The sequence below is a fragment of the Pseudomonas sp. GW821-FHT05H12 genome (genome assembly GCF_059419385.1).
This window is the reverse complement of record NZ_JBWKRS010000005.1, coordinates 82,608-138,162: the sequence shown is the minus strand read 5'-3', so window position 1 is coordinate 138,162 and position 55,555 is coordinate 82,608. Positions and strand designations below refer to the sequence as shown.

At 60.5% G+C, this 55,555-nt stretch carries 56 protein-coding genes and 5 tRNA genes (1 of these 61 running past the window's edge); 23 read left to right on the top strand and 38 right to left on the bottom strand.

What is annotated here, in order from left to right; translation table 11 throughout:
• The first annotated feature begins 130 nt into the window (after positions 1-130).
• Both cra and AC07SU_RS06405 read left to right on the top strand, forming a co-directional pair.
• A complete protein-coding gene (gene cra, locus AC07SU_RS06410; protein ID WP_176995134.1) occupies positions 131-1,126 on the top strand; it encodes a catabolite repressor/activator in 996 nt (331 codons plus the stop codon).
• 2 nt (positions 1,127-1,128) lie between these two features.
• Positions 1,129-1,905: a TatD family hydrolase gene (locus AC07SU_RS06405; RefSeq protein WP_494996538.1), complete on the top strand. Its 777-nt coding sequence runs from the start codon at positions 1,129-1,131 to the stop codon at positions 1,903-1,905.
• Here AC07SU_RS06405 and AC07SU_RS06400 read toward each other — a convergent pair.
• The 5 genes from AC07SU_RS06400 to AC07SU_RS06380 form a co-directional block, all read right to left on the bottom strand.
• A complete protein-coding gene (locus tag AC07SU_RS06400) occupies positions 1,852-2,289 on the bottom strand; it encodes a hypothetical protein (protein ID WP_494996537.1) in 438 nt (145 codons plus the stop codon). The two genes, AC07SU_RS06405 and AC07SU_RS06400, sit on opposite strands and share 54 nt — an antisense overlap.
• Before the next feature lie 127 nt (positions 2,290-2,416).
• On the bottom strand, positions 2,417-4,447 hold the full coding sequence (locus tag AC07SU_RS06395) for a methyl-accepting chemotaxis protein (protein WP_494996536.1): 2,031 nt from the start codon (positions 4,445-4,447) through the stop codon (positions 2,417-2,419).
• 152 nt (positions 4,448-4,599) lie between these two features.
• The gene (ampE, locus tag AC07SU_RS06390) at positions 4,600-5,436 is read right to left on the bottom strand and encodes a regulatory signaling modulator protein AmpE (RefSeq protein ID WP_494996535.1); all 837 of its coding nucleotides are present in this window, start codon (positions 5,434-5,436) and stop codon (positions 4,600-4,602) included.
• Positions 5,433-5,996: a 1,6-anhydro-N-acetylmuramyl-L-alanine amidase AmpD gene (gene ampD / locus AC07SU_RS06385; protein ID WP_494996534.1), complete on the bottom strand. Its 564-nt coding sequence runs from the start codon at positions 5,994-5,996 to the stop codon at positions 5,433-5,435. The genes ampE and ampD overlap by 4 nt, the downstream gene beginning before the upstream one ends.
• Positions 5,997-6,057: 61 nt before the next feature.
• Entirely contained in the window at positions 6,058-8,214 is a 2,157-nt protein-coding gene (locus AC07SU_RS06380) for a DUF1631 domain-containing protein (protein WP_176995140.1), read from the bottom strand.
• A gap of 244 nt (positions 8,215-8,458) precedes the next feature.
• On the opposite strand from AC07SU_RS06380, the gene nadC reads away from it, so the two are divergent.
• Positions 8,459-9,307, top strand: coding sequence for a carboxylating nicotinate-nucleotide diphosphorylase (gene nadC, locus AC07SU_RS06375; RefSeq protein ID WP_176995141.1), 849 nt, complete (start codon positions 8,459-8,461; stop codon positions 9,305-9,307).
• Positions 9,308-9,402: 95 nt separating this feature from the next.
• Here nadC and AC07SU_RS06370 read toward each other — a convergent pair whose 3' ends face one another.
• The 4 genes from AC07SU_RS06370 to AC07SU_RS06355 all read right to left on the bottom strand — a co-directional run bounded on the left by AC07SU_RS06370 (position 9,403) and on the right by AC07SU_RS06355 (position 11,821).
• On the bottom strand, positions 9,403-9,708 hold the full coding sequence (locus AC07SU_RS06370; RefSeq protein WP_176995142.1) for a DUF6388 family protein: 306 nt from the start codon (positions 9,706-9,708) through the stop codon (positions 9,403-9,405).
• A gap of 150 nt (positions 9,709-9,858) precedes the next feature.
• A tRNA-Thr gene (locus tag AC07SU_RS06365) sits at positions 9,859-9,931 on the bottom strand.
• A gap of 39 nt (positions 9,932-9,970) precedes the next feature.
• A complete protein-coding gene (locus tag AC07SU_RS06360) occupies positions 9,971-11,380 on the bottom strand; it encodes an O-antigen ligase family protein (RefSeq protein WP_494996533.1) in 1,410 nt (469 codons plus the stop codon).
• Between the two features lie 36 nt (positions 11,381-11,416).
• A complete protein-coding gene (locus tag AC07SU_RS06355) occupies positions 11,417-11,821 on the bottom strand; it encodes a pilin (RefSeq protein ID WP_176995258.1) in 405 nt (134 codons plus the stop codon).
• Between the two features lie 202 nt (positions 11,822-12,023).
• On the opposite strand from AC07SU_RS06355, the gene AC07SU_RS06350 reads away from it, so the two are divergent.
• From AC07SU_RS06350 to yacG, 4 genes are read left to right on the top strand one after another with little or no spacing between them, the layout of a single operon-like run.
• Positions 12,024-13,232, top strand: coding sequence for a type II secretion system F family protein (locus AC07SU_RS06350; protein ID WP_494996532.1), 1,209 nt, complete (start codon positions 12,024-12,026; stop codon positions 13,230-13,232).
• On the top strand, positions 13,229-14,095 hold the full coding sequence (locus AC07SU_RS06345) for a prepilin peptidase (protein WP_494996531.1): 867 nt from the start codon (positions 13,229-13,231) through the stop codon (positions 14,093-14,095). Before AC07SU_RS06350 ends, AC07SU_RS06345 begins: the two co-directional genes overlap by 4 nt.
• A complete protein-coding gene (gene coaE, locus AC07SU_RS06340) occupies positions 14,092-14,715 on the top strand; it encodes a dephospho-CoA kinase (RefSeq protein ID WP_494996530.1) in 624 nt (207 codons plus the stop codon). The genes AC07SU_RS06345 and coaE overlap by 4 nt, the downstream gene beginning before the upstream one ends.
• Positions 14,712-14,912, top strand: a complete 201-nt coding sequence (yacG, locus tag AC07SU_RS06335; protein ID WP_003188437.1) for a DNA gyrase inhibitor YacG — start codon at positions 14,712-14,714, stop codon at positions 14,910-14,912. Before coaE ends, yacG begins: the two co-directional genes overlap by 4 nt.
• Here yacG and AC07SU_RS06330 read toward each other — a convergent pair.
• The 3 genes from AC07SU_RS06330 to AC07SU_RS06320 form a co-directional block, all read right to left on the bottom strand.
• The gene (locus tag AC07SU_RS06330; RefSeq protein WP_003171680.1) at positions 14,909-15,124 is read right to left on the bottom strand and encodes a hypothetical protein; all 216 of its coding nucleotides are present in this window, start codon (positions 15,122-15,124) and stop codon (positions 14,909-14,911) included. The genes yacG and AC07SU_RS06330 overlap by 4 nt on opposite strands.
• A 76-nt stretch (positions 15,125-15,200) precedes the next feature.
• Entirely contained in the window at positions 15,201-15,890 is a 690-nt protein-coding gene (locus AC07SU_RS06325; protein ID WP_176995147.1) for an energy-coupling factor ABC transporter permease, read from the bottom strand.
• The gene (locus AC07SU_RS06320) at positions 15,887-16,354 is read right to left on the bottom strand and encodes an FAD/FMN-containing dehydrogenase (RefSeq protein WP_494996529.1); all 468 of its coding nucleotides are present in this window, start codon (positions 16,352-16,354) and stop codon (positions 15,887-15,889) included. The genes AC07SU_RS06325 and AC07SU_RS06320 overlap by 4 nt, the downstream gene beginning before the upstream one ends.
• Positions 16,355-16,455: 101 nt before the next feature.
• Between AC07SU_RS06320 and AC07SU_RS06315 the strand changes: the two genes are divergently transcribed.
• The 3 genes from AC07SU_RS06315 to AC07SU_RS06305 all read left to right on the top strand — a co-directional run bounded on the left by AC07SU_RS06315 (position 16,456) and on the right by AC07SU_RS06305 (position 18,707).
• Entirely contained in the window at positions 16,456-17,085 is a 630-nt protein-coding gene (locus AC07SU_RS06315) for a DUF1780 domain-containing protein (RefSeq protein ID WP_083360208.1), read from the top strand.
• An 89-nt stretch (positions 17,086-17,174) separates the two neighbouring features.
• On the top strand, positions 17,175-17,348 hold the full coding sequence (locus AC07SU_RS06310) for a DUF3094 family protein (RefSeq protein ID WP_176995149.1): 174 nt from the start codon (positions 17,175-17,177) through the stop codon (positions 17,346-17,348).
• Positions 17,349-17,408: 60 nt separating this feature from the next.
• The gene (locus AC07SU_RS06305; RefSeq protein ID WP_176995150.1) at positions 17,409-18,707 is read left to right on the top strand and encodes an NAD(P)/FAD-dependent oxidoreductase; all 1,299 of its coding nucleotides are present in this window, start codon (positions 17,409-17,411) and stop codon (positions 18,705-18,707) included.
• 52 nt (positions 18,708-18,759) lie between these two features.
• Here AC07SU_RS06305 and AC07SU_RS06300 read toward each other — a convergent pair whose 3' ends face one another.
• The 9 genes from AC07SU_RS06300 to rluD form a co-directional block, all read right to left on the bottom strand.
• A complete protein-coding gene (locus AC07SU_RS06300; RefSeq protein ID WP_494996528.1) occupies positions 18,760-19,647 on the bottom strand; it encodes a LysR family transcriptional regulator in 888 nt (295 codons plus the stop codon).
• A 32-nt stretch (positions 19,648-19,679) separates the two neighbouring features.
• Positions 19,680-20,423, bottom strand: coding sequence for a cysteine hydrolase family protein (locus AC07SU_RS06295; protein WP_494996527.1), 744 nt, complete (start codon positions 20,421-20,423; stop codon positions 19,680-19,682).
• A 167-nt stretch (positions 20,424-20,590) separates the two neighbouring features.
• A tRNA-Pro gene (locus AC07SU_RS06290) sits at positions 20,591-20,667 on the bottom strand.
• Positions 20,668-20,761: 94 nt separating this feature from the next.
• A tRNA-Lys gene (locus tag AC07SU_RS06285) sits at positions 20,762-20,837 on the bottom strand.
• Between the two features lie 5 nt (positions 20,838-20,842).
• Positions 20,843-20,919: transfer RNA gene (locus tag AC07SU_RS06280), tRNA-Pro, on the bottom strand.
• A 9-nt stretch (positions 20,920-20,928) separates the two neighbouring features.
• Positions 20,929-21,004: transfer RNA gene (locus AC07SU_RS06275), tRNA-Asn, on the bottom strand.
• 302 nt (positions 21,005-21,306) lie between these two features.
• Entirely contained in the window at positions 21,307-23,871 is a 2,565-nt protein-coding gene (gene clpB / locus AC07SU_RS06270; protein ID WP_176995153.1) for an ATP-dependent chaperone ClpB, read from the bottom strand.
• Between the two features lie 146 nt (positions 23,872-24,017).
• Positions 24,018-24,743, bottom strand: coding sequence for a peptidoglycan editing factor PgeF (pgeF, locus tag AC07SU_RS06265; RefSeq protein ID WP_176995154.1), 726 nt, complete (start codon positions 24,741-24,743; stop codon positions 24,018-24,020).
• Positions 24,740-25,702 carry a 23S rRNA pseudouridine(1911/1915/1917) synthase RluD gene (gene rluD, locus AC07SU_RS06260; RefSeq protein ID WP_010213248.1) on the bottom strand — a complete coding sequence of 321 codons (963 nt, stop codon included), beginning with the start codon at positions 25,700-25,702 and terminating at the stop codon, positions 24,740-24,742. Before rluD ends, pgeF begins: the two co-directional genes overlap by 4 nt.
• Before the next feature lie 149 nt (positions 25,703-25,851).
• Here rluD and AC07SU_RS06255 point away from each other — a divergent pair, with 149 nt between their 5' ends.
• The gene (locus tag AC07SU_RS06255) at positions 25,852-26,877 is read left to right on the top strand and encodes an outer membrane protein assembly factor BamD (RefSeq protein ID WP_176995155.1); all 1,026 of its coding nucleotides are present in this window, start codon (positions 25,852-25,854) and stop codon (positions 26,875-26,877) included.
• Positions 26,878-27,002: 125 nt separating this feature from the next.
• Positions 27,003-27,236: a PP0621 family protein gene (locus AC07SU_RS06250; protein ID WP_494996526.1), complete on the top strand. Its 234-nt coding sequence runs from the start codon at positions 27,003-27,005 to the stop codon at positions 27,234-27,236.
• Here the strand turns inward: AC07SU_RS06250 and thiO are convergent.
• From thiO to pilV, 5 genes are all read right to left on the bottom strand, one after another.
• Entirely contained in the window at positions 27,223-28,332 is a 1,110-nt protein-coding gene (gene thiO, locus AC07SU_RS06245) for a glycine oxidase ThiO (RefSeq protein ID WP_176995157.1), read from the bottom strand. The two genes, AC07SU_RS06250 and thiO, sit on opposite strands and share 14 nt — an antisense overlap.
• Before the next feature lie 62 nt (positions 28,333-28,394).
• The gene (locus AC07SU_RS06240) at positions 28,395-28,796 is read right to left on the bottom strand and encodes a type IV pilin protein (protein ID WP_176995158.1); all 402 of its coding nucleotides are present in this window, start codon (positions 28,794-28,796) and stop codon (positions 28,395-28,397) included.
• Positions 28,797-28,807: 11 nt separating this feature from the next.
• Positions 28,808-29,338: a pilus assembly PilX family protein gene (locus tag AC07SU_RS06235; RefSeq protein ID WP_494996525.1), complete on the bottom strand. Its 531-nt coding sequence runs from the start codon at positions 29,336-29,338 to the stop codon at positions 28,808-28,810.
• 6 nt (positions 29,339-29,344) lie between these two features.
• The gene (locus AC07SU_RS06230) at positions 29,345-30,052 is read right to left on the bottom strand and encodes a PilW family protein (RefSeq protein WP_494996524.1); all 708 of its coding nucleotides are present in this window, start codon (positions 30,050-30,052) and stop codon (positions 29,345-29,347) included.
• Positions 30,049-30,534 (bottom strand): type IV pilus modification protein PilV, encoded by a 486-nt coding sequence (pilV, locus tag AC07SU_RS06225; RefSeq protein ID WP_176995161.1) that lies wholly within the window; start codon positions 30,532-30,534, stop codon positions 30,049-30,051. Before pilV ends, AC07SU_RS06230 begins: the two co-directional genes overlap by 4 nt.
• Positions 30,535-30,739: 205 nt before the next feature.
• Here pilV and AC07SU_RS06220 point away from each other — a divergent pair, with 205 nt between their 5' ends.
• Positions 30,740-31,318 carry a GspH/FimT family pseudopilin gene (locus AC07SU_RS06220; protein WP_176995162.1) on the top strand — a complete coding sequence of 193 codons (579 nt, stop codon included), beginning with the start codon at positions 30,740-30,742 and terminating at the stop codon, positions 31,316-31,318.
• On the opposite strand, the gene ispH is transcribed toward AC07SU_RS06220, so the two are convergent.
• The 6 genes from ispH to murJ all read right to left on the bottom strand — a co-directional run bounded on the left by ispH (position 31,272) and on the right by murJ (position 38,794).
• Positions 31,272-32,219 (bottom strand): 4-hydroxy-3-methylbut-2-enyl diphosphate reductase, encoded by a 948-nt coding sequence (gene ispH / locus AC07SU_RS06215; protein ID WP_176995163.1) that lies wholly within the window; start codon positions 32,217-32,219, stop codon positions 31,272-31,274. The genes AC07SU_RS06220 and ispH overlap by 47 nt on opposite strands.
• Positions 32,220-32,404: 185 nt before the next feature.
• Complete coding sequence (fkpB, locus tag AC07SU_RS06210) at positions 32,405-32,842, bottom strand: FKBP-type peptidyl-prolyl cis-trans isomerase (protein WP_173390393.1); 438 nt, start codon at positions 32,840-32,842, stop codon at positions 32,405-32,407.
• A 7-nt stretch (positions 32,843-32,849) separates the two neighbouring features.
• On the bottom strand, positions 32,850-33,359 hold the full coding sequence (gene lspA / locus AC07SU_RS06205) for a signal peptidase II (RefSeq protein WP_105697447.1): 510 nt from the start codon (positions 33,357-33,359) through the stop codon (positions 32,850-32,852).
• Entirely contained in the window at positions 33,352-36,183 is a 2,832-nt protein-coding gene (ileS, locus tag AC07SU_RS06200) for an isoleucine--tRNA ligase (RefSeq protein ID WP_176995164.1), read from the bottom strand. The genes lspA and ileS overlap by 8 nt, the downstream gene beginning before the upstream one ends.
• Positions 36,184-36,197: 14 nt before the next feature.
• On the bottom strand, positions 36,198-37,136 hold the full coding sequence (gene ribF / locus AC07SU_RS06195) for a bifunctional riboflavin kinase/FAD synthetase (protein ID WP_176995165.1): 939 nt from the start codon (positions 37,134-37,136) through the stop codon (positions 36,198-36,200).
• Positions 37,137-37,255: 119 nt separating this feature from the next.
• Entirely contained in the window at positions 37,256-38,794 is a 1,539-nt protein-coding gene (gene murJ, locus AC07SU_RS06190) for a murein biosynthesis integral membrane protein MurJ (RefSeq protein WP_494996523.1), read from the bottom strand.
• Between the two features lie 254 nt (positions 38,795-39,048).
• On the opposite strand from murJ, the gene rpsT reads away from it, so the two are divergent.
• Positions 39,049-39,327: a 30S ribosomal protein S20 gene (gene rpsT, locus AC07SU_RS06185; protein WP_003171647.1), complete on the top strand. Its 279-nt coding sequence runs from the start codon at positions 39,049-39,051 to the stop codon at positions 39,325-39,327.
• 299 nt (positions 39,328-39,626) lie between these two features.
• Here the strand turns inward: rpsT and AC07SU_RS06180 are convergent, their stop codons facing one another.
• Entirely contained in the window at positions 39,627-40,112 is a 486-nt protein-coding gene (locus tag AC07SU_RS06180; RefSeq protein ID WP_176995167.1) for an FKBP-type peptidyl-prolyl cis-trans isomerase, read from the bottom strand.
• Here AC07SU_RS06180 and AC07SU_RS06175 point away from each other — a divergent pair.
• The 3 genes from AC07SU_RS06175 to yihG all read left to right on the top strand — a co-directional run bounded on the left by AC07SU_RS06175 (position 40,111) and on the right by yihG (position 43,480).
• Complete coding sequence (locus AC07SU_RS06175) at positions 40,111-40,401, top strand: DUF3565 domain-containing protein (RefSeq protein ID WP_494996573.1); 291 nt, start codon at positions 40,111-40,113, stop codon at positions 40,399-40,401. The genes AC07SU_RS06180 and AC07SU_RS06175 overlap by 2 nt on opposite strands.
• Positions 40,402-40,480: 79 nt before the next feature.
• A complete protein-coding gene (gene pta, locus AC07SU_RS06170; protein ID WP_176995168.1) occupies positions 40,481-42,580 on the top strand; it encodes a phosphate acetyltransferase in 2,100 nt (699 codons plus the stop codon).
• Complete coding sequence (yihG, locus tag AC07SU_RS06165) at positions 42,581-43,480, top strand: 1-acylglycerol-3-phosphate O-acyltransferase, YihG family (protein WP_176995169.1); 900 nt, start codon at positions 42,581-42,583, stop codon at positions 43,478-43,480.
• Between the two features lie 176 nt (positions 43,481-43,656).
• On the opposite strand, the gene cysN is transcribed toward yihG, so the two are convergent.
• The 3 genes from cysN to AC07SU_RS06150 all read right to left on the bottom strand — a co-directional run bounded on the left by cysN (position 43,657) and on the right by AC07SU_RS06150 (position 47,509).
• A complete protein-coding gene (gene cysN / locus AC07SU_RS06160) occupies positions 43,657-45,555 on the bottom strand; it encodes a sulfate adenylyltransferase subunit CysN (RefSeq protein WP_178919180.1) in 1,899 nt (632 codons plus the stop codon).
• Positions 45,556-45,564: 9 nt separating this feature from the next.
• Positions 45,565-46,482 (bottom strand): sulfate adenylyltransferase subunit CysD, encoded by a 918-nt coding sequence (gene cysD, locus AC07SU_RS06155; RefSeq protein ID WP_005784641.1) that lies wholly within the window; start codon positions 46,480-46,482, stop codon positions 45,565-45,567.
• A gap of 268 nt (positions 46,483-46,750) precedes the next feature.
• Positions 46,751-47,509, bottom strand: a complete 759-nt coding sequence (locus tag AC07SU_RS06150) for a Nif3-like dinuclear metal center hexameric protein (protein WP_176995171.1) — start codon at positions 47,507-47,509, stop codon at positions 46,751-46,753.
• Between the two features lie 102 nt (positions 47,510-47,611).
• On the opposite strand from AC07SU_RS06150, the gene algW reads away from it, so the two are divergent.
• Entirely contained in the window at positions 47,612-48,766 is a 1,155-nt protein-coding gene (gene algW / locus AC07SU_RS06145; protein ID WP_176995172.1) for a Do family serine endopeptidase AlgW, read from the top strand.
• Positions 48,767-48,877: 111 nt separating this feature from the next.
• Positions 48,878-50,971 carry a TonB-dependent siderophore receptor gene (locus AC07SU_RS06140; RefSeq protein WP_494996522.1) on the top strand — a complete coding sequence of 698 codons (2,094 nt, stop codon included), beginning with the start codon at positions 48,878-48,880 and terminating at the stop codon, positions 50,969-50,971.
• A 138-nt stretch (positions 50,972-51,109) separates the two neighbouring features.
• Here AC07SU_RS06140 and hemH read toward each other — a convergent pair whose 3' ends face one another.
• Both hemH and AC07SU_RS06130 read right to left on the bottom strand, forming a co-directional pair.
• Positions 51,110-52,132, bottom strand: a complete 1,023-nt coding sequence (gene hemH / locus AC07SU_RS06135; protein WP_494996521.1) for a ferrochelatase — start codon at positions 52,130-52,132, stop codon at positions 51,110-51,112.
• A gap of 14 nt (positions 52,133-52,146) precedes the next feature.
• Entirely contained in the window at positions 52,147-53,046 is a 900-nt protein-coding gene (locus tag AC07SU_RS06130) for a TIGR01777 family oxidoreductase (protein ID WP_494996520.1), read from the bottom strand.
• A 210-nt stretch (positions 53,047-53,256) separates the two neighbouring features.
• On the opposite strand from AC07SU_RS06130, the gene AC07SU_RS06125 reads away from it, so the two are divergent.
• From AC07SU_RS06125 to AC07SU_RS06110, 4 genes are all read left to right on the top strand, one after another.
• The gene (locus AC07SU_RS06125) at positions 53,257-54,243 is read left to right on the top strand and encodes an NAD(P)/FAD-dependent oxidoreductase (RefSeq protein WP_176995176.1); all 987 of its coding nucleotides are present in this window, start codon (positions 53,257-53,259) and stop codon (positions 54,241-54,243) included.
• Positions 54,240-54,455 (top strand): TIGR02450 family Trp-rich protein, encoded by a 216-nt coding sequence (locus tag AC07SU_RS06120; protein ID WP_176995177.1) that lies wholly within the window; start codon positions 54,240-54,242, stop codon positions 54,453-54,455. The genes AC07SU_RS06125 and AC07SU_RS06120 overlap by 4 nt, the downstream gene beginning before the upstream one ends.
• Before the next feature lie 111 nt (positions 54,456-54,566).
• On the top strand, positions 54,567-55,526 hold the full coding sequence (locus tag AC07SU_RS06115) for a YbgA family protein (RefSeq protein ID WP_494996519.1): 960 nt from the start codon (positions 54,567-54,569) through the stop codon (positions 55,524-55,526).
• A gap of 2 nt (positions 55,527-55,528) precedes the next feature.
• A protein-coding gene (locus tag AC07SU_RS06110) for a MerR family transcriptional regulator (protein WP_494996518.1) crosses the window boundary here: on the top strand, positions 55,529-55,555 show its beginning. The gene runs 903 nt beyond the window's last position; the window shows 27 of its 930 coding nt (coding positions 1-27); it begins with the start codon at positions 55,529-55,531; its stop codon lies beyond the right edge, outside the window.

Genomic DNA, 55,555 nt, shown 5'->3' with positions numbered 1-55,555 from the left:
AGGTTAACCGCTAATTGAGCATCCTTGAAGAACCACTCGGCGCTTGAGCCCAGACGTTAGTCGCGTGCAGGAATCGGTTACGATTGGACAAAATGTCGGGGCAAGCTCTAAAAAACAAGGAAATCCCGGTTTGAAACTCAGCGATATTGCACGTCTGGCCGGTGTGTCCGTGACCACCGCCAGCTATGTCATCAATGGCAAGGCCGAACAGCAACGCATCAGCAACGCGACCGTCGAGCGCGTGCGAGCGGTGGTCGAAGCCCATGGCTTTACGCCCAACCCCCAGGCGGCCGGACTGCGCAGTCGGCATACGCGCACCTTGGGCTTTATCCTGCCGGACCTGGAAAACCCCAGTTACGCACGGATCGCCAAGTTGCTGGAGCAAGGTGCTCGCGCCCGGGGCTATCAGCTGCTGATCGCCAGCTCTGACGATGAGGCCGACAGCGAACGCCAACTGCTGCAACTGTTTCGCGCCCGTCGCTGCGACGCACTGTTTGTGGCCAGCTGCCTGCCAGCCAGCGATGACAGCTACCGCGAGCTGCAAGCCAAAGGCCTGCCGGTGATCGCCATCGACCGGGTGATGGACACGGGCCAGTTCTGCTCGGTGGTCAGCGACGACCGCCAGGCCTGCCAACAACTGACCAGCAGCCTGCTGCAACCACTGCCCAAACAGATCGTGCTGATCGGCGCACACCCCGAGCTGAGCATCAGCCAGGAACGCGCCGCCGGTTTTCGCGAGGCACTGCGCGACTTCAAGGGCGACGTGCTGATCGAACAGGGCGAAGCCTTCAGCCGCGACTGCGGTCGGCAGTTGATGGAACAACTCCTGCAGCGTCTGGGGCATTTGCCGGATGCACTGGTGACGACGTCCTACGTGCTGCTGCAAGGCGTGTTCGACGCGCTGCATGACTTCCCGCTCAAATCACGACCGCTGCGCCTAGGCACCTTCGGTGATACGCAGTTGCTGGACTTCCTGCCACTGCCCGTCAACGCCATGGCCCAACAGCATCAACTGATCGCCGACACCGCCCTGCGCCTGGCCCTCGCCGCGATTGAAGAAGAACAGTACCAACCCGGCGTGCACGCCATCAGCCGTACCTTCAAGCAGCGTATTCACGAGGCCTGAGTGTGGAGCTGATCGACACCCACACGCACCTGGACTTCCCGGACTTCGACAGCGATCGCCGGGAAGTCCTCGCCCACAGCCGTCAACTCGGGGTGCGGCGCATGGTGGTATTGGGGGTCTATCAGCAGAATTGGCAGCGCGTGTGGGATCTGGTGCAGGGTGACGACAGCCTCTTCGCCGCCTTCGGTCTGCATCCGGTCTACCTCGATGAACATCGCCCGGCCGACCTGACGGAATTGGGCGACTGGCTGAGCCGCCTCCAGGGCCATCGGCAAGTGTGCGCGGTGGGCGAGATCGGCCTGGATTTTTTTCTTGAACACCTGGACCGCGAGCGCCAGCAACGCCTGTTCGAGACACAACTGAAACTGGCCGTGGACTTCCAACTGCCAGCGCTGTTGCACGTACGCCGCAGCCACGCCGCCGTGATCGCCACACTCAAACGTATGCGCGTGCCACGAGGCGGCATCATCCACGCGTTTGCCGGCAGCTACGAAGAAGCCCGCGAGTACATCAAGCTCGGTTTCAAGCTGGGCCTGGGCGGTGCCGCGACCTGGCCCCAGGCCTTGCGCATGCACAAGGTTCTCGGCCAACTGCCCCTGGACGCCGTAGTACTGGAGACCGATTCACCGGACATGGCGCCCGCCATGTACCCCGGCCAACGCAACAGCCCGCAACACCTGCCGGACATCTGTACCGCCCTGGCCGAACGCATGGGCATCAGCCCGTCACGGCTGGCTGAGACGAGCACACGCAATGCGTGCGAGCTGTTCAATTGGTAACCCGCCGACAGGTTTGGCAACTTGCAGGCTGAGCGTTATCCGCTGCCGATGATGGGCATAACGCAACACCAGGAAATGGACCAATACCACCACCAGCGAAATATTGAGTTGCTCAATCACGCTGACCAAACCCACCCACTCGGCGACCAAGGCCACGACCAACACCATGCAGGTCAGTATGAACATGCTCGGATGCACCAGGGCCCAGTGATCCAGCGCCTTGAACTGACGCAGTTGTTTGGGACAGTTCAATTGCAACGTTCGCTGGCAGTACGGGCAATCAAAAGGTTCATGGATAGCAATGGCATTCAATTGCCAAGACTTGAGTTCAAACGTGATATCGCAATGGGCGCAGTGCCCTTTGATGCCGATGGCAATGGTCATGGTGGTGCCCTCCCCTGATCCGTGACTAGCTGAAACAAATTCTCACCCATTCACTCGATCAAAAAAGGGACACGGGGAAATCAAGACATGCACCACGCCCCATACCGAGTATTCCTACCCAAAAGCCCTACACGCGAAACGCGCCGATCAATTGCTTCAACTCGATGACCTGCATCGATAGCTGACGGCTGGCTGCTTCAGTCTGATGCGCACCCTGCGCTGCATGCTCACCCGCACGGTTGATTTCGACGATGTTCCTGTCGATATCGTGGGCCACCGCGGTTTGTTGCTCGACGGCGGCAGCAATCTGTTGGTTCTGATCGACGATCATGCCCACAGCACCAAGGATGTTTTCCAACGCCTGCTGAACCTTTTCCGACTGCCCAACCGTTCCGCTGGCCATGGCATGGCTGGTGCCCATGGCCTTGACCGCCGCGCCGACGCCCGTGTGCAGCCGGCTGATCATCTGTTCGATCTCTTCAGTCGAACGCTGGGTGCGACGCGCCAGGGTGCGCACTTCGTCCGCCACCACCGCGAAACCACGCCCCTGCTCGCCGGCACGTGCGGCCTCGATCGCGGCATTGAGCGCCAGCAGGTTGGTTTGCTCGGCAATGCTTTTGATCACTTCCAGCACACTGCTGATGGCCTGGCTGTCCGTGGCCAGTTGGTTGATCACCTGCACCGACGCATCAATTTCGGACGCCAAGCGCGCGATGCTGCCCTGTTGGGATTGCACCAACCCACGGCCGCTGACCGTCTCATCGTTCACGCTATGGGCACTGCTGACGGCTGCCGCCGCGCTACGCGCAACCTCCTGGGCGGTGGACGACATCTGGTTCATGGCCGTGGCCACTTGTTCGATCTGGCTGCGTTGGCCGGAAACCGCCTGGTTGCTCTGGGCCGACACGCTCTCCACTTGGCCGGCTTGCACCTCGACCTGGCTGACGGTCTGGCCGACGCGCTCGATCAGATCGTGGATCTTGGCGACCGTGCCGTTGAACACCTTGCCCAACTCCCCCAACTCGTCGCGGCTGTGCGCCACAAAGCTGACCGTCATATCGCCCGCTGCCACGTTGTCCATCATCAAGCCCAGGCGCCGCAAGGTGGTGCGGGTGGACGCATAGAACCCTGCATACAGGTAGAAAATCAGTGAAAACACCGCTGCCAGTGCACACACCAGCACCACCATGTGCGTACGGTTTTGTGCCAGGCGCTGCTCCAGTTGCTGTTGAATGAAGGCCAAAGTGGCGTCATCCAACTGGTAGGTCTTGGCCATCAATTGGCTGACGCTGGCATAGAACCCTTGCCACGGGGCGTCGAGGGTTTCGGCCATCACCACCTGTTCCTCGAACAATTCGCTGCCTTGCTTGAGGCTGGCCTGGCTGGCTTGCGCCATTGAATCGAGGGCGCCATGCGCAGCGTTGCTGGCACCCAGTGCGTCTTGCAGTTTCAGGGCGTATTCGCCTTGCAGCTTCTCCAACTGCTGCAACAACTCATCAAACCGAGTGCTGGAAGAGGAATTGATAAACCCCTGGCCCAGAGAGTAAGCACCCATTGCACGCCCTTCGCCGAGGGCCTGGGTCACTTGCGGAGTGATCCCGGTCACTAGGTCGCTGAGCAGGCGCAGATCACTCTGCGAGTCGCGACTCAAGCCGGATTGGCTGGCAATAATCTGGCTGAGCATCTGGGCTTTATTGAGCAGCTTGCCGATCAACGCACTTTTGTTCAGCAGTGACGTTTCCTGCTGTTGGGCCTTGAACGCTGTGATCAATTCGTCGCGCTTGCTATCAAACGCAGCAATTTGCTCGGGGTCGGTCGCCATGGCGGTGAGGCCTTGCAGGCGCGAGAGCACGTTGTGCTCCAAAGCGCTGATCTGGCCTTCAAGGTCGCCCGCCTTGCCAGACTGGCCGAGGGTTGCGTTGATTTGTACCTGGTTGTTGAGGGTTTCCAGATCACGCCGCAAGGTCAGGCTGCTGCCAAGCAAATCGAGGCTTTGCAACTCGATACGCGTGCCCTGGAATTCACGCCAGGAATCACGCACCAGGAAATAGTTGGTCGCCAGCATCGGCAGCAAAAACAGCACGCTGATCAGGCTGAACTTCATGCCGAAGCTCAAGCGGTTCATCAGCGCGACGGCGGGATAGAGCAAGCTCTTCACAGGTGAACTCCCTTTCTTTTATTTTTATTGAGGCGCAGGGCGGCGGCAGATAGCCACTATTTGGCGCTCTGTCTGTATAGCTCAATTCGAAAGGGAGTTTTGTAACGTAAGGTTAACGGCAGGGAAGACTGAAGCTTCCCTGCCGGAGGACGTCAGGGCAATACGGTCCAGATGGCGAACCCGGCATACCACAGCACCGCCGCGCGCAGCAGCAGTTCCCACAGGCGATCCAGGCTGTTGATGCCATCGACGCCGACTACCGGTGGTGGAATTTCTGCTGCCACCAGGCCGACTTTTTCCACCAACTGGGCAGCGCTGATGTCCCAACTCAGCAACTCGTGGAGCATCACCCGGCTGACTGCGACAAAATTGCCCACCAAGGCAAAACTGGCTGCCAGCAAGCGGACCGGCAACCAGTCGAACGCGTGGCGCAGCTGCCCGGCGCGCTCGGCCACCAGAGGGTTCTGGCTGTGCTCGCTGGCCAGCGCCAGCAGGCGATAAGCCAGGGCCGCCACCGGCCCGAGCAGGAAGTACCAGAAGATCACCGCGAAAAAGCTCTGGTACGCCTGCCACAGCAGATGCCCCTGAACCCTTTCGAGCAGTTGCTCGCCGCTGTCTGCAGCGAGCTTGAGATCACGCTCGGCCACATGTTCGGCCGCCTGCAAGTCGCCACGGCGCCACGCATCCCGAAAAGGCCCGAGCCCGGCCAAAAGATCGCCACGCCCCAGGCTGTAGATCACCACCAGCAGGTGCACCGGCAACGCCAACAAGCCATAGGCCACAGGTTCCAGCACCACCAGCAACAAGGCCAGTAGCGCCACCGGCAGTAGCACCAACAACGCAAGAATCAGCCAGGGCTGCTTGCCCATTCGCGGGCTCGACTCCAACTTGGCCAGTTCACGCAGCCATCCGCCGTCGCGCTGCAACCGCTGGCGCAAGGCCGAGAACTTCTCGATCCACACCGCCAGCACCAACACCAGGAAACTCATTGTGCGTGTCCTCCATCCTGCAGGGCGCTGCGAAAGCGCGCCCAATCAAAAGCGGGGCCCGGGTCTGTCTTGCGGCCCGGGGCAATATCGCTGTGACCGCAGATACGCTGACGGGTGATGCCTGGGTAGGCCGCCAGCAGCTGGCGCGTCAGGTCGATCAACGACGCATATTGCGCGTCGGTGAACGGCAGCTCGTCGGTGCCTTCCAATTCAATCCCCAGTGAATAGTCATTGCAGGTGTCCCGCCCTTCAAAGCTGGAAACCCCGGCATGCCAGGCACGGTCCTGGCACGCCACAAACTGCGTCACGGCACCGTCGCGCTCAATCAGGAAATGCGCTGACACACGTAGGTGAGCGATCCCTTCATAGTAGGGATGTTCCGAGACATCCAGCCGGTTCTGGAAAAACTCGTGCACCTTGCCCGTGGCGAACTGCGCCGGTGGCAAGCTGATGTTATGCACCACCAACAGAGAGATTTCGCCTGTCGGGCGCTCGTTGAAGTTGGGCGAAGGGCAATGACGAATGCCCTTGCACCAACCGCTGGTGGGGTCCAACTGCATACGGGTTCCTTGATTAAGACGAGGTGTTACCAGTATGCCGCGTTCAGCCCTGCGGTTGCGATCACTTGCCGCGATTGAGTTGACGCAGGTTGTCGGTCACGGAGGCCAGCGCACGCTCAAACAGCAAGCCTTCGTCCAAACGGCGCAAGGTGCCGCCCTTGAACGCCAAAGCCAGTTGGCCCGCGCTTTTCTCCTGGACCTTGAGCCCCATGCGGCTGACGAAAATGTAGGTGTTGGACGGCGCAACAATCGCCATCAGCTTGCAACGCAGGGCTGCGGCATCGTTCTGCTGGAACTCAAACCAGCCACCGGCCTGCAGCTGTCGCGCCTTGAGCAGGTCAGGGTCATCGCCCGGCAGGGTATCGACAGCATCGGGCAACCCGCTGTCGAGCACAAACGGCTCACGCACTTCCATCAATGCCTCAAGCCCCTCACCGTCAAACGCCTGCACATGCATGGCCTGCAAGCGCACGAAGAATTCACGGGTACTGAACGGGTCGAACGCGGCGCTGGTCAACCCGTCACGCAGCGCCTTGAGCAACCCGGGCAGTTGCTCCAGCAAATGCCGTCCGGCCTCGGTGTCTTTCTGCAGGCCTACGCTCCAGATCAGCTCGTCCATGGTGCGCAGCCCCGCCTGCCACTGCACCGACTGCTCGCCATGCTTGAGGCTGGCCAACAACAGCACCTGGCTCCAGGCCTGCTGCAGAAACTGCACCACTGCCTGGGGCAGCGTCTTACCCAACAACCGCCGATTAAGCACGTCGGCGACACGTTGGCGGGCGGCATCCGTGCGCATCCGACCTTCTTCGGCATCGCGGGTGTGTTGTTCCAGCAGCTCGCAGCGTCGGCGCTCATCAGCAGTAAAAGTGCAGAACTCGGCCAGCAGTTGGGAGAAAATCCCCTGGTCCTCGACGAACTCATTCAATAAACGCTGCACCACCTGCTCGATGCGCAGGTACAGGCTATCGCGCAGGTAATCATCGTTCGGGCTCCAGCCCAGGGCAGCCCTGGCAATTTCGTTGAGCAAACGACGCGCCGGGTGGCTGGTGCGGCTGAACAAGCTTTTGTCCAATACCGCGACTTTTAGCAAGGGCACTTGCAAGCGGGCGATCAAGGCCTTGAAAGCGTCGGGCACGGCGTGATCTTTAAGGATGAACTCGAAGAGCAGCGCGATCAGATTGATAACGTCTTCGTCGGCGTTTTCCACCACCCGGGACTTGCCACTCTTGACGCTGACCCGGGTCAGCAACTGCTCAAGATGATTGCGCAGATCGAAATCGTCCTCGGCCTCGGGCTCAGGTACGTATTGCTGCAAGTGAGAGAGCAGGCGCAACAGGTCACGCGAGGCAATGGGTTGTGGCTCGGCACTGGCTTCAAGGGTAGGGGCCACACGACCGCGCACGGCCACCAATAAGGCTTGCAGGGCGGTGAAGGCTTCATGGCCATTATCTTCGAACGGCGGCTCGGTCATCGGCTGCCGGCCTTCGCGTTGCTGGTCACGTTCTGCTCGACCGCCGGGGCGACGTGACGGCACCGCCTTGAGCTGGGGCAGTACGCCGATAGCCACCAGCAACTGATTAGCCTCGCCATACAGTTGGTCAGCGTCACTGAGTACGTATTTCTCAAACAGCTTGAGCATGATCAGTTTGACACGGATCTCCACACCCAGGCTGCGCCCTGCCCGCAGGAAAAACTCGCAGAGCAGCGCCGGGCCCAAGGGGTTCTCACGTTCTTCCAGTTGCTTGTCCAACAACGCACTCAAACGTGCGGTGAGTTGCGCAAGCGCCAAGCCATCGCGATGTCGTACGCGACCGAGCATAGCCTCCAGTGCCACGGCCTTTTCCAGATCATCACGGGAGGTGCCCGGTATTGCATCGTAAGACACCACCGGCACCAGGTGCAGGTCGCTGCGCCCTGACTGCCCCAGCAGCGCGAAGGCGGCGAACAGTTGCTCCATGAACACGCGTTCGAAATTCTTGCGCTTGAGGCGCAAGTCGCGCATGGCTTCGAAAAAAATATGGTGATCGACGTTGCTTCGAGCCTTGTCGGCCATTTCGAACAGGGTGTCGTCGGCGTTATCGAACAGTTCCTGCAGGCCCTGCTGCAGCTGCTGCGCCGCCTTGTCACGCACCTGCAACAACACCACCGGCAGGCGCGCGAGCGGCGATGGCGTGGCATGTACCTTGTTGATAGGCACCACCTTTCCGTCATTGTGCATCCTGGCCTCCTGAAACGGCGGTGTTGATGGGGAAATGCTCGGGCACAGGCCCGGACGGGCACTGCGAATACCCAGTCATTACCAAGACGTCAAAGCTATGACGCCAATTGCAAGGCGCGAGATTATCTTGCAAACGAGGGCTGTTGCGCCAGCGAACTCTGTCATTTGGTCGTAAATGAGCAGGTCGCTGGGTTCAAACGCGCACTGCCCCTATAATCGGGGCACTTTGTTTGTGGAGCCTGTTATGCCGAATCTCCGTCTTGCCGACCTCACCGCCGAAATCGAAGCCAACGTGCGCCGCGCACTGCTGGAAGACATCGGCAGCGGCGACATCACTGCACAGTTGATCCCGGCCGAACGGCTGGCCAAGGCCACGATCATCACCCGTGATGCGGCTGTGATTGCCGGTACAGCGTGGGTAGATGCTGTGTTCCGCCAACTGGACCCGCGTGTGGCAGTGCATTGGCAGGTGGCCGACGGTGAGCGCGTCAGCCCCAATCAGGCGTTGTTCCATCTCGAAGGCCCGGCACGCTCGTTGCTCAGCGGTGAACGTTGTGCGCTGAATTTCCTGCAGCTGCTGTCCGGCGTGGCCACCCGTGCGCAAGACCTGGCGGATTTTGTCGCCAGCACCCAGGTCAAGCTGCTCGATACCCGCAAAACTCTGCCGGGGCTGCGCCTGGCGCAAAAATACGCGGTGACCTGTGGCGGCTGTCACAACCATCGCATCGGGCTGTATGACGCGTTTTTGATCAAGGAAAACCATATCGCCGCGTGCGGCGGTATCGCCCAGGCCATTACGGCCGCGCACAAGATTGCGCCAGGCAAGCCGGTGGAAATCGAAGTTGAAAGCCTGGAAGAACTGCGTGAAGCACTGGCGGCGGGTGCCGATATCATCATGCTCGACGAATTGAGCCTGGATGACATGCGTGAAGCCGTGCGCCTGAACGCCGGCAAGGCCAAGCTGGAGGCCAGCGGCGGAATCAACGAAACCACGCTGCTGCCCATCGCGCAAACCGGGGTGGACTACATCTCCATCGGGGCGATGACCAAGGACGTGAAGGCAGTGGACCTCTCGATGCGCCTTAGCATCTGAAGCACTGCAGGAGCCGGCTTGCCGGCGATAGGGCTCGTGAGATTACCTTGAACCTCACAGGCCTCATCGCCGGCAAGCCGGCTCCTACGGGGTAATCAGACGACCAGGTCGTTCATCTCGCAATATTCTTCCCAGTCGACACCCAGCACCTCGGCGGCCTCTTTGTGCAAGGCCAGCCGTGCGGCTTCAAACGCTTCCGGTGTCGAGGTGTACTTGAGGGTCAACTCCCAAGGCTGGTAGCCCTGGCTCTCTGCCTCGTCCTCGAATGCCCATTGGATCTGGTCGCGCTGATCATCGGCGCTCAGGTCCTTGATCTCTTCTTTAAGCTGCGGCGTGTCCTCAAGGTATTTCTTGAGTGCTTCTTCGTGCCGAACTTCCTGGGTCATTTCAGTCGTGGTCATGTTGTTCTCTTAGATCGAGGAATGGGGATGCATCTGGGTCATCAAGGTTGCGCAGATACAAAAGAACAGGCAGGAACGCCCGATCGTCTGGCCTTCAGAACCATTCTGGGATCATCTGAAAACGTTGCCTTTGAAGCCGTGTTGCCTTATTGCCCGAGACAGGAATCGAACCTGCGACCTTCGCGTTACGAGTGCGCTGCTCTACCGGCTGAGCTACACGGGCGGTGGGCTAAAGCTAGCACCGCATCGGGCGTCCGGCAACTTACTGGCCAGGGAGTGCGATCACACCCTGGGCCCAGAAGCGTGGCTGCAGGTGATCATGACCGGCGCGCAGGTAGTCCGCCTGGTCTTGCACGGTATGAGGCAGGTCGCGTGCAGCGATAAATAACATCAGACCAACGGCCATCACACCGGCTATTTGACACGCTGCGCCCGCCCACTTCAGCCCGCTGTCCAAGGGAGTTCGCCCTACGTGCAACGCCATCAACCAACCTACCACCAGCGCCAGCCATACCTGTGAGTTGGGCATCACGATGACACCGTCGACCATCGACTGCACCAACGCACCCACCAACGCCGCAAACAGGCACAGCCGCAGCAGGTCTTCACCGGCCTCAGACAATGCTCGTGCGCGCACTACCCTGCACGTCGCCCAGCCAGCCCGCCACGCCAGGACGGCCACACATAGGGCTGACGGCACGCCCCACTCACTGGCCCACTGCAGAACCGCCTGGTGCGGGTGGGCCGCTATTTCATTGGCGATATCGGCAAAATGCATGGGACCGAACCCTAGCCAGGGGCGCTCTTCAATCATGTGCCAAGCTTGTAACCAGATCGGACCGCGCCCCGACAGCGAGGTGGTCAGGCGATCGCCTGCGCCACTGCCAACTTCAATCCCCAGATAGCCCGCCAACCCCACGAACAACAGCCAATACAACACCAGGCCGCCACATAGCGCCGCCAGTTGCCAGGCAACCCAACGCCGCCCCCAAGGCCCCAGCACCGTCAACACCCCAGCCGCCACCGCCAGGCCAAGCCACGTACCGCGCGTGCCGCCACTGATGGCGATCAACCACCAGACACACAGCAGCGCAAACACCCCGGCACGCATGGCGCGGGTAACATTCGCTAAAAGCAAGGGGAGCGCCAACAGCGCCAAGGTGAAGGTCTGAAACTGGCCATAAAATCGCTTGTTGGAAAACCCCGACAGCAGATGGTCGAGGTTCAGCACATCGTTACCACTGGTAAAGGCCGATGCTGCGGCCCACAGGTACTGCAAAGACTTGACCAGGCACAGCAGCAAGACAATCAGGATCAGGGCGCGATCCATCGGCTCACCACCCTGACGTCGAAGCAAGGCGAACGCCACGGCGATCGCGCCACAACCGACAAACAGCGCCACTTCGGTGAGCGCCCACAACGGCTGATGAGCCAGTACGGAAGAGATCACGCCCAGCCCGATGATCGCCATCAGCCCATAGGTGCTGGGCCGGTCCAACAACCGCTCGCCTGAACCGGCCGACAGCCCATACAGCACCGCGCCCAGGCTCATGACAATCTGTGTGGAACGTTGCAGATCATGCCCACTGAACGGCAAGCAGATGCCCACCGCCAACAGGCATGCAGCCACTACCAGAAACACATTGCCTCGCTGTTGCAGGGACAACGACATGGGCCACCCTTACTTCCGTGTTGTGAGGTCAGGCAATCAGGCGCCGCAACCTTTGGTGACGTACTGCGCATCCGCCGTGGTTGCGCACTTCCAACCCGTGGTTGCACTACGCGTCAACGTGATGGTCTTGCCCAGCACAGGCGCCGGGGCGTCAAGGATTTCGCAACTGATGGACCCTGCCCCCGTGGCCACGTCCCCAACTACGTCGATCTTGCAATTGGCGGTAGGGCTGGTGCCGCCGATCAAGGCCAGGGTCGGTACAGTGCCTTGATTGAGGGTGTCTTCATAGCCGGCCTTCAATGCGGAGATTTCCGCCAACCCCGCCGTGAACTTGGCCTTGGCCTGGTGCTTGGTGTACATGGGCAAGCCGATGGTGGCCAAAATGCCGATGATTGCCACGACGATCAATAACTCGATCAAGGTAAAGCCTTTCTGACGCATCACATTCACTCTCCAGGATAGAACTCATGACAAGGCGCGTCCTGCGCCTCGTGGTTTATTGCCGCGCCAGTGTACTCACCCAAATGGGGTCAATCGCGCTCAAGACGCACATTCTGACATTTTATCGTGCAACACCGGCCGGCCCGAATCCGTCATCTGACTAAGCTATAAATCTTCCACTCCCTCAGTGCGCAAACGAGACATGAACGACACTTCGACGATCTACGCCTGGGAAGGCATCAACCGCAAGGGGCGCAAGGTGTCCGGGCAAACCGTTGGCCACGATGTGGCACTGATCAAGGCACACTTGCGCCAGCAGGGCATCTGCCCCGGACGCGTGCGCAGGAAACCTGCCGGCATGCCCCGCCTGGCCGCAACGATCAAGCCTGCGGACATTGCCCTGTTCACCCGGCAGTTGGCGACGCTGCTGAAGGCCGGCATTCCCCTGTTGCAGGCCTTCGACATCATCAGCGAAGGCTTCGAGAACCGGCAGGTGCGCGAACTGGTAAAAGGGCTCAAGCACGCGATAGCAACCGGCAACAGCCTGGCGACGGCACTGCGCAAGCACCCGCGCTACTTCGATGAGCTGTATTGCAACCTGGTTGCCGCAGGGGAATTGGCCGGTGCTTTGGAAACTCTTCTGGAACGCGTCGCCATCCACCTGGAGAAAAGCGAACAGCTCAAGGCCCGCATCAAGAAAGCCATGACCTACCCCATCGCGGTACTGCTGGTCGCCAGCGTGGTCAGCACGGTGTTGCTGATCCATGTCGTGCCGCAATTCCAAAGCCTGTTCGCCGGGGTCGACAGCCAGTTGCCCGGGTTCACCCGACAGGTCATCGCCCTGTCGGAGTTTCTGCAGCGCGCCTGGTGGGGTGTTGCACTGGGGCTGGGTACCGCCATGGTCGCAGTACGCCAAGCCTATCGGGGGTCCCGTAGTTTTCGATACAAAATAGATACGGGTTTGTTGAGGGTTCCACTAGCAGGCACACTGCTGAAAAAATCCGCCGTCGCTCGTTACGCCCGCACGCTTTCCACCACCTTTGCAGCAGGCGTGCCCCTGGTACAAGCGCTGGGCTCCGTGGCAGGCGCCGTGGGCAATGGGCCCTTTAAACAGGCAATCGAACATATGCGTCACGACGTCTCAACCGGCATGCCGCTGAACCAATCCATGGCCGCCAGCAACCTGTTCCCGGGCATGGCAATCCAGATGACTGCGATTGGCGAAGAATCAGGCACCCTGGACCACATGCTGGAAAAGGTCGCCAACCACTATGAGGCCGATGTGGAACACTTGGTCGATAACCTCACCAGCCTGATGGAGCCGTTGATCATGGTGGTGCTGGGCGGCATTGTCGGTGCGCTGGTGATTGCCATGTATCTGCCTGTCTTCCAATTGGGTTCGGCATTTTGAGCCTGGTGTTGAGCGAGCACCCGTGGGCGTTTACCGCGATGGCGCTGGTGCTGGGCCTGATTGTCGGCAGCTTCCTCAATGTGGTGGTGTGGCGCCTGCCGAAAATGCTCGAACGGGACTGGCGTGCCCAGGCCCAAGAGGTGCTTGGCCTGCCCCTCGACCCTGCCGCGCCAGCCTACAACCTAATGCGCCCCAATTCCTGCTGCCCGCACTGCAACCAACCGATTCGCCCCTGGGAAAATATCCCGCTGCTCAGTTACCTGATGCTCAAAGGGCGTTGCGCCCGTTGCCACGCGCCCATCAGCACCCGCTACCCCTTCACCGAGCTGGCCTGCGGGCTGCTCTCGGCCGTGGTTGCCTGGCATTTCGGCTTTGGCGGGCAAGCCTTTGTGGTGCTGGTATTGAGTTGGGGCCTGCTGGCAATGAGCCTGATCGATGCCGACCACCAACTGTTGCCGGACGTGCTGGTGTTGCCCCTGCTGTGGCTGGGACTGATCGTCAACAACTTCGAACTGCTGGTGCCACTGCCCGATGCCTTGTGGGGCGCAGTGATCGGCTACATGAGCCTATGGTCGGTGTTCTGGTTGTTCAAGCTGGTCACCGGCAAGGACGGCATGGGCCATGGCGACTTCAAGCTGCTGGCGCTGCTCGGCGCCTGGGGTGGCTGGCAAGTGCTGCCCATGACCTTGCTGATGTCATCGCTGGTCGGGGTGTTTGTCGGGCTGCTGTTACTGCGCCTGCGCAAGGCCCAGGCGTCGACCCCGATGCCGTTTGGTCCGTATCTGGCCATTGCCGGCTGGATTGCATTGCTCTGGGGTGGTCAAATAACCGACTTCTATTTGCAGTCTGTCGGTTTCAGATGACCACTTCTGTTGCAACACCCTGGATTCTTGGCCTCACGGGCGGCATCGGCAGCGGTAAAAGCGCCGCCGCCCAGCACTTTATTGACCTTGGCATTGACCTGGTCGACGCCGACCATGCTGCCCGGTGGGTCGTGGAACCTGGCCGGCCGGCGTTGGCTAGCATCGCCGAACACTTTGGTGCAGGCGTGCTGCAACCTGACGGCCAATTGGACCGCGCTGCGTTGCGCAAACTGATCTTCGAAGTGCCCGAAGAGCGGCGCTGGCTCGAAGCCCTGCTGCACCCGCTGATTGGCGAGGAAATTCGCAGCCACCTGGCGCGTGCTCAATCGCCCTACGCGATCCTGGTGTCGCCGCTGCTGATCGAATCGGGCCAGTACAGCATGACCCAGCGCATCCTGGTGATCGACGTGCCGCAATCATTGCAGATTCAGCGTACCCTGCAGCGCGACGGCATCAGCGAGCAACAGGTGCAGGCGATTCTCAAGGCCCAGTCCAGCCGTGAAGACCGCCTGAAACATGCCGACGATGTACTGGTCAATGACAAGGACCTCGCGTGGTTGCACAGCGAGGTCGAGCGACTGCACCACTTTTACCTTACTTTGCGTGGAGGCCGATCATGAGCCAACCCCTGACTGTCGACTGCCCAACCTGCGGCGCCCCCGTGGAATGGAAAGCGACCAACCTCAACCGCCCGTTCTGCTCGGACCGTTGCAAACTCATCGACCTGGGCGCCTGGGCAGCTGAAGAACACAAGATTCCCGTAGCACCGGACGCCGAAGACGAGCTGTTTTCCGAAGACCTGCCGCCACGCCACTAAGGGCGCATAAAGGCGTACTCCTGCTGGTCGTCGAGGTTCTCTGCAAGGTATTGCAGCTCGTCGGCCAGGTCTTCGAAACTGCGCACGCCTTTGCTCTGCTGCACCACCGCACTGAGCATGGCGCGCAGCGTCAGGCCCGGGTCAAAGCCGATTTCTTGCGCGGCATCCTGGCTTCTACGCAGCTCTTGCCGTGCCCATTCGTACACACTCATGATTCGTGCTCCCACCTTTGCCCAGGAAAATTTCGCAGAGCATGGGCTTGCTCGGCTGTGCGGGATTTGATCCAGGTCAACGCTGCGAATCGTCATCCTTCCAGGGCGCCGAGAGATAGCGCGTACGGTTGAAGGTCTCCAGCCATTCAGGACAGAACACCACCAGGGCGCTGATCACCATGCCGTTGATAAAGGCCTCGGGAAAGATCATCAGCCACAGGTAGCCGACGAAATCTTCCAGCCATTCCGGCATCGCGAAACGGCCGTCGAACCACAACAGGCCCAGCCCCATCAACAGGCAGAGCAACGCCGATAGCGCGGCGGCAAAAAAGCCGGAGCAGAAGATGTACACGAAGGGGTTCCTGGGTTGCGCCCGTTCGACCAGCAGCGCACAGGTCTCGGTCACCAACACGGGCAAACCGATCAACAGCAGGCCGTTGACCCCCACCGCTGCCAGGTCCTGGCGCCCCAACAGCACCAGGCCCATTTGGGCCGCAACACCGCCGACGATTGCCAGCGGCCAGTCAAGCAACAAGGTGACGGCGGTCATGCCGATAAAGTGATAGGAAACGCCGGTATCGAAATCCCGCCGCACCAGCCACAGCATGAACAACGCGAACACCGTGCCGAACAACAGGTGCTGGCGCCGACGGTCGGCGAACAACTCAAGCCAGGACGAGCGCAGGACCGCCCACATCACCACGGGTGCGAACAACAGCCACCCGATCGTGAGGGTTTCTGGCGCCAGCACCGCGGCACTGATCACGGTGCCACCTGCTCCAACGCCTGACGCAGCTCAGCGGCAGAACCGTATTCACGCTGCGCAACCAGCTTGCCCTTATCCAGTTGCAACCACAGCACTTTATCCACAGGCCCCGGGTAGCGCGGCACGACACGCGCGTCGCGATCCAGCATCACCCGATAGCTGTAGGCCTGCATGGCCGGCACCGCGAACAACTTGGCGATCAGCCGAGGCATGCGCTGGATGTCAGCGACAAACACGGCCTGTCGCGCTTCCAAATACCCCTTGGGCTGGCCTTGCAACGCCGCATCCACCAGCTTTGCGCCTTCCATGCTGCGGGCGACCAACAGAATCTGCGCCTGATCATTCAAACTGTAGGCCTGATCGAACTGGTCCAGCAACGTCCAGGGCGCAAGCCGCTCACCCACTTCAACGGCCTGGGCCCAAAGGGACAGAAGACTCAAAAACAGCACAACAAAAAACTTCACGACGCACTCCCCATGCCCGATTGACCTTTGTACGGCCAGTCTACACCGCGCTTTTGCAGCAGGACTTCCTGCGGTCATCATTTGGGCGCTAAGCTGCAAGCATGGATGACTCAGATTACTTGCGCCTGCTCACTGTAGCGGCCGAACAAGCCAATGCGTTCTTGTCCAATGCCCGCAAATGGGAGCGTGAGCGTTGGGTCTGCCAGCGCCTGCTGCAAGGCTTGAATGTGCCCTACCGCGCCGAAGAGTTTCACGCGGCTGGGCAGGAGCCGCCAGACGTGCTGTTTCGAGACGCCAGTTTCGAGGTGTTTTTCGTTCTGGATGAAGGCCGGCGCCTGAACGACGAATGGCGAGATGAGCTGCTCAGGCGGCGCAGCGCATTCTCCCTGAGCCAACTGGTGCGGCGCGAAGCCAAGCCGCGACGCATCCCCGCCCATGAATTTCTGCTGCGCCTGGCACCGACGCTGCGTAAAAAAGCGCACAACTATAAAGAACGGGGCATGGACCTGGGGGAGCTGGACCTGATCGCGTTCACCAGCCTAAAGCGCGAGGTGCTGGACCTCAACAGCCACTTCCCGCCGCCCACCGAGTACCTGCGCCAGGGTTGGCGCTCGCTGTCGCTGGTGGGGCCGACCTTTGCGCGGGTGCTGTTCGCCCACCCCGACGCACCGGATTTCTTGCGCAACAACCTGGGGCGCAGCATAGTATTCGACGTAGGTATCAGCCTGTGACGCGGGCACCGGCTAAGCTTGTGGCGGTGCCGCCCACTCACAGTCTGTAACGTGGCGCCCTTTTGCAACGTCTACCTGACGAGGCCTTTATGACCAGCCGCCTGAACCCCGATGACCAACAGCATGTCGAAGAGTACCTGCAACTCTCCCAGAACCGAGTCGAGCGCAAGCCTTTCAGGCCGTGGCTGCTCCTCGTTGTGGTGCTGGCGGCCGTGATCGGGCTTGGCCTGCTGAGTCGCCTTCTGAGTTACCTGACGCTATGAGCTGCCTGGCGCTCGCGGGGGTAACTGCTCCGATTTCTTTTAGCCTTGCGAGATATCCCCATGACCCATCGTATTATTATCGTCGGCGGCGGCGCCGGCGGCCTGGAGTTGGCTACCCGCCTGGGTAAGACTCTGGGCAAGCGCGGCACGGCCAGCATCACGCTGGTGGACGCCAACCTCACCCACATCTGGAAGCCTCTGTTGCACGAAGTGGCCGCCGGCTCCCTGAATTCATCGGAAGACGAACTCAATTATGTCGCCCAGGCAAAATGGAACCACTTCGAGTTCCAGCTGGGGCGCATGAGCGGGCTTGATCGTGAACAGAAGAAAATCCAGCTGGCCGCCACCCTCGATGAAGAAGGCCGTGAACTGGTGCCCGCGCGCGTGCTGAGCTACGACAGCCTGGTGATCGCCGTTGGCAGCACCACCAACGACTTTGGCACCGAGGGCGCGGCGCAACACTGCCTGTTCCTCGACACCCGCAAACAGGCCGAGCGCTTCCACCAACAACTGCTCAACCACTACCTGCGCGCCCATGCCGGGCAAACCGACGTGGAAGAGAAAATCAGTGTCGCCATCGTCGGCGCCGGTGCGACCGGTGTTGAACTGGCCGCCGAGCTGCACAACGCTGCGCATGAACTGGCGGCCTATGGCCTGGATCGCATCAAACCGGAAAACATGCACATCACCCTGATCGAGGCTGGGCCACGGGTGCTGCCTGCCCTGCCGGAACGCATCGGCGGGCCTGTGCATAAAACCCTGGAAAAGCTCGGCGTGACCGTGCTGACCAATTCGGCGGTCAGTGAAGTGACAGCCGATGCGCTGATCACCAGCAGCGGCCAGGTGATTCCAGCCAGCCTCAAGGTGTGGGCGGCCGGCATTCGTGCGCCGGGGTTCCTCAAAGACATCGACGGCCTGGAAACCAACCGCATCAACCAGTTGCAAGTTCTGCCAACACTGCAAACCACCCGTGACGAAAACATCTTTGCCTTCGGCGACTGCGCTGCCTGCCCGCAACCGGGCACCGACCGCAACGTTCCGCCACGCGCCCAGGCTGCTCACCAGCAGGCATCGCTGCTGGCCAAGTCGCTGAAGCTGCGTATCGAAGGCAAAGACCTGCCAACCTACAAGTACACCGACTACGGCTCGTTGATCTCGCTGTCGCGGTTCTCGGCGGTGGGTAACTTGATGGGCAACCTTACTGGCAGCGTGATGCTGGAAGGCTGGTTGGCGCGGATGTTCTACGTGTCGCTGTACCGCATGCACCAGATGGCGCTGTACGGGTTCTTCCGTACGGCCATGTTGATGCTGGGTAGCAAGATTGGTCGCGGGACCGAGCCTAGGCTCAAGCTGCACTGATTGACGATCTCGCTGCAAAAAAAATCCCCCTACCAAACGGCAGGGGGATTTTTTATTGGGCCGCGTAAAACTCGGCCATGTGGTCGACAAACGCCCGGACCTTCGGCGCCAGATGCCGGGACTGCGGATAGAGCGCGTAGTAGTGCCGCTCGCCCAGCGAATAATTGGGCAGGATCGGTACAAGCCGTCCCTGCGCCAAGTCATTGCGCACCGTTGCCTGGGTGAAGCATGCAATGCCCGCCCCGGCCAATGTCGCCGCGTGCAGTGCACTGATGGTATTGCTTCGAAACTGCCCCGAGGGCGTGACCTTGATGGTCTCGCCCCGCGCCGGGCTCAGCGCCCAATCCGAAGTCGCGCCAATGAAGGTCAGCAAGCGATGCGCGTCGAGTTCCTGGGCCGAACGGGGCAAGCCATGCCGGCCAATGTAGCTCGGTGATGCCACCAATACCTGCCTGGAGACCGTCAACGTGCGCGCTATCAAGGTCGTGTCCGCCAAGGCGCTGGCGATGCGTACCACAACGTCAAAACCATCAGCGACCACGTCAACGAATTGATCGTCGCCATGCAATTCAAGCTCGATATCGGGGTAACGACGCTGAAAACCCGGCAGCCAGTGCGGTAGCTCCAACGTGCCCACCACCAGCGGCACGCTGACCCGCAGCAGGCCTTCCGGGCGTTGATGTCCCTGGGCAATGGCTTGGGACGCGGCCTCGACACGATCGAGGATATCGACACACGCCGCGTAGTACTGCTCTCCCGCCGAGGTCAGACTGAAACGCCGTGTATTGCGGTTGATCAGTTGGGCGCCCAGTTCAATCTCCAGCTGTTGCAACTGCCGTGAAATCGTCGAATGCGTGGTGTCCAGGCGTTCTGCGGCGGCAGAAAAACCCTTGGCTTCAACGATGCACCGAAAGGCGCGCATGGCGGACAACTGGTTCATGAAGCAGACGATCCCTGGCTGTTCAGAAGGGCTCAGTTAACCGGCAAGGCGATGATTTGCGCCGTGCTCAGCACCGAGCCGAAGGTGTCTTCGATCTCGGCCAGCGCCGAGTTTTGCAACTCATCCTTGGTCACCGAACGGCCATCGGCACGGGTGATGGCCCGCGTGGCGGTGGCATCGGATGCTACCACAACGTCATAGCCCAACGGCGCAGCGTCTCGAGCGGCGCCGGCGACACAGGCGTGAGTCATCAGGCCGGTGATAATCAGGGTTTTGACGCCCACTTGCTTCAATTGCGCATCAAGATCGGTGCTGGCAAATACACTGACGGAGGTTTTCTGCACGAGCTTGTCTTGCGGACGCGGCTTCATCAGCGGTTGAAAATCGACGGTTTTGCCGTTTGTGGCGAATACCGCCGCATCCTCCGGGGCGATGTGCTGCACGTGGATGACCTGAATATGCTCCTTGTCGGCAAATTTGATCAGACGCTGGGTGTTGTCCAGGGCCTTCATGCCGTCGGGGATCGGCATACGGCCGGTGAAGTATTCATTCTGGAAATCGATGACCAGCAAGGCTGTGGTTTTCGGATCCAGCCGACCGATGGGCTCGGCGCCTGACATGGCGCGAATGGTCGGGTGCTTATTCGCCGCAGCGTCGGCAGCAACGGCAAATTGACCGAGGCCCATGATCATGCCCAAGCCCACGAGCGTGGATTTGATCAACTGAGGTAATGAGCGAGCAGGTTGAGCAGCGAGGAAAGAAGCGGTGCGGTTCATGATGCGAATTCCTGTTGGGGAGAGATACTGACGTGGCCCAGTCTAGGAGCACACCGCGTTCGCACCAACGCACCAATCAGCACAATATCTGTTTGGAATTTGCACAAATCGAACTGAAAAAAAGGCAAAAAAAATCCCCGTATCTTTCGATACGAGGATTTTTAATATGGTCGGGGTAAGGGGATTCGAACTCCTGACATCCTGCTCCCAAAGCAGGCGCGCTACCGGACTGCGCTATACCCCGGTAAAAAAAAGGCGACCTTTCAGTCGCCTTCTTCGATCAGCGCTTTTGGCCTCTGATCTTAAGATTCGATTCCAGCGTTAACTGGTTTCAAAAATGGTGGGTCGTGTGGGATTCGAACCTACGACCAATTGGTTAAAAGCCAACTGCTCTACCAACTGAGCTAACGACCCAAATATGGTCGGGGTAAGGGGATTCGAACTCCTGACATCCTGCTCCCAAAGCAGGCGCGCTACCGGACTGCGCTATACCCCGGTTTGAAATTGGCTCCGTGACCAGGACTCGAACCTGGGACCCAATGATTAACAGTCATTTGCTCTACCGACTGAGCTATCACGGAACTACATATTTCAAAGTACAACTTCTACTGCGGTGTAACCTTCTCTTCGAGTCTTCCGTATCGCTACGTTGTCATGTCTGAGGCGCGCTATTCTACAATCTTAAAAACCTCTGTCAACCCTTTAAATTGCTTTTAAGACAATGATTTGCGCTTGTTTCTGATTTCTTCTTGGGGAGAAGAAACCCGTGGGCTGACGTTGTTGCGGGGCGCACTTTACTAGCCTTTTCCTTACAGTTCAACGCCCTATCGAAAAAAAAGGCCCCGCGATGCGGGGCCTCCTTTTACAACGCCACTGACTGGGATTAGTGGAAGACGATTTCGTCGTTTTCCACCGTCGCCTCGACGCTGGTACCCGGCATAAAGCTGCCCGACAAAATCAACTGCGCCAACGGGTTTTCGATCCAGCGCTGAATCGCACGTTTCAGAGGCCGTGCGCCATACACCGGGTCGTAACCCACCGCGATCAGCTTATCCAACGCCTCGCCGCTCAGCACCAGGTCCAGCTCGCGCTCCGCCAGACGGCCACGCAGGCGACCCAGTTGGATCTCGGTAATGCCCGCAATCTGATCCCGCGCCAGAGGCTCGAAGATCACCACTTCATCGACCCGGTTGATAAATTCCGGGCGGAAGTGGCTGGTTAGCGCATCCATGACAGCAGCGCGCTGGCCTTCACGGTCCCCCACCAGTTCCTGGATCTGTGCCGAGCCCAGGTTGGAGGTCATCACGATCACCGTATTACGGAAGTCCACGGTACGCCCGTGGCTGTCCGTCAGGCGGCCATCCTCCAGCACTTGCAGCAAGATGTTGAACACATCCGGGTGTGCCTTCTCGACCTCATCCAGCAAGATCACCGAGTAAGGCTTGCGCCGCACGGCTTCGGTTAGGTAACCGCCTTCTTCGTAACCCACATAGCCTGGTGGTGCGCCGATCAGGCGAGCCACCGAGTGTTTCTCCATGAACTCGGACATGTCGATCCGTACCATGGCCTCTTCCGTATCAAAGAGGAACTCAGCCAAGGCCTTGCACAGCTCAGTCTTACCCACGCCGGTCGGGCCGAGGAACATGAACGAGCCACTTGGGCGGTTCGGGTCGGACAAGCCGGCTCGCGAACGCCGTACCGCGTTGGCCACCGCCACCACGGCCTCTTCCTGGCCGATCACGCGCTGGTGCAACAGGCTTTCCATCTTCAGCAGCTTGTCGCGCTCGCCCTCAAGCATTTTCGACACGGGAATACCGGTCCACTTCGAGACGACCTCGGCGATTTCTTCCTCGGTCACTTTGCTGCGCAGCAACTGGTTTTCACTGTGCCCATGCTGGTCGACCATCTGCAGGCTGCGCTCCAGGTCCGGGATCACCCCGTACTGCAACTCGGCCATGCGGTTCAGGTCGCCTTTACGGCGTGCAGCTTCCAGCTCCTGGCGGGACTGCTCGATTTTCTGCTGGATCTGCGCAGAGCCCTGCACTTCAGCTTTTTCCGAGGTCCAGATTTCTTCCAGGTCCGAATACTCGCGTTCCAGGCGCACGATTTCTTCCTGGAGTTTTTCCAGGCGTTTCTTCGCTGCGTCGTCCTCTTCTTTCTTCAGGGCCTGGGATTCGACTTTCAGTTGAATCAGGCGCCGATCCAGACGGTCGAGCACTTCCGGCTTGGAGTCGATCTCCATGCGGATACGGCTGGCCGCTTCGTCGATCAGGTCGATGGCCTTGTCGGGCAACTGACGGTCAGTGATGTAGCGGTGGCTCAATTTGGCCGCCGCAATGATCGCGCCGTCAGTGATTGCCACCTTGTGGTGGACCTCATACCGCTCTTTCAGGCCACGCAGGATCGCGATGGTGTCTTCTTCGCTCGGCTCTTCCACCAGCACTTTCTGGAAGCGACGCTCAAGGGCCGCGTCCTTTTCAATGTACTGGCGGTACTCGTTGAGCGTCGTGGCGCCCACGCAGTGCAACTCACCCCGTGCCAAGGCAGGCTTGAGCATGTTGCCAGCATCCATGGAGCCCTCGCCTTTACCGGCGCCGACCATGGTATGCAGTTCGTCGATAAACAGAATGATCTGCCCTTCCTGCTTCGACAATTCATTAAGCAGAGATTTGAGGCGCTCTTCGAACTCGCCACGGAACTTGGCGCCGGCAATCAACGAGCCCATGTCCAACGAGAGCAGGCGCTTGCCTTTAAGGCCGTCCGGCACTTCACCATTAATGATGCGCTGGGCCAGGCCTTCGGCAATCGCGGTTTTACCCACGCCAGGCTCACCGATCAGCACTGGGTTGTTCTTGGTGCGACGTTGCAGTACCTGAATGGTGCGACGAATTTCATCGTCACGGCCGATCACCGGGTCGAGCTTGCCCTCTTCGGCGCGCTTGGTCAGGTCGACGGTGTATTTGTCCAGGGCCTGGCGCGACTCCTCATGATTGGGGTCGTTTACCGCGTCACCGCCACGCAGGTTGTTGATGGCGTTTTCCAGGGCTTTCTTGCTCACGCCCTGGCCCAGCAACAATTTGCCGAGCTTGCTGTTCTCGTCCATGGCGGCGAGCAGCACCAGTTCGCTGGAGATGAACTGGTCACCCTTCTGCTGCGCCAAGCGGTCGGCCTGGTTGAGCAGGCGCGCCAATTCCTGCGACATGTTCACGTCGCCGGTCGGGTTTTGGATTTTCGGCAGTTGGTCGAGCTCTTTGCTCAACTCCTTGCGCAGGCTGTTGACGTCAAAGCCCACCTGCATCAGCAAGGGCTTGATAGAACCACCTTGCTGTTCCAGGAGCGCCTGCATCAAGTGCGCAGGCTCAATGGCCGGGTGGTCGAGGCCCACCGCCAAGGATTGAGAGTCAGACAGTGCCAACTGCAATTTGCTGGTTAAACGATCAATACGCATTAGTCACCTTCCTTTTGAGCAGGCCGGAGCTATAAAACATCCTGAATGAAGAAACCTGCCAGATACCCCTATAGATGGGGTGGATTCTGGAAGATTCAAGCGAACGATGGCTGATATGGATCAGGTTTGATTCAGGTCAAGAGAGTCTAGCGTTCAAGCCAGACAAGAGAGGCGAAACGTCCGGTGCGAGGGCTGCGCCGGTAAGAAAAGAAGCGGGGGTCGGTCACCGTGCAGAACCCACCACCATAAACAGCAGTAACACCGCGTGCGGCAAGACGCAGGCGGGCCAGCTGATAGATGTCGGCCATGAACTTGCCCGGGTTGTGGCTGGGCACAAATGCTTCTGCTGTGATCGGCAGTTGCTGCATGAAGGCTTCACGCACTTCCGGGCCGACTTCGAAGGCTTTTGGGCCGATTGCCGGGCCGAGCCAGACCAGAACATCTTCGGGCTCAGCGTCCAGGCGTTCGAAAGCAGCTTCCAGCACACCCGCCGCCAGGCCGCGCCACCCGGCATGCGCCGCCGCTACGCGGGTACCGGCGCGATTGCAAAACAACGCGGGCAGGCAATCGGCAGTCATTGATGTGCAGGCAATGCCTGGAGTGCTGGTCCAACTGGCGTCGGCTTCAGCGGTGCGAGCAGGATCAGCCTCGACCACATTTACGCCGTGAACCTGGCGCAGCCAGGCCGGCTGAATGCCGAAGGCCTCACTGAGACGACGGCGATTCTCAAGGACGGCCTCAAGGTCGTCTTCGACATGATCGCCCAGGTTGAGGCTGTCGAACGGCGCCAGGCTGACGCCGCCCGCCCGGGTGGTGACGCAGGCTTTCACCTGAGCCGGCGCAGGCCAGTCAGGAATCAGCCAGTCACTCATCCGATAAATGCCTCGCGATCCTGCTTGAGCAGCGACAGCAACCAGACCAGATCGTCTGGCAGAGGCGATTCCCAACTCATCCGCTTACCGCTCGTCGGATGATCCAGTTCCAGGAAGCGTGCATGCAGGGCCTGGCGCGGGAAGTTTTTCAGCGAATCAACCATGGTCGCACTGGCCGCAGGCGGAATACGGAAGCGGCCACCGTAGGCCGGATCTCCGACCAACGGGAAGTTGATGTGGGCCATGTGCACGCGAATCTGGTGGGTACGGCCGGTTTCCAGCTTGACCCGCACGTGAGTGTGGGAGCGGAAACGCTCGAGCACGCGGTAGTGGCTGACGGCCTGCTTGCCGCCTTCCATCACCGCCATACGCTGGCGCTGCTGGCCGTGGCGGCCGATAGGGGCATTGATCTTGCCTCCCGCCACCACCACGCCGATCACGATGCACTCGTAGATCCGGCTGACGCTACGACTTTGCAATTGTGTGACCAACTGCGTCTGCGCCTGGATGGTCTTGGCCACCACCATCAAGCCGGTGGTGTCCTTGTCCAGGCGGTGCACGATGCCGCAGCGAGGAACATTGATGATGTCTGGCACATGGTGCAGCAAGGCATTGAGCAAGGTGCCATCAGCGTGCCCAGCTGCCGGGTGAACCACCAGGCCTGCGGGTTTGTTGATGACCAGGATGTCGTCGTCTTCATAGACGATGTCCAGCTCGATGTCCTGGGCGACCCATTCTCCCTGGGCTTCCTGCTCGGCAGTCAGCTCGAGAATCGCACCGCCATGGACTATGTCTCGCGGGCGGATAACCGCTCCATCCACAGTCAGGCGGCCGTCTTTGATCCAGGCGGAAAGGCGCGAGCGCGAGTGCTCAGCGAATAATTGTGCGGCGACTTGATCGAGGCGTTGGCCGCCCAATTCGGACGGCACCTCTGCGCGAAGTTCAATTTTATCGGACATGCTCAGACTAGGCGTGGCACAGCCTTTGGTTTCGGCTGCGCGCTTGTGGTTAAATACGGCGTCTTTTGCCCCGAGGCTTTCAACGGGGCGCTCATCATAACAGGACGGCCCCGCCCAAGACAGCGGCCGTCATAGGGACGCAAGCCGCCATGCAAGTGAAACACCTGCTGCTGATCGCCATCCTCGCCATGACTGCTGCTTGCTCGTCAACAAAGGAAGTCGTCGACGAAAACCTGAGCGAAGTCGAGCTGTACCAACTAGCTCAGAAAGACTTGGACAATAATAGCTACACCAGCGCCACAGCCAAGCTGAAGGCCCTGGAGTCGCGCTATCCGTTCGGACGCTACGCCGACCAGGCCCAGCTCGAGCTGATCTACGCCAACTACAAGAACGCCGAGCCGGAAGCTGCCAAGTCCGCCGCCGAGCGCTTCATTCGCCTGCACCCGCAGCACCCGAACGTGGACTACGCCTACTACATGAAGGGCCTGACCTCGTTCGACCAGGACGTTGGCCTGCTGGCGCGCTTCCTGCCGCTGGACATGACCAAGCGTGACCCGGGTGCTGCCCGCGACTCCTACAACGAGTTCGCCCAGCTGACCAGCCGCTACCCGAATAGCCGCTACGCGCCAGACGCCAAGCAGCGCATGATCTACCTGCGCAACCTGCTGGCTTCCTACGAAATTCACGTAGCCCACTACTACCTGACCCGTCAGGCTTATGTAGCCGCCGCCAACCGTGGCCGTTATGTAGTGGAAAACTTCCAGGAAACCCCTTCCGTGGGTGATGGCCTGGCCGTGATGACCGAGGCTTACCAGCGCCTGCACCTGGACGCCCTGGCGGCCACCAGCCTGGAAACCCTGAAACTCAACTACCCGGACCATCCAAGCCTGAAAGACGGCCAGTTCGTGCCTCAGGTTGCCGAGGCGGACAACCGCTCGTGGTTGAGCAAGTACACCCTGGGTCTGATCGAGTCCCGTCCACCGCTGCCGCCGGGCGAAACCCGCGCCAACCAGGACGTGATGAAGCAATTCCAGGACGCCAAGGACGCGATCCCTTCGGACCTCAAGCCGCATGATGAAAATGGCGACGTGATTGAAGAAGAGACACCGCAGGCTCTGGGCAATAACCAGGACCGCTCGTGGTTCAGCTACATGACCTTCGGTGTGTTCGACTGATACGTCGACGCAACGCAAAAGGGAGCCCCTCGGGGCTCCCTTTTTTATGGGCGAGCATTATTGCGCTGTGCGCCTGCCACGTCCTTGGCTAAACTGGCGCATTCCCTGTCGAGAAACTGCCCATCATGGTTCGTCTACTGTTCTGGATTGCCGTTATTGCTGCCGCGGTTTGGTTCTGGCGCAAATTCAAAAGCCCGGCCGCCAAACAGCAAAGGACCAGCGAGCCCGACGCAGCCCTGATGGTGCGCTGCGCCCACTGCGGCGTGCACCTGCCGCAGGACCGCGCCCTAAGCTCACGCCAGGAGTGGTACTGCACCCAGGCGCATCTTGAGCAAGGCCCGAAGTCTATCCAGCGTTGAGTCGGCCTTCTGGCGCATAAGGCGCCGGATCAATGATCGGTGCTCGGTCCAGCAACAAATCAGCAAACAGCTGGCAGGATGCAGGGGCAAGCACCAGCCCATTGCGGTAATGCCCGCAGTTGAGCCAAAGCCCGTCAAAACCGGGCACCTTTCCGATGTAAGGAATGCCTTCGGGTGAGCCAGGACGCAATCCGGCCCAATGCCCTACCACTTCGGCATCCGCCAGCGCGGGAATCAGCTCAACCGCCGAGGCCTTGAGGCTTTCCAAGGCCACGTCAGTCGGGGTCTTGTCGAACCCCTCATGCTCCAGCGTACTGCCGATCAAGATGTGCCCGTCACGCCGCGGGATCGCATAACGCCCCTTGGCCAGGACCATGCTCGACAGGAAGTCCGAGGCGCACTTGTACAGGATCATCTGGCCTTTGACCGGTTCCACGGGCAGAGACAGGCCCAGCTTGCCCAGCAACTTGCCGCTCCAAGCCCCTGCAGCCAGCACGACCTGATCGCCAAGAATAGGCCCCACCGCCGTTTCCACCCCCACGACCTTGTCGCCGTTCAGGACAAACCCCGCCACTTCGCACTGTTCATGAACCGTGACACCGGGCAGCGCCAACAACGCCGCCTTCAGGGATTTGACCAGCCGCGGGTTCCGAACATTGGCCACGTCAGCCATGTAGATCGCCTGGGAGTAACCGCTACCCAGTACCGGAACCGCGTCATGGGCCGCCGACACATCCACCTTGCTCAATGGCCGGCCTTCTCGGGCCGCCCACGCGAGAGCGTCGGCTTCATCCTCCAAGTCGAGCCAGTACAAACCTGTGGTGTGAACTTCGGGGTCAATGCCGGTGGCGGCAAACAATCGTTGCGCCAATTGTGGATAAAAGTCCTGGGACCAATGAGCCAAGGCCGTCACTGCCGGGCTATAGCGCCACGGATACAGCGGCGAAACAATGCCGCCCCCCGCCCAGGAGGATTCCTGCCCAAGCCCTGAGCGCTCCAGCAAGACCACCGCCTGCCCTTGACTGGCAAGGTTGAACGCCGTCAACAACCCGATCACCCCGCCACCGACAATCACCACTTGTTGCTGCTTAGCCATCATATGATCCAGACGATAAAAAGGGAAAAGCGCCCCTGGCGCCCACGCATGCAGCACGCTCATCATTGCCCCCAGCACGCTTTGCGCGATTGCTCGGATGCAGCACCAGGGTTGCTTCGTTCACCCGTACTGGTCAGCTGAAACGCTGCACAGGGGTCGCCCGCCATGACAGAGTCGGCGGCGGGTGTGGCTACCAGGCTGAAATCCTGAGGGTTCAGTGCAGCGGTGATTCTATAGCGATCGTTGCCCGCACTGATGCCGCTTGCATCAATAAAAGTGCCGTTCCTCGTATAAAACCGCTCCAGGGACTGGGCCTGCTCAGTGAGTAGCGCAACGATTTCTGCGCGATAGACCTTTTTTATATGCCGGGTGTACCCGGGGTAAGCGATAGCAGCCAACAACGCGATGATCGTCACCGCCACCAGTAACTCGAACAGGGTAAACCCTCGGCAATCCTTGCCCATTAAAACGCTCCTTATTGAAGTTGCCGCCACAAAATTCGTTGAAAGCGCGGGCCAGCGCCTTCATCCACCCGAGCAAACACCGACTCCAGCACCGAGCGCGACTGGCCACTGAACCCCACGGCCGTCACTCGGAACAGCACCGCAGGCGTTTGAGGCGGCAAATGCGCCAGCCCCACGCCCGCCCCTATTGATTGAACGCCATAAAGCCCCCCTTTCATTGCCACCCAGGAGACTTCTGAAAGCGGATTCGTGCCTGCTCCCATCACAGAGGCTGACTCGCTCGGCGGCGCACAGGTGATGATCGAGTGACACACCGGCAGCGCGTCTCCTGCACGCTGGACAATCGACTCCCCCACCCTCAGGCCGCTTTCAGCACTTTGAAACGATTGATTGCTGTGCCAGGCACTCCCCGCCATCTTTTGCTGGGACACTGCCCCCTGCATCGATGACAAACCGAGCAAGGACAGCAACAGTAAAAACACCAGGCTGATCAGCAACACCATGCCCGCCTGTCGTGAATGAAAACCCGCACTCAGCGTCATGGCGCCCTACCCCAATCGATTACGCAGCGCCGCCACGACGCTGTAGGTTTGATCCTTCACGCGCCCCGTCGGGTCGCGCAGCGTCATGAGAATCCGCACGCTGCGTATCAGCGATTCGTCCGCCGGGTTGGCGTCGTATCGTTCCACCTGTGTCGAGTCCTGCCGGGCTGCCAGGCCGAAACTGATATCGAACGCCTGCACGTTATCCACAAGCACCGCCTTGGCCGGCGCCGCAGGTGAGCTGATCTTCAATTGGGCAGCCTCAAACGTGTAGGTCAGCTGGCGTATGGCAAATCGGATCTGGCCAGGTGCCGGAGGTGGCGAACTTCCCGCATAGGCTTGCGCGGCGCCCGTACAGTCGGAGAGAACCGTCCAGTCGGGCTTACCACCCTCCGCACCAAAATCGGCAGCGACAACGGTTAGTGACCTTGCCCCGCCCTCTGCGCTCCAGCCGATAGGACGGTCAAATGCAGGCGGTGCGTTATCGATAAAGGCCGGCGCCAGACAGCCAAACATGCCGGCAAGGCGAATGTCCTGGAGGATCTTGCCAAAGGCAAACCGAGCATCGTCCTGCAGCACCATCGCTGCCTGCTGGCTGGCGTGGGTGGCTCGCGCACTGATAGCCACCTGGCCTACCCCCAGCACCAGCACCAAGCCGACGGCCAAGGCCATCAACAGCTCCACCAGACTGAACCCCCTGACCAAGCACCTCATTGCTCCACCTGCGCTTCATTGCCGATGCGACTGGTCAAGGTGAAGGTCTCACGGGCGCCCGAGCGATTCGCCCCCCTGCTGTCATCCCAGGTGATGCTGACGGTCACTTCATTGGCACTGATCGCCACCGTGCCTTTGGCACCCTTGCCGGCAAAGCCAAGAATATTGGCTTCGAAATCGTGTAGGTCCACATCACGCACGCTAGTGGTAGCGATGCTCGCCACCGAGTGTTTGCCCTGCTCCCATGAATAATCGACACCGGCGTTTGCACGAATCCGGTCGAGCATGTCGTAGGCGATGAAACTGGCCTGGCTGGTCATCCTTGAGCTGTCGGTGTACTTGAGCGCATTGAGCTGCATGACCGCAGCCCCCAGCAGGCCGATGGCAAGGATCAGGACGGCCACTAGTACCTCTATCAAGGTCATGCCGGTTTGGTACCGAGGTAAAGCACTTGGAAGCAGTAGGTTATGGAAGGCAAACATTACCGTCGTCGTCCGTGTCGAAGGCCAAGAAACGCAGGTAACTCCTGCTGTACGGCCCAAGACTAGCGCCGGTTTTTAGCGGGCGCTGCAACCGGAACAAAGGGAAATACTTTGGACATAAAGGCCATCACTCGACACCCAATGGCCAGGGCTATACCTACCCTTTCAACGTGAAACGCTTACCCCGCCCATGGAGGGACGGCACATGACCCAACGCGGCTTTACCCTGATCGAACTGCTGCTCAGCCTGGTCCTGAGCGGCATCCTTGCGCATCTCGCGGTCCCCAGCTTCAAGGGTTTGCTTGAATCGCAAAAGCTGCAAAGCGCGGCGCAGTCCCTGGCCGCAGGGTTGCGCTATGCGCGCACCGAGGCCATTTCACGCAATCGCGCGGTGATCATTCATGCACGGGATGATGACTGGAGTCGGGGCTGGCGGGTGATTCTGGATATCAGCGGGCGCGGGCATCTGGACGATGACAATCCGGTGCTGCTGGAGCAGCAGGACGATGGTCGAGTACCCATCGTGGGAAATGGCCCGGTCAAGAACCAGGTCCGCTTCAGTGGGCTGGGCGAACCGGTATTTTCGGGCGGAGGGTTTCGAGCCGGGACTGTGCATGTGTGCGCCACAGACCGGGCGCACAGCGTGCATCAGGTGGTGCTTGCGCCCAGCGGGCGCATCAGCCTGCGCAGCGAGGCCGCCGAGCAGGCATTGTGCCGCAGTGACGGCACCCTGGCACTCAGAGCAGCGAACGAACCCGCAGCTCCTTGGGCATCGAGAAGGTGATGTTCTCCTCTCGGCCGGCCAACTCATCGGCACCGGTAGCTCCCCACGCATGCAACTGCTGGATCACACCACGCACCAGCACTTCCGGCGCCGAAGCGCCTGCGGTGATACCGATACGCTCGACGCCGTCGAACCAGCTGCGTTGCAGGTCTTCGGCACCGTCGATCAGGTACGCGGGTGTTGCCATGCGCTCGGCCAATTCACGCAGGCGGTTGGAGTTGGAGCTGTTGGGGCTGCCAACCACCAGGACCACATCGCATTCATTGGCCAGTTGCTTGACAGCGTCCTGGCGGTTTTGCGTGGCGTAGCAGATGTCGTCCTTGCGCGGCCCACCAATCGCCGGGAAACGACTGCGCAGCGCGTCGATTACACGGCTGGTGTCATCCATGGACAAGGTGGTCTGAGTGACAAATGCCAGGCGCTCAGGGTTGTGCACTTGCAGGTTGGCGACGTCTTTTTCGTCTTCCACCAAGTAGATCGCGCCGCCATTGCTGGCGTCGTACTGGCCCATGGTGCCTTCGACTTCCGGGTGCCCGGCGTGGCCGATCAGGATGCACTCACGGCCATCACGGCTATAGCGGGCAACCTCGATGTGCACCTTGGTCACCAGCGGGCAGGTGGCATCGAAGACTTTCAGGCCACGGCCTGCGGCTTCGGTACGCACGGCCTGGGAAACACCGTGGGCACTGAAGATAACGATCACGTCGTCCGGTACCTGGTCCAGTTCTTCGACAAAGATGGCGCCGCGTGCGCGCAAGTCTTCAACCACGAATTTGTTGTGGACGACTTCATGGCGCACATAGATCGGCGGCCCGAAGACTTCCAGGGCGCGGTTGACGATTTCGATCGCCCGGTCCACGCCGGCGCAGAAGCCACGGGGGTTGGCGAGTTTGATTTGCATGCTGTGCCTCGTGTCTTGCTGGGCAAGAAGTTGGATCAACTCAGCTCTATAAGAGTAAGCCTTTGTGGGAGCCGGGCTTGCCCGCGATGCAGACGACTCGGTTTATCAGGTACACCGAGGTGATGCAATCGCAGGCAAGCCAGCTCCCACACAAGCCCGACACCCACAGGCGCTGGTTTCGTCAATCAGATCGCTTTAACGTCGATGATTTCAACATCAAAGGTCAAGGTTTTACCGGCCAACGGGTGGTTGAAGTCGATGGTCACTTGCGCGTCATCGAAGGTTTTCACCACGCCAGGCAGTTCGGTGTTCGCCGCATCGTTGAAGATCACCAACAAGCCCTCCGACAGGTCCATGTCCTGGAACTGCGAGCGCGGGATGATCTGCACGTTCTGCGGATTCGGCTGGCCAAAGGCGTTTTCCGGCAGGATCTGCAGGGTGCGCTTGTCGCCAGCCTTGAAACCGAACAGGGCCGCTTCGAAACCCGGCAGCAGGTTGCCATCGCCGACCTTGAAGGTCGCCGGGGCTTTGTCGAACGTGCTGTCGACCGTGTCGCCGTTTTCCAGGCGCAGTGCGAAATGCAAAGTGACTTCCGTGTTCTGGCCGATGCGTTGCTCAGCCAATACCTGATCAGTCATTGACGGTCTCTCCGGTTTTCTTACTTTTGAACATATCCAACGCCAGCATGATTGCACCGACGGTGATGGCGCTGTCGGCAAAGTTGAACGCCGGGAAGTACCAGCGGTTCTGCCAATGCACCAGAATGAAATCGATCACATGGCCCAGGGCGATGCGGTCATACAGGTTGCCCAACGCGCCGCCCAGCACCAGGGCCAGCGCGATAGCCAGCCAGGTATCATCGCGACCCAGGCGCTTGAGCCACACCACCAGCACTGCACTGACCACGACGGCGATCAGTGCAAACAGCCAGCGCTGCCAGCCGGAGCTGTCAGCCAGGAAGCTGAAGGCAGCGCCGGTGTTGTAGGCCAGGGTCCAGCTGAAGTAGTCGGGAATGACCACGATCTGCTGATACATCTGCAAGGCGCCTTCGAAATGAACCTTGCTGACCTGGTCGATGACCAGGACCAGCACGCTCAGTACGAGCCAACCCAGACGTCCAAAACGACTGGCTTTAGGCATAGTGGCGAACCTCGCCGGTACCCGAGATGTTGTCGACGCAACGACCGCAGATTTCCGGATGCTCAGGGTTCACGCCGACGTCTTCACGGCAGTGCCAGCAACGGGCGCACTTGGCGAAAGCCGACTTGACCACTTTGAGCTTGAGGCCCGGTACTTCGGTGGCCACGGCGTCTGCCGGTGCCTGGGCAAACGGCGCCAGGCTGGCGGTCGAAGTGATCAGTACGAAGCGCAGTTCGTTGCTCAGCTTGGCCAGGTCGGCGGTCAGGCCTTCCTCGGCAAACAGGGTGACTTCGGCTTGCAGGTTGCCACCGACGGCCTTGGCCGCACGCTGCACTTCCAGCTCCTTGTTCACCGCGACCTTGACGGCCATCACGCCTTCCCAGTACTCGCGGCCCAATTCGAAGTCGGCCGGCAGTTCGGTCAGGCCTTCGTACCAGGTGTTGAGCATCACGGACTCGTTGCGCTCGCCCGGCAGGTATTCCCACAGTTCGTCGGCGGTGAAGGCCAGGATCGGCGCGATCCAGCGCACCAGCGCTTCAGAGATGTGGAACAGCGCGGTCTGCGCCGAACGGCGCGCCTTGCTGTTGGCGCCGGTGGTGTACTGGCGGTCCTTGATGATGTCGAGGTAGAAGCCGCCCAACTCCTGCACGCAGAAGTTGTGGATCTTCGAGTACACGTTCCAGAAGCGATATTCACCGTAGTTTTCCTGCAGCTCGCGTTGCAGCAACAGGGTACGGTCGACGGCCCAACGGTCGAGGGCAAGCATGTCCTCGGCCGGCAGGATGTCGGTGGCCGGGTTGAAACCGGTCAGGTTCGACAGCAGGAAGCGTGCGGTATTGCGGATACGGCGGTAGGCATCGGCGCTGCGTGCCAGGATCTGATCCGACACGGCGATCTCGCCCGAGTAGTCGGTCGACGCTACCCACAGACGCATGATGTCGGCGCCCAGGGTGTCGTTGATCTTTTTCGGTTCGATCACGTTTTTCAGCGACTTGGACATCTTGCGACCCGTCTCGTCGACGGTGAAGCCGTGAGTCAGCAGTTCGCGGTACGGCGCGTGGTTGTCGATGGCGCAACCGGTGAGCAACGACGAGTGGAACCAGCCACGGTGTTGGTCCGAGCCTTCCAGGTACAGGTCGGCACGCGGGCCGGTCTCGTGGCCCATCGGGTGCGAGCCGCGCAGGACGTGCCAGTGCGTGGTGCCCGAGTCGAACCAGACGTCGAGGGTGTCGCTGATCTTGTCGTACTGCGGCGCTTCGTCGCCCAGCAGTTCGGCAGCGTCCAGCTTGAACCAGGCTTCGATGCCTTCCTGCTCAACGCGCTGGGCAACGATTTCCATCAGTTCGACGGTACGTGGGTGCAGCTCGCCGCTTTCCTTGTTCAGGAAGAACGGGATCGGCACGCCCCAGTTACGCTGGCGGGAGATGCACCAGTCGGGACGGTTGGCGATCATCGAGTGCAGGCGCGCCTGGCCCCAGGCCGGAACGAACCTGGTGTCTTCGATGGCTTTGAGCGAGCGTACACGCAGGGTGTCGCCGCTGGTGGGCTCTTTGTCCATCCCGATGAACCACTGCGCAGTCGCGCGGTAGATCAGCGGAGTCTTGTGGCGCCAGCAATGCATGTAGCTGTGCTGGATGGTGGCGGTTTGCATCAGCGCACCGACTTCACGCAGTTTTTCGATGATCGGCTGATCGGCCTTGAAGATGAACTGGCCGCCGAAGAACTCCAGCGACGGCACGTACACGCCGTTGCTTTGCACCGGGTTGATGATGTCATCGTTGACCAGGCCGTACTTCTTGCAGATCACAAAGTCGTCCACGCCATAGGCGGGCGAGCAGTGAACGATGCCAGTACCCGAACCCAGTTCGACGTAGTCAGCCAGGTACACCGGCGACAGACGGTCGTAGAACGGGTGACGGAAGTTGATCAGTTCCAGCGCAGAGCCGGTGGTGGTGGCGATGACCGAACCTTGCAGCTCGTAACGGGCCAGGCAGGCTTCAACCATTTCCTCGGCCAGCACCAGCAGGCGATCACCGACATCCACCAGGGCGTAGGTGAATTCCGGGTGCACGTTCAGCGCCTGGTTGGCAGGGATGGTCCACGGGGTGGTGGTCCAGATCACGATGGCCGCAGGCTTGCTCAGGCTCGCCAGGCCAAAGGCCTCGGCCAGCTTGGTGTCGTCGGCGATCGGGAAGGCCACGTCGATGGTCGAGGACTTCTTGTCTTCGTACTCGACTTCCGCTTCGGCCAGGGCCGAACCGCAGTCGAAGCACCAGTTCACGGGCTTGAGGCCCTTGAACACGAAACCGCCCTTGACGATTTCGGCCAAGGCACGGATTTCACCGGCCTCGTTCTTGAAGTTCATGGTCTTGTACGGGTTGTCCCACTCGCCCAGCACACCCAGGCGGATGAACTCGGACTTCTGGCCTTCGATCTGCTCGGTGGCGTAGGCACGGCACAGTTCGCGGGTTTTATCCGCGCCCAGGTTCTTGCCGTAGGTCACTTCGACCTTGTGCTCGATCGGCAGGCCGTGGCAATCCCAGCCCGGCACGTACGGCGCATCGAAGCCCGACAGGGTTTTCGAACGCAGGATCATGTCCTTGAGGATTTTGTTCAGCGCATGACCGATGTGAATCGTGCCGTTGGCATAAGGAGGGCCGTCGTGCAGGACGAATTTCGGACGATCCTTGCCAATTTCGCGCAACTTTCCGTACAGGCCAATACTGTCCCAGCGCTGCAGGATCTGCGGTTCGCGCTGTGGCAGGCCGGCCTTCATTGGGAAGGCGGTGTCCGGAAGGTTTAGCGTGGCTTTATAGTCGGTCATTTAAGGCTCTTCGGTTAGCGATGGGCGCTAGGTGCGGCTAGTGCACGGGCGGCGGCGACATCCGCATTGATCGCCGTTTTCAACGCCTCAAGGGAGGCGAAACGCTGCTCTTCACGCAGCTTCTGGTGGAAAACCACCGTCAAACGCCGGTCATACAGATCACCGGCAAAATCCAAAAGGTGAACTTCCAGGTGGGCCTTGCCATCACCTGCAACCGTGGGCCTGACGCCTATGTTGGCGACTCCCGGCCACGATTGACCGTCGATGTCGACGCTCACCAGGTAAACCCCGGTGAGCGGCACACGACGGCGCTTGAGTTGCACGTTGGCGGTTGGCGTGCCCAGTTGGCGCGCCAGCTTCTGGCCGTGCAGTACCCGCCCGGCAATGCGGAACGGGCGACCGAGCAAGCGCTCGGCCAAGGCGAAGTCGGCAGCGGCCAGGGCGTTACGCACCTGGGTACTGCTCACGCGCAGGCCGTCCAGTTCGACGGTTTGCGCGGCTTCGACGGTAAACCCCTGGCTGACGCCCGCCTGTTGCAGGAAATCGAAATCTCCCACACGGTCGCAACCAAAGCGGAAGTCGTCGCCGACCTCCAGGTGCTGTACGCCCAGGCCGTCCACCAGGATACGGTCAACGAACTCGGCGGCGCTGAGGCTTTGCAAACGTTGGTTGAAGGCCAGGCAGAGGACGCGGTCCACGCCTTCTTCGGCCAGCAATTGCAGCTTGTCCCGCAACCGGGCCAGGCGTGCCGGCGCCGTCTCAGGACTGAAATATTCCCGCGGCTGTGGCTCAAAAATCACCACGCAGCTGGGCACGCCCAACTCGACCGCCCGCTCACGCAGCCGGGCCAGGATAGCCTGGTGGCCACGGTGAACACCGTCAAAGTTGCCAATAGTGGCGACGCAGCCCCGATGCTGGGGGCGCAGGTTGTGGAGACCTCGAACCAGCTGCATAACGCGCTTCTTGCTCATAAAGTGGTCGATTATAACCACACCCGGGCCCGGACGACAGGCAACAGAACAGGCCAAATGGATCGAATCGATAAAACAACCGTTTTATCGCGGCAAAGTCTCTATCCCAGGGACTTTCGATTGAAATCCCGCAGACGGAAGCCCTGCAACAGCAACATCCCGAAGTACACCACCACGCCAGCCACCACCAATACGCCAAGACGCAGGAAGCGTTCCAGCATATGGCCTTCATCCCAGGCGGGCATGAAGTGCATCAAGCCAAGCAACACAGCCGACATCGCCGACACCGCTACCAGCAGCTTAAGGGCAAACAGGCCCCAGCCCGGCTGCGGCTGGAACATCTGCTGCTTGCGCAGTTGGTAGAACAGCAGGCCGGCGTTGATGCACGCCCCGGCACTGATGGCCAACGCCAGGCCGGCATGGGCCAACGGGCCGATGAACACCAGATTGAGCAGTTGGGTGACGATCAGCGTGAATACCGCGATTTTCACTGGGGTACGGATGTTTTGCTGGGCATAGAAGCCCGGCGCCAGAACCTTGATTACGATGATACCGAGCAGACCCACGGAATAGGCGATCAGCGCACGCTGGGTCATGGAGGCGTCGAACGCACTGAATTGACCGTACTGGAACAGCGAGACGGTCAACGGCTCGGCCAGGATACCCAAAGCCAGAGAGCACGGCAGCACCAGCACAAAGCACAGGCGCAGGCCCCAATCGAGGATACGTGAGTACTCCTGGCGGTCTTTGCTGGCATAGGTACGCGACAGCGTCGGCAGCAAAATTGTACCCAGCGCCACGCCCAGCACGCCCGATGGCAACTCCATCAGGCGGTCGGCGTAATACATCCACGACACCGAGCCCGAGACCAGCAGCGAGGCGAATGCGGTGTTGATGATCAGGGAAATCTGACTCACCGACACCCCGAGGATCGCCGGCAGCATGTTGCGCATCACGCGCCACACCCCGGTGTCCTTGAGGTTCAGGCGCGGCAGCACAAGCATGCCGATCTTCTTGAGGTGCGGCAGTTGGTAGAGCAGTTGCGCCAGGCCGCCAGCCAGTACGGCCCAACCCAGGGCCATCACCGGCGGGTCAAAGTACGGCGTGAGGAACAGCGCGAAGATGATCATGCTGACGTTCAACAGGGTCGGCACAAACGCCGGCACCGAGAAGCGGTTCCAGGTGTTGAGGATCGCGCCGGCCAGGGACGACAGGGAGATCAGCAATATATAAGGAAAGGTCACGCGCAGCAGGTCGGTGGTCAGCGCGAATTTTTCCGGCGTATTGGCAAAACCGGGGGCCGTGGCCCAGATCACCCAAGGGGCGGCGAGCATGCCGACGACAGTCACCAGCATCAGCACCAGGGTCAGCAAGCCCGAAACGTAGGCAATAAAGGTGCGAGTGGCCTCCTCGCCCTGCTGGGTCTTGTATTCGGCCAGGATCGGCACGAACGCTTGGGAAAACGCGCCTTCGGCGAAGATCCTTCGCAACAGGTTGGGCAATTTAAAGGCGATGAAGAAGGCATCCGTGGCCATGCTGGCGCCAAAAATACGCGCCAGCAGGGTGTCACGTACAAACCCCAATACCCGGGAGATCATCGTGATAGAGCTGACGGCGGCCAACGATTTGAGGAGGTTCATTGAAAGAGTTTGCGCCTATTAGATAAACAGCAGGCGAACAACGCGCCCACTTATGCGATACTGCGCGCCTGCAACAGCACAGAGCCAAAGCTCGCGAGTTTACAGGTCAAGCGCCGGAAATAAATCACCCGCCTCTTCAGATCGACCACTCAGCAGTTCGCATCAGCCGCCCTTGACAACCCATCAAGTCATCGGCATGATTCGCGGCCTATTTTGTTTGCTATTTCCTAAAAAGTCTTTCGAGGAGCTCGACGGTGGCCAACACACCTTCCGCCAAAAAACGTGCAAAACAGGCTGAGAAGCGTCGCAGCCACAACGCCAGCCTGCGTTCCATGGTTCGTACCTACATCAAGAATGTAGTTAAAGCCATCGACACCAAAGACGCTGAAAAAGCTCAAGCAGCTTACGTTCTGGCTGTGCCTGTTATCGACCGTATGGCCGATAAAGGCATCATCCACAAGAACAAGGCCGCTCGTCATAAGAGCCGCCTGAATGGCCACATCAAGGCTCTGAACGTCGCTGCAGCAGCCTAAGTGGTAACAACTGCCACGTAACCCAGGTTGCGTAACAGTTAAGAAATGCCCCGTACCGAAAGGTCCGGGGCATTTTTGTTTGTGCCTGAAATATGGTTTGCACGACTCAAAAATGTGCGAGCGAGCGTGTGTGGGAGCGGGCTTGCCCGCGATGGCGGTGGGCCAGTAATCCATATCAAGCTGATCCACCGCTATAGCAGGCAAGCCAGCTCCCACATTTTTTGACCGCATACATTCTCAGGCACAAAAAAAGCCCCGAACAAGTCGGGGCTTTTTGCTACCGATTGATCAAACCACAATCAATGGTGGTGACCACCTTCACCGTGGACGTGGCCGTGAGCCACTTCTTCCTGGGAAGCGTCGCGGATGGCAACGATCTTCACTTTGAAGTTCAGGCGCTGGCCAGCCAGAGGGTGGTTGCCGTCGACGGTCACGTCGTCGCCGTCCAGGTCACGGATGGTGACGATCTGCATTTGGCCGTCTGGCGCGGAAGCATGGAATTGCATGCCCACTTCCAGCTCGTCGACGCCTTCGAACATGCTGCGGCTCAGGGTGCTGACCAGTTCGGCCGAGTACTCGCCATAGGCATCTTCAGGTTCTACGGCAACGGTCAGCTCATCACCGACGTTCTTGCCTTCCAGCGCCTTTTCCAGGCCTGGGATGATGTTACCTGCGCCTTGCAGGTAGACCAGCGGCGCGCCGCCGGCGGAGCTGTCGATGACCTCACCAGCGTCGTTGGTCAGGGTATAGTCGATGGAGACAGCCTTGTTAGCGGCGATCGTCATGGGGCGAGACCTTTTGCATAAGAATGAAGAACGGACAAGTCTAAACAAGGATTTGCCCGAAAGCGAACAGAACCCGGACAGACGGGGCCGATCGACGGCATCCTTCATCATCGGGTTCCACTTGGACGACGACCAGCACTGGGTGGCCGAGCTGTCCTGCGGCCATACCCAGCACCTGCGCCACCAGCCGCCCTGGCAGTCCCGCGCCTGGGTGCTCGAGCCGGCGCAACGCCTTGAAAAAATAGGTCAGCCCTTTGCGTGCGGCTGGTGTGCGCAAGCACGCGAATAACGATAACCTTGACGCCTGATCAGCGGTAGGCACTCAGCCATAGGGCGCCACCGAAGCCATGCACCTCCAGAGAATTCGCATGCAGACTTTTTTTATCGCGCCCACCGATTTTGGTGTGGGTCTGACCTCCATCAGCCTTGGGCTGGTGCGTACCCTTGAACGAGCCGGGCTGAAAGTCGGCTTCTTCAAGCCGATTGCCCAACCGCATCCGGGCGACACTGGCCCTGAACGCTCCACCGAGCTGGTGGCGCGCACCCACGGCCTCAAACCGCCGCAACCGCTAGGCCTGGCGCACGTAGAGCGCATGCTCGGCGACGGCCAGCTCGACGAGTTGCTCGAAGAAATCATCACCCTGTACCAGCAAGCCGCCGTGGGCAAGGACGTGTTGATCGTCGAAGGCATGGTACCCACCCGCAGCGCCAGCTATGCGGCGCGGGTCAACCTGCACCTGGCCAAGAGCCTCGACGCGGAAGTGATCCTGGTCTCCGCGCCGGAAAACGAAGTGCTCACCGAACTCTCCGGCCGCGTGGAATTGCAGGCCCAGCTGTTTGGTGGCCCGAAAGATCCGAAAGTGCTGGGCGTGATCCTCAACAAGGTACGCACCGACGAAAGCATGGAAGTGTTCTCGGCCCGTCTGAAGGAACACTCGCCGTTGCTGCGCAGCGGCGATTTCCGCCTGCTGGGCTGCATCCCCTACCAGCCGGAACTCAACGCACCGCGCACCCGCGACGTGGCTGACCTGATGGGTGCGCAGATCCTCAACGCCGGCGACTACGAAAGCCGGCGCATGACCAAGATCATCATTTGCGCGCGCACCATGCGTAACACCGTGGAGCTGCTCAAGCCCGGCGTCTTGGTGGTAACCCCCGGCGATCGCGACGACATCATCCTCGCCGTCAGCCTGGCCGCCATCAACGGCGTGCCCCTGGCCGGCCTGCTGCTGACCAGCGACACCCTGCCCGACCCGCGCATCATGGACCTGTGCCGTGGCGCGTTCCAGGCGGGACTGCCGGTGCTGTCGGTGAGCACCGGCTCCTACGACACCGCCAACCAGCTCAACAGCCTGAACAAAGAAATCCCCATCGACGACCGCGAACGCGCCGAGATCATCACCGACTTCGTCGCCAGCCACCTCGATGCGCGCTGGCTGCACCAACGCTGCGGCACACCACGGGAAATGCGGCTGTCGCCCGCCGTGTTCCGCTACCAGTTGATCCAGCGCGCCCAGGCTGCCAACAAACGCATCGTGCTGCCCGAAGGCAGCGAGCCACTCACCGTACAAGCCGCCGCCATCTGCCAGGCGCGTGGCATCGCCCGCTGCGTGTTGCTGGCCAAGCCTGCCGATGTAGAAGCGGTGGCCCGCGCCCAAGGCATCGAACTGCCCGAAGGCCTGGAGATTCTCGACCCGGACCTGATTCGCCAGCGCTACGTCGAACCGATGGTGGCCCTGCGCAAGAGCAAGAGCCTCAACGCGCCGATGGCCGAGCAACAACTGGAAGACACTGTGGTGATCGCCACCATGATGCTCGCGCTGGATGAAGTGGACGGCCTGGTCTCCGGCGTCATTCACTCCACGGCCAACACCATCCGCCCTGCCCTGCAGCTGATCAAGACGGCGCCGGGCTGCACGCTGGTATCGTCAGTGTTCTTCATGCTGTTCCCCGAGCAGGTGCTGGTGTACGGCGACTGCGTGATGAACCCGCACCCAAGCGCGGCTGAGTTGGCAGAGATTGCCTTGCAAAGCGCCGACTCGGCGGCGGCGTTCGGCATCACCCCGCGCGTGGCGATGATCAGCTATTCCAGCGGCGATTCGGCCAGCGGTGAGGAAGTTGAGAAAGTCCGCGAAGCCACGCTGCTCGCCCACGAACAACAAAGCTCACTGCTGATCGACGGCCCGTTGCAGTACGACGCCGCCGCCAACGAAACCGTGGCCCGGCAACTGGCCCCCAACAGCCAGGTCGCCGGCAAGGCCACGGTGTTCGTGTTCCCCGACCTCAACACCGGCAACACCACGCACAAGGCCGTGCAGCGCAGCGCCGATTGCGTAAGCCTGGGGCCGATGCTCCAGGGCCTGCGCAAACCGGTCAACGACCTGCCACGCGGCGCTCAGGTAGACGACATCGTGTACACCATCGCGCTGACTGCGATCCAAGCCGCCAACCGACCTATGGATATCTAAATGCTGGATTTTCTACCTGCCGCCGTGCGCGGGGTGATCGCCTCGCTGTTGTTGGCGCTGAACACGATCCTGCTGTGTTCGTTCCTGTTTATCGTCGCGCTGTTCAAGGCCTTGCCGTTTGCCAAGCGCTTCAGCGAATGGCTGATGAACCACACCCACGAAGCCTGGGTGACCAACAACAAGGGCTGGATGAACCTGGTGCGGCGCACGCGCTGGCACGTGACCGGCCTGGAGGGGTTGGACTACCAGCACTCGTATCTGGTGACCAGCAACCACCAGAGCTGGGTGGACATCATGGTGTTGCAATACGTGCTCAATCGGCGGATTCGCCCACTCAAGTTCTTCCTCAAGCAGGAACTGATCTGGGTGCCGGTGATTGGCCTGGCGTGGTGGGCACTGGGTTTTCCATTCATGAAGCGCTACACCAAAGCCTACCTGGAGAAACACCCGGAGAAGAAAGGCAAGGACCTGGAAACCACCCGCAAAACCTGTGCGAAGTTTCGCGACAACCCGGTGGGCATTTTCAACTTTGCCGAAGGTACGCGGTTCACAACGGGTAAGCATGCACAGCAGAAGTCGCCGTTCCGTTACCTGCTCAAGCCTAAAGCTGGCGGTATCGCGTTTGTGCTGGATGCCATGGGTGAACAGTTGAAGTCACTGGTCAACGTGACCATTCACTACCCGGCCGGTCGCCCTGGGTATTGGGATTTGCTCTGCGGAAATGTGAAGGACGTGGTGGTGCAGTTTGAAGAGGTGCAGATCCCGGCCGCGTTCATTGGCAAGAATTATGAGCAGGATGGGGAGTATCGGACGGCGTTTCAGGGGTGGATCAACCAACTGTGGGAAGACAAAGACCAACTGCTGGAAAAACTGCACACACAATTCCCAGGCAAACACTGATCAAAATTGTGGGAGCTGGCTTGCCTGCGATAGCAGTGGGTCAGCTACACATGTATCAACTGGCAGGCAGCTATCGCAGGCAAGCCAGCTCCCACATTGACCGAGTGCACATTTGAGAAAATGTAAAAAGCCCGCCACCGAGTGATCGGTGGCGGGCTTTTTTGTACGCGTGACGCTTAGATCGCGCCGCGTTTGCGCAACAGCTCCAGCACTTGCTTGACGCTCTCTTCCAACGACAGGGCCTGGGTGTCGATCACCAGATCGGCATTCAACGGCACGTCGTACGGGAAGGACTCGCCCGGGATGTTATCCCCACCCGCAGCGTAAAGGCCTTGCGGATCACGCTCGGCGCACACCAGCGGCGACGCTTGCACGTAAACGGTCAGCAGACGGTCGCCGCCGATCAGCGCCTTGGCCTGTTCGCGGCCTTCGGCATCCGGTGCAACAAACGCGGCCAAGGTCAGCAAGCCGGCTTCGTTGAACTGACGCGCCACGTGAGCGGCACGACGCCAGTTCTCGGTGCGGCCGGCACGGTCCTGCGGCAAGCCCTTGTTCAGGTCGTGACGCAGGTTCTGGCCGTCCAGCACGAACACCGCACGGCCCATGTCGAACAGCTTGCGCTCGACGGCATACGCCAGGGTGCTCTTGCCAGCGCCCGACAGGCCGCTGAACAACACGGTGGCCGGTTGCTGGCCGAAGCGCAGTGCACGCTCCTCGGTGGCTACATGGGCCAACTTGCCGTGCTGCGCCGCGCCGCCATGGCTCACCGGTGGCGCGATGATCATGCCCGCTGCCACGGTGCCGTTGGTCAAACGGTCGATGACGATGAACGCACCGGTGGTGCGGTTGCTGTCGTAACCATCCAGGGCGATGGCGGCATCGAGGCTGACCTTGACCCGGCCAATCTCGTTTAACTGCAAGGAGCTCGCCGGGCCTTCGGCCAGGGTGTTCACGTCCACGCGGTGCACGATGCTGGTGATGGAGCCCGGCACGTAGCTGGTGGCGCGCTTGATGTCGTATTTCTTGCCGGGCAGCATCGGTTCTTCGGCCATCCACACCAGCATGGCGTCGAAAGCGTCAGTCACTTGCGGCACGTTGTCGGCGTGTACCAACAGGTCGCCACGGGAGATGTCGATCTCGTCTTCCATGGTCAGGGTTACGGCCTGGCCCGGGCCTGCGTGCTCCAGTTCACCCTCAAAGGTGACGATGGATTTGACGCGGCTGCTCTTGCCCGAGGGCAGCACCACCACTTCGTCGCCCTTGTGCACGATGCCGCTGGCCAGGGTGCCGGCGAAACCGCGGAAGTTCAGGTTCGGACGGTTGACGTACTGCACCGGGAAACGCAGGTCGGTGTAGTTGCGGTCGTTGGCGATCTCGACGGTCTCGAGGATCTCCATCAGCGACTGGCCGGTGTACCAGGGCGAACGCTCGCTCTTGTTCACCACGTTATCGCCCTTGAGCGCCGACATCGGCACGAAGGCCAGGGTGCTTGGCTTGAACGCGATACCGTCGGCAAACTTCAGGTAATCAGCCTTGATCGACTCGAACACGTTCTGATCAAAGCCATTAATGTCCATCTTGTTGACGGCCACCACGATGTGCTTGATGCCCAGCAACGAGGCGATAAAGCTGTGGCGACGGGTCTGGGTCTGCACGCCGTAGCGGGCGTCGATCAGGATGATCGCCAGGTCACAGGTGGAGGCACCGGTGGCCATGTTGCGGGTGTACTGCTCATGGCCGGGGGTGTCGGCGATGATGAATTTGCGCTTGGCGGTAGAGAAGTAGCGGTACGCCACATCGATTGTGATGCCCTGCTCGCGCTCGGCTTGCAGGCCGTCGACCAGCAACGCCAGGTCGATGTCGTCACCGGTGGTGCCGACTTTCTTCGAATCGCGGGTGATGGCTTCCAGGTGATCTTCGTAGATCATCTTGGAGTCGTGCAGCAGGCGCCCGATCAGGGTGCTCTTGCCGTCGTCGACGTTGCCGCAGGTCAGGAAGCGCAACATTTCCTTGCGCTCGTGCTGGCCCAGGTAGGCGAGGATGTCCTCGCTGATCAAATCAGATACGTGCGACATGACAACCCCTTAGAAATAACCCTGACGTTTTTTGTCTTCCATCGAGCCTGCACCATCGTGGTCGATGACACGGCCCTGGCGCTCGGAAGTTCGCGTCAGGAGCATTTCCTGAATGATGTCCGTCAGCGTCTCGGCTTCGGACTCCACCGCGCCCGTCAACGGGTAGCAGCCAAGGGTACGGAAACGGACTTTCTTTTTGACGATGCGGGCTTTGTCTTCGTCGGACAGGTGCTCAAGGATGCGGTCGTCGTCGATCATGATCAACGTGCCGTTCTTCTCGATCACTTCACGCTCGGCGGCAAAGTACAGCGGAACGATCGGGATGCCTTCCAGGTAGATGTACTGCCAGATGTCCAGCTCGGTCCAGTTGGACAGCGGGAACACGCGGATCGACTCGCCCTTGTTGACGTTGCCGTTGTAGACGTTCCACAGCTCCGGGCGCTGGTTCTTCGGGTCCCAGCGATGCTTGCTGTCGCGGAACGAGTACACGCGCTCTTTGGCACGGGATTTCTCTTCATCACGACGGGCACCGCCGAACGCGGCGTCGAAACCATGCTTGTCCAAGGCTTGCTTGAGGCCTTCGGTCTTCATGATGTCGGTGTGCTTGGCGCTGCCGTGGGTGAACGGATTGATGCCCTGCGCCACGCCGTCCGGGTTGACGTGGGTGATCAGGTCCAGGCCCAGCTCTTCGACCATCTTGTCGCGGAACTTGTACATCTCCTGGAATTTCCAGCGGGTGTCGACGTGCATCACCGGGAACGGCAGCTTGCCCGGGAAAAAGGCCTTGCGTGCCAGGTGCAGCATCACGGCGGAGTCTTTACCGATCGAGTAGAGCATCACCGGGTTGTCGAACTCGGCGGCGACCTCGCGGATGATGTGGATGCTTTCCGCCTCCAGCTGTTTCAGATGCGTCAGTTTGTCGACCATGGCTACTCACGAAAACGATCTTATGGACGGCCAGCGGGCCGTGTTCGAGCGGGGCATGCTAGCACAGCACCTGCTTCTATTCAGGGAGCCAACTAGATCGAAACGGTATATGAATATGCCCCTCAGTTTGGGCCGAAACGCGGTCAAGGGTGGGAGCTGGCTTGCCTGCGATGGCATCACCCGGGTTTTTCTGAATCACCGAGGTGTCTGCATCGCAGGCAAGCCAGCTCCCACACAAGCCTGCCACATTATTGTTCAGCAGCGAGGATCAAATGGGATTCGGGCAATCGATGAACAGATGCTCCAGGGCAAAGCGCCGTGCCAGGTAATCGCCCAGCGCCTGCACGCCATAACGCTCGGTGGCGTGGTGGCCAGCCGCGATGAAACTGACGTCGTTTTCGCGCGCACTGTGGAAGGTCTGCTCGGAGGCTTCACCGCTCAGGTACAGGTCGACACCGGCCGCAATCGCGTCGTCGATGTAGCCCTGGCCACCCCCTGTGCACCAGCCGACACGGCGGATCATTTCACTGCCTTCGATCAGCAGCGGCTCGCGCCCCATGACTTCCTGCACACGGCGCGCGAAGTCGCGGGGTGACAGTGGTTCGGCGAGTGAACCGACCAGGCCGACGACTTTGGGGTTGCTCGGGTCCAGCGGGCCTTCGACGGTGATGTCCAACTGGCGGGCCAGTTGCACGTTGTTGCCGACGTCGGGGTGCAGGTCCAGCGGCAGGTGATAGGCCAGCAGGCTGATGTCGTGCTTGAGCAGGGTTTTCAGCCGGCGCTGCTTCATGCCGGTGATGCAGGGGTTCTCGCCTTTCCAGAAATAACCGTGGTGCACCAGGATCAGATCGGCCTGGGCTTCGACGGCCGCGTCCAGCAGGGCTTGGCTGGCAGTCACGCCACTGACGATGCGCGTCACCTGCGGGCGGCCTTCGACCTGCAGGCCATTGGGGCAATAATCGGCAATTTTTGCGCTGCCGAGGTAGCGGTCCGCTTCCTCGACGAGGGTGCTAAGGGGGACGGCCATAAAAGACTCCTAAATATCCCGTTCCGAGGCGCTCGCAGCCTCGTATAATGCGCGACATTATGGGCGCTCTCCCGCCCCCTGCAACCTGTCAGGACTTACTTGATGCTCAAGGCACTGCGTTTTTTTGGATGGCCATTGTTGGCTGGCGTGCTGATCGCGATGCTGATCATTCAGCGTTTCCCCCAGTTTGTAGGCCTACCCAGCCTTGATGTGAACCTGCAACAGGCCCCGCAGACCAGCGCGGTGGTGCAAGGCCCGGTGACCTACGCGGATGCTGTCGTCATCGCGGCGCCTGCCGTGGTCAACCTGTACACCACCAAGGTCATCAACAAGCCGGCTCACCCGCTGTTCGAAGACCCGCAGTTCCGCCGCTATTTCGGTGACAACGGGCCCAAGCAACGGCGCATGGAGTCCAGCCTGGGTTCCGGGGTAATCATGAGCCCTGAAGGCTACATCCTCACCAACAACCACGTGACCACTGGCGCCGACCAGATCGTGGTGGCCCTGCGTGATGGCCGCGAAACCCTGGCCCGCGTGGTCGGCAGCGACCCGGAAACCGATCTCGCCGTACTCAAGATCGACCTCAAGAGCCTGCCATCGATCACCATCGGCCGCTCTGAAGCGTTGCGCGTGGGCGACGTGGCGCTGGCGATCGGCAACCCGTTCGGCGTGGGCCAGACCGTCACCATGGGCATTATCAGCGCCACCGGACGTAACCAGCTGGGGCTCAACAGCTACGAAGACTTCATCCAGACCGACGCGGCGATCAACCCGGGCAACTCCGGGGGCGCACTGGTGGATGCCAATGGCAACCTGACCGGTATCAACACGGCCATTTTCTCCAAGTCCGGTGGTTCACAAGGCATCGGCTTTGCGATCCCGGTGAAGCTGGCCATGGAGGTGATGAAGTCGATCATTGAACACGGCCAGGTGATTCGCGGCTGGCTGGGGATCGAAGTGCAACCGCTGACCAAGGAACTGGCCGAGTCGTTTGGCCTGACCGGGCGCCCAGGCATTGTGGTCGCAGGGATTTTCCGCGACGGCCCGGCGCAAAAAGCCGGCCTGCAATTGGGTGATGTGATCCTGAACATCGATGGCGAGCCGGCCGGAGATGGTCGCAAGTCGATGAACCAGGTGGCGCGGATCAAACCGACCGACAAGGTGGCGATCCAGGTCATGCGCAACGGCAAAGAGATCAAGCTGATGGCCGAAATCGGCCTGCGCCCACCGCCTGCACCGGTGAAAGAAGAGGAATAACGCCCGCGAACAGGTGCTCGTTTTCGGGCACCTGTAAGGCAATGTTTCGAAGCGATTCATTCTCATTAGGCATGTTATATTGTTTCAATATCGCTATTGGAACGCTCTATCATGCCGTCTCGAAAGTTTGCCCCCTTGGCTGGCCTGGCCTTGGGTTTGCTGCTCGACCCCGCCTACGCCGAAGACAATACCGTTGAACTGGACACCATCAGCGTCACCTCCGACGCCTACGAGTCCGCCACTGGCCCGGTCAACGGCTATCGCGCCACCCGTTCCGCCGGCGCGACCAAAACCGACACGGCCCTGCGCGACATCCCACAATCCATCAGCGTGATTCCCGCCACCGTGCTCAAGGACTTGGGCAGCACCAGCGTGGAACGCGCGCTGGAATTTGCCGGCGGCGTGTCCAAGCAAAACAACTTCGGCGGCCTGACACTTTACGAATACAGCGTGCGCGGCTTCACCACCTCGGAGTTCTACGTGGACGGATTCAGCGCCAACCGCGGCTACCCGAGCACACCGGACACAGCCAATATCGAGCGCATTGAAGTGCTCAAAGGCCCCGCCGCCAGCCTGTACGGACGCGGCGATCCGGGCGGCACCGTGAACATCGTCACCAAAAAACCCCAGCCCGACGCCTTCACCACCCTGCAAACCAGCGCCGGTAGCTGGGACCGCTATCGCACCGCCCTGGATGTGAACACGCCACTGGACCCCGAGGGCCGCGTGCTGTCACGTGTGAACCTGGCGGTCGAAGACAACCACAGCTTCCGCGACCACGTGGGCGCCAAGCGTGTCTTTGTCGCACCGTCCTTGAGCTGGCAGTTGGACTCGGACACCACCCTGCTCGTCGAAAGCGAATTCGTGCGCCACCGCTCCACGTTCGATCGAGGCATCGTCGACGCCCCCGGCGTATCCCGCAGAACCTTCCTCGGCGAGCCCAACGACGGCGACATCAGCAACCACAACAACCGCCTCCAGGCGGCCCTCGAACATCACCTCAACGACGCCTGGAAACTGCGCCTGGCCAGCCACTACAAACAAGGCAGCCTGTGGGGTGACGCATCGGAAAGCCGCGCACTCAACGCCGATGGGCATACCGTCAACCGCCGCTACCGCGAGCGCTCCACCGGTTGGCACGACAGCATCACCCAGCTTGAACTGCGCGGGCTGTTCGACGTTGGCAGCTGGCAGCACGAACTGCTGATCGGCACCGAATACGAGGACTACCGCAAGAAAGAACGCGTGACCGCCATCGCCGGCAGCCCCTACGCCATCGACCTCTACAACCCGGTCTACGGCCAGCCCAAACCCAACGGCCTGCGCTCGGGCACCGATTTCTTCGAGCAGACCAAAAGCCACGCGCTGAACCTGCAGGACCAAATCATCTTCACCGACCGCCTGCGCGGCATGCTCGGTGCGCGCTTCGAGCATTTCGACCAACACATCGAAGACTTCACCGGCGCGCCCAAAAGCCACCAGACCCACGACGCCTTCACCCAGCGCGCGGGCCTGCTGTATCAACTCACGCCGCACGTCGGCGTATTCGCCAACGCCTCCACCTCGTTCAAACCCAACAGAGGCCTGGGCGCCGACAAAAAACCCTTCAAACCCGAAGAAGGCGTGGGCTATGAAGTGGGGATCAAGAGTGAACTGTTCGACGACCGCCTCAGCACCACCCTCGCCGCCTTCCATATCGAAAAGGAAAACGTGCTGACGCTGGACCCGGCCACCAACCTCAACCGCGCCATGGGCAAAGCACGCAGCCAAGGGTTCGACCTGCAAATGACCGGGCAGGTGACAGACGCGGTGCGAGTGATCGGCGCGTTCGCCTATATCGATGCTGAAGTGACCAAAGGCGACAAGGCGATTCCAGCCGGTAGCCGGATACTGGGCGTGGCCAAGCGCAGCGGCAGTCTGTTGGGCGTATATGAATTCCAGGACGGTGCGTTGCGCGGTTCCGATCTGGGCGCGGCGTTCACCTATGTGGGCGATCGCTCCGGCGAAGCAGGCGGTCGCTTTGAGCTACCGGCTTACCATACCGTCGATTTGCTGGCCCATTACAAGGCGACGCAGAACGTCACCCTGGGCCTGAACCTCAACAACCTGTTTGATGAGAAGTACTACGAGCGGTCCTACAGCAGCTACTGGGTGAACCCGGGCGAACCGCGCAACCTGACCGTCAGCCTCACCCTTAACCTGTAAACACGGTAAAAAATGTGGGAGGGCTAATGTGGGAGCGGGCTTGCCCGCGATAGCGGTGCATCAGCCAACAAATCAATCGACTGACACGCCCCATCGCGGGCCAGCCCGCTCCCACATTTTGATCTTCACTGGCTTTAGCTATAGAGACACTGGTGCTTTTTCGCACAAGGCATTCAACGCCTTCGCCCACTGCGGGTCGTCATTGAGGCACGGCACCAGCACCAACTCCTCGCCTCCGGCCTCGCGGAATTGTTCCAGCCCACGATCGCCGATCTCTTCGAGCGTCTCGATGCAATCGGCGACAAACGCCGGGCACATCACCAGCAGCTTTTTCACGCCTTGCTGGGCCAGCGCTTCCAGGCGGGCCTCGGTGTAGGGCTCGATCCACTTCGCCCGGCCCAGGCGCGATTGGAAGGCCACCGACCACTTGTCCTCTGGCAAGCCCATGCGCGCGGCAAAATCCCGTGCCACGCTGAAACACTGCCCGCGATAACAGGTGGCACGCACCTGCGCCGAGGCGTTCGCGCAGCAATCGGTGGCACCGTCGAAGGTGTGGCCAGGGTTGAGTTTTTGCAGATGCCGCTCCGGCAAGCCGTGGAAGCTGAACAGCAGGTGATCGTAATCCTGCTGCAAATGCGGCTTGGCGCTGGCCACCAGGGCGTCGAGGTATTCGGGTTGGTCGTAGAAGGGTTGCAGGATCGCCAGCGGCAGATCGAGTTTTTTCTCACGCAGCACGCGGCGGGCTTCTTCAACCACCGTGGTCACCGTGCTGTCGGCAAACTGCGGGTACAGCGGCGCCAGGGTGACCTTGCGAATGCCTTGGGCGGCGAGACGGGTCAACACGCTTTCAATCGACGGCTCGCCGTAGCGCATCGCCAATTCCACCGGGCCGTGGGTCCATTGCGAGGTCATTTGCTGTTGCAGGCGACGGCTGAGCACCACCAGCGGCGAGCCCTCGTCCCACCAGATGGACGCGTAGGCGTGGGCTGATTGCTCGGGGCGCTTGATCAGGATCAGCGACACCAGCAAACGCCGCACCGGCCACGGCAAGTCGATCACGTAGGGGTCCATCAGGAATTGATTGAGGTAGCTGCGCACATCGGCCACCGAAGTGGACGCCGGTGAACCCAGGTTGACCAGTAACAACGCGTGATCCGTCATGCAACATCCTATGGCTAGAGGCGGCTGGACAAGTCTTCCAGGGCCGCGTGCAACTCTGTGAACTGAAAAGTGAAACCGGCCGCCAGCAAGCGTTCGGGAACCGCTTTCTGGCCGCCCAACAGCAACCCGGACAACTCGCCCAGCCCAACCTTCAACGCAAACGCCGGCATCGGCATGTACGCAGGGCGGTGCAGCACCTGGCCCAGGGTCTTGGCAAACTCGCGGTTGCGCACTGGGTGCGGCGCGCACGCATTATAAGGACCGCTGGCGTCGTTCTTGTGCAGAAGAAAATCAATCAGGGCGATTTGATCCTTGATATGCACCCACGGCATCCACTGCCGACCATCGCCGATCGGCCCGCCCAGCGCCAGCTTGAATGGCAGCAGCAACCGCGACAAAAAGCCGCCCTGCGCCGCCAGCACCAGGCCGGTGCGCACCAGCACTACGCGCACGCCCAAGGCTTCGGCGCGCAAAGCGGTTTCTTCCCAGGCAATACAGAGCTGGCTGGGGAAGTCATCCTGCACCGGGCCGCTTGCCTCGGTCAGTTCGCGCTCGCCGCCGTCGCCATACCAGCCCACCGCAGAACCCGATATCAGCACGGCGGGTTTGTGCTCCAAACCCTCGATCCACGCCAGCAGGGTTTCGGTGAGGCTGATACGACTGCTCCACAACAACGCCTTGCGTTTGCGGGTCCAGGGGCGATCCGCGATCGGCGCACCCGCCAGGTTGATGACCGCATCCACCGGGCCGATCACCTCTTGCAGACGGCCAACGCCCAGCACTTGAGCGCCACACCATTTGGCGACCGTCTCCGGCTCACGGCTCCACACCGTAAGTTGATGCCCCTGCGCCAGCCAGTGTTGGCACAGTTGGCGGCCGATCAGACCCGTACCGCCGGTCAGCAAAATATGCATGGGACGCTCCTGATGTAACGTTCGCCGTCGATCACTGGTCTATTTTATAGAAAGGGATCATTTGTAAACGGGCGTAACGTTGGCTAAGCCTCAGCTTTAACCATAGGTCACACCGTTAGAACAGGCACGCCAAAACTTATACCAAAAAACAATATTGTACAGCTATTGGTGTCGGCGTAGTCTGCACCCAAAGGTAAAACGAGGCCTCCCATGACTGTTCCCATCGCGATCATCGGCACCGGCATCGCCGGTCTCTCAGCCGCCCGAGCGTTACGAGACGCAGGGCATGTTGTACAACTCTTTGATAAAAGCCGCGGCAGTGGTGGCCGCATGTCCAGCAAGCGCAGCGATGCGGGCGCCTTGGACATGGGCGCACAGTACTTCACCGCCCGCGACCGGCGCTTCGTCAACGAAGTGCAACGCTGGCAAAGCAACGGTTGGGCCGAGCAATGGAAGCCCCAGCTGTACAACTTCAAGTCCGGCCAACTCACCCCCTCCCCCGATGAACAGATCCGCTGGGTCGGCACGCCACGCATGAGCGCCATCACCCGCGCCCTGCTCGATGACCTGCCGGTGGAGTTTGGTTGCCGTATCACCGAAGTGTTCCAGGGCACCCAACACTGGAACCTGCTGGATGCCGACGGCGGCAATCACGGCCCCTTCAGCCATGTGGTCATCGCCACGCCGGCGCCGCAGGCCACCGCTCTACTGGCCGCAGCGCCCAAACTGGCGAGCGCCGCCGCAGGCGTGAAGATGGACCCGACCTGGGCCATCGCCCTGGCTTTCGACACGCCGCTGGACACCCCCATGGAAGGCTGCTTCGTACAAGACAGCCCCCTCGACTGGCTCGCCCGTAACCGCAGCAAGCCCGGGCGCGACACCACCCTGGACACCTGGGTGCTGCACGCCACCAGCGCCTGGAGCAAGGCGCACCTGGACTTGCCCAAAGAAGCGGTGATTGAACACCTGCACGGTGCCTTCGCCGAACTGCTGCACAGCGCCATGCCCGCGCCATCCTTCAGCCTGGCGCACCGCTGGCTGTATGCGCGGCCGTCCAGCAGCCACGAATTCGGTGTGCTGGCCGACGCCGACCTGGGCTTGTACGTGTGTGGCGACTGGTGCCTCTCGGGCCGGGTCGAAGGGGCATGGCTCAGCGGCCAGGAAGCCGCACGACGCTTGATCGAACACCTGCAATGAACCGCATCAACCCGGCCAAATTGCTGCTGTCGAAATGGACAGCAGCCCATCCACGCCACAAGGAAAAACACTTCCTGGTCACTGAGCTGTTTCGTGACGAAGAAGGCACCGTGCTGGAAATCGAGCTGCAAGCCGTAATGACCCGACGCGCTGAACGCCTGGCCTGGCAAACCCTGCAAAACGCCGAAGCCTGGCGGATGGGCTGGAAGTAACACTCCGCAAATACTTGTACAAAATATTTGACTTGTACAGCATCAAATCTATGATGAGATTTAGTTGTACAAGCTTTTCAGTTTGTATAGGAATCTCGCAGGGGTTTGGCCATGTCCAGCAGTGCAAAACCAAAGATCGCCATCAGCGCCTGTTTGCTGGGCGAAAACGTGCGCTTCAACGGCGGCCACAAACAATCCCTGCTGTGCAGCCAAACCCTTTCTGACTATTTCGACTTTGTGCCGCTGTGCCCAGAAGTCGCCATCGGCCTGGGTATCCCCCGCGAACCGATCCGCCTGGTGGGCGACCCCGCCCACCCGCAAGCCGTTGGCACTGTGCACCGTGAACTCAACGTCACCCAGCCGCTGGACGCTTACGGCGAGCAGATGGCGGCGGAACACACTGACCTGTGCGGCTACATCTTCATGCAGAAATCGCCGTCCTGTGGCCTGGAGCGGGTCAAGGTGTATCGCGACAATGGCACCCCGGTGGACGGCGGCGGGCGCGGCATCTATGCCCAGGCTTTTTGCGCACGCCACCCCAACCTGCCCGTGGAAGAAGACGGTCGGTTGAATGACCCGGTGCTGCGTGAAAACTTCCTGACACGCGTCTTCGTGTACGCCAGCTGGCAGCAATTGCGCGCTGAAGGCCTGACCCGCCACGGCCTGCTGGCCTTCCATTCTCGCTACAAATACTTGCTGATGGCCCACAGCCCGGCGCATTACAAAAGCCTCGGCCACCTGCTCGGCAGCATGAGCAAGCACACCCATCTCGAAGAATTGGCCGACTGCTACTTCAGCGACCTGATGACCGGCCTGAAAAAATGCGCCACCCGTGGCACCCACACCAACGTGCTGCAACACATCAGCGGCTACCTCAAGCAGGCCATCAGCGCCGACGACAAGCAGGAAATGCAAACCGTCATCGGCCAGTACCGCCATGGCATCGTGCCGCTGGTGGTGCCGTTGACCCTGCTCAAGCACCACTTTCGCCAACACCCGGACCGTTACATCGCGCAGCAGGCTTACCTGCAGCCGCACCCGGAAAATCTCAGCCTGCGAAACGCGATCTAACTATGAAACCTGCCCTGCAAGACGAACCC

Excerpts from the sequence above, each read along its gene's own strand:
- AC07SU_RS06330 (WP_003171680.1), bottom strand. The coding sequence starts at position 15,124 with ATGAGTGTGTACGAATGGGCACGGCAAGAGCTGCGTAGAAGCCAGGAT.
- AC07SU_RS06130 (WP_494996520.1), bottom strand. The coding sequence starts at position 53,046 with ATGCATATTTTGCTGACCGGCGGTACGGGTCTGATCGGCCGCCAACTG.
- AC07SU_RS06255 (WP_176995155.1), top strand. The coding sequence starts at position 25,852 with ATGCAAGTGAAACACCTGCTGCTGATCGCCATCCTCGCCATGACTGCT.
- ampD (WP_494996534.1), bottom strand. The coding sequence starts at position 5,996 with ATGCAGTTGGACCCCACCAGCGGTTGGTGCAAGGGCATTCGTCATTGC.
- thiO (WP_176995157.1), bottom strand. The coding sequence starts at position 28,332 with ATGGCTAAGCAGCAACAAGTGGTGATTGTCGGTGGCGGGGTGATCGGG.
- murJ (WP_494996523.1), bottom strand. The coding sequence starts at position 38,794 with ATGAACCTCCTCAAATCGTTGGCCGCCGTCAGCTCTATCACGATGATC.
- AC07SU_RS06305 (WP_176995150.1), top strand. The coding sequence starts at position 17,409 with ATGACCCATCGTATTATTATCGTCGGCGGCGGCGCCGGCGGCCTGGAG.
- AC07SU_RS06300 (WP_494996528.1), bottom strand. The coding sequence starts at position 19,647 with ATGAACCAGTTGTCCGCCATGCGCGCCTTTCGGTGCATCGTTGAAGCC.
- rluD (WP_010213248.1), bottom strand. The coding sequence starts at position 25,702 with ATGTCCGATAAAATTGAACTTCGCGCAGAGGTGCCGTCCGAATTGGGC.
- AC07SU_RS06250 (WP_494996526.1), top strand. The coding sequence starts at position 27,003 with ATGGTTCGTCTACTGTTCTGGATTGCCGTTATTGCTGCCGCGGTTTGG.
- AC07SU_RS06180 (WP_176995167.1), bottom strand. The coding sequence starts at position 40,112 with ATGACGATCGCCGCTAACAAGGCTGTCTCCATCGACTATACCCTGACC.
- AC07SU_RS06230 (WP_494996524.1), bottom strand. The coding sequence starts at position 30,052 with ATGAGGTGCTTGGTCAGGGGGTTCAGTCTGGTGGAGCTGTTGATGGCC.
- cysN (WP_178919180.1), bottom strand. The coding sequence starts at position 45,555 with ATGTCGCACGTATCTGATTTGATCAGCGAGGACATCCTCGCCTACCTG.
- AC07SU_RS06235 (WP_494996525.1), bottom strand. The coding sequence starts at position 29,338 with ATGACGCTGAGTGCGGGTTTTCATTCACGACAGGCGGGCATGGTGTTG.
- yihG (WP_176995169.1), top strand. The coding sequence starts at position 42,581 with ATGCTGGATTTTCTACCTGCCGCCGTGCGCGGGGTGATCGCCTCGCTG.
- AC07SU_RS06115 (WP_494996519.1), top strand. The coding sequence starts at position 54,567 with ATGTCCAGCAGTGCAAAACCAAAGATCGCCATCAGCGCCTGTTTGCTG.
- ribF (WP_176995165.1), bottom strand. The coding sequence starts at position 37,136 with ATGCAGCTGGTTCGAGGTCTCCACAACCTGCGCCCCCAGCATCGGGGC.
- AC07SU_RS06220 (WP_176995162.1), top strand. The coding sequence starts at position 30,740 with ATGACCCAACGCGGCTTTACCCTGATCGAACTGCTGCTCAGCCTGGTC.
- AC07SU_RS06350 (WP_494996532.1), top strand. The coding sequence starts at position 12,024 with ATGAACGACACTTCGACGATCTACGCCTGGGAAGGCATCAACCGCAAG.
- hemH (WP_494996521.1), bottom strand. The coding sequence starts at position 52,132 with ATGACGGATCACGCGTTGTTACTGGTCAACCTGGGTTCACCGGCGTCC.
- AC07SU_RS06315 (WP_083360208.1), top strand. The coding sequence starts at position 16,456 with ATGGATGACTCAGATTACTTGCGCCTGCTCACTGTAGCGGCCGAACAA.
- nadC (WP_176995141.1), top strand. The coding sequence starts at position 8,459 with ATGCCGAATCTCCGTCTTGCCGACCTCACCGCCGAAATCGAAGCCAAC.
- ileS (WP_176995164.1), bottom strand. The coding sequence starts at position 36,183 with ATGACCGACTATAAAGCCACGCTAAACCTTCCGGACACCGCCTTCCCA.
- AC07SU_RS06120 (WP_176995177.1), top strand. The coding sequence starts at position 54,240 with ATGAACCGCATCAACCCGGCCAAATTGCTGCTGTCGAAATGGACAGCA.
- yacG (WP_003188437.1), top strand. The coding sequence starts at position 14,712 with ATGAGCCAACCCCTGACTGTCGACTGCCCAACCTGCGGCGCCCCCGTG.
- clpB (WP_176995153.1), bottom strand. The coding sequence starts at position 23,871 with ATGCGTATTGATCGTTTAACCAGCAAATTGCAGTTGGCACTGTCTGAC.
- AC07SU_RS06360 (WP_494996533.1), bottom strand. The coding sequence starts at position 11,380 with ATGTCGTTGTCCCTGCAACAGCGAGGCAATGTGTTTCTGGTAGTGGCT.
- algW (WP_176995172.1), top strand. The coding sequence starts at position 47,612 with ATGCTCAAGGCACTGCGTTTTTTTGGATGGCCATTGTTGGCTGGCGTG.
- AC07SU_RS06125 (WP_176995176.1), top strand. The coding sequence starts at position 53,257 with ATGACTGTTCCCATCGCGATCATCGGCACCGGCATCGCCGGTCTCTCA.
- lspA (WP_105697447.1), bottom strand. The coding sequence starts at position 33,359 with ATGCCTAAAGCCAGTCGTTTTGGACGTCTGGGTTGGCTCGTACTGAGC.
- pgeF (WP_176995154.1), bottom strand. The coding sequence starts at position 24,743 with ATGAGTGACTGGCTGATTCCTGACTGGCCTGCGCCGGCTCAGGTGAAA.
- AC07SU_RS06295 (WP_494996527.1), bottom strand. The coding sequence starts at position 20,423 with ATGAACCGCACCGCTTCTTTCCTCGCTGCTCAACCTGCTCGCTCATTA.
- ampE (WP_494996535.1), bottom strand. The coding sequence starts at position 5,436 with ATGAGTTTCCTGGTGTTGGTGCTGGCGGTGTGGATCGAGAAGTTCTCG.
- cysD (WP_005784641.1), bottom strand. The coding sequence starts at position 46,482 with ATGGTCGACAAACTGACGCATCTGAAACAGCTGGAGGCGGAAAGCATC.
- AC07SU_RS06355 (WP_176995258.1), bottom strand. The coding sequence starts at position 11,821 with ATGCGTCAGAAAGGCTTTACCTTGATCGAGTTATTGATCGTCGTGGCA.
- pilV (WP_176995161.1), bottom strand. The coding sequence starts at position 30,534 with ATGTTTGCCTTCCATAACCTACTGCTTCCAAGTGCTTTACCTCGGTAC.
- coaE (WP_494996530.1), top strand. The coding sequence starts at position 14,092 with ATGACCACTTCTGTTGCAACACCCTGGATTCTTGGCCTCACGGGCGGC.
- AC07SU_RS06140 (WP_494996522.1), top strand. The coding sequence starts at position 48,878 with ATGCCGTCTCGAAAGTTTGCCCCCTTGGCTGGCCTGGCCTTGGGTTTG.
- AC07SU_RS06370 (WP_176995142.1), bottom strand. The coding sequence starts at position 9,708 with ATGACCACGACTGAAATGACCCAGGAAGTTCGGCACGAAGAAGCACTC.
- AC07SU_RS06400 (WP_494996537.1), bottom strand. The coding sequence starts at position 2,289 with ATGACCATTGCCATCGGCATCAAAGGGCACTGCGCCCATTGCGATATC.
- AC07SU_RS06310 (WP_176995149.1), top strand. The coding sequence starts at position 17,175 with ATGACCAGCCGCCTGAACCCCGATGACCAACAGCATGTCGAAGAGTAC.
- ispH (WP_176995163.1), bottom strand. The coding sequence starts at position 32,219 with ATGCAAATCAAACTCGCCAACCCCCGTGGCTTCTGCGCCGGCGTGGAC.
- AC07SU_RS06150 (WP_176995171.1), bottom strand. The coding sequence starts at position 47,509 with ATGGCCGTCCCCCTTAGCACCCTCGTCGAGGAAGCGGACCGCTACCTC.
- AC07SU_RS06380 (WP_176995140.1), bottom strand. The coding sequence starts at position 8,214 with ATGCACAATGACGGAAAGGTGGTGCCTATCAACAAGGTACATGCCACG.
- AC07SU_RS06175 (WP_494996573.1), top strand. The coding sequence starts at position 40,111 with ATGGGGCGAGACCTTTTGCATAAGAATGAAGAACGGACAAGTCTAAAC.
- pta (WP_176995168.1), top strand. The coding sequence starts at position 40,481 with ATGCAGACTTTTTTTATCGCGCCCACCGATTTTGGTGTGGGTCTGACC.
- AC07SU_RS06240 (WP_176995158.1), bottom strand. The coding sequence starts at position 28,796 with ATGGGCAAGGATTGCCGAGGGTTTACCCTGTTCGAGTTACTGGTGGCG.